This is a genomic window from Photobacterium japonica (assembly GCF_050337005.1).
GTDB lineage: Bacteria > Pseudomonadota > Gammaproteobacteria > Enterobacterales > Vibrionaceae > Photobacterium > Photobacterium japonica.
Genome location: NZ_JAKJSN010000050.1, coordinates 1 through 41,272, shown reverse-complemented (window position 1 = coordinate 41,272; position 41,272 = coordinate 1). Strand labels below are relative to the sequence as shown.

The window sequence follows — 41,272 nt, the reverse complement described above, 5'->3', positions numbered from 1 at the left end:
CCAGAACGTTGGTCAAAGAATATTAGGAACTGCCAGCCTATCGGGGCAGTACACTTAAATCCCGAAAGAGAAGCAGCGTAATAATTGACCAACTAGTGACAACTACCTTGAAAAACACCGGTTTTGTTGTTTTTCATTAAGACTTACACWCTAAAATAACAAACAAGTTGTTATTAAAAATATGATTTATTTTGCTTATTTTTAATTAAAACATCTAAACCAACCTCCTTGCGCCTACTTTTTGCACTTATTAGGTATTTTTAACACAACTAAACATTGTTAACTCTAAAATTAATTTATAACTTTTAATAACTTAATTATTATTGAGAAATTAATTTCGTTTTGGATTCCATTATAAAAAATTAAAAAAGTGGATTTCCACTTAATACAAACGTCAATTACTTGGCTATTTCTTCTATCTTGATGGATTAACAAGTCAACACAACATTCTTAAAGCTGGAGCATACGAAGCTGAGAACCGTCTTCGATACGATTGGGATATTAATTACAACATTTCAGTTGGTGATATAGAGGGACTTCACTTTACTCGACAGACCTACCGAAAGGGTCGACGATTAATTTTCTACCAAGTAAACCTATGTTTCAAGGACTGAGGCGGTTTTAGTTAGCGTCCGTGCTGGGTGCTAACCCAAACCAATATAGAGAATTACTTTAATGAAAAAAATTTTATTGCCTGCACTTGCTTTGGCTATGTCTGGTTGTGCTTCGGTTGATGCACCTGCGATCTCTAATGCGACCATTATCTGGTTGAATGGCGAAGGCACAAGAGAACGCATCTTCATCACTCCGAGTATGGACACTGTAACGTCGGTTCTAGACGGTGAAGTATTCGTATTGAAGAAATCAAAAGAGGATGTATTGCTAAACGGCTGTATCCGCTACAACTTTGACTCAATGGCTCACAGAATTGCAGGCTTATACGCAGAACTTTGCGGAAATGAAGTTACGGGGTACCTGCCAAACGACAAGGCTTTCCTGACTGGCATCTTAGAGATTGATCCTGAGTACCGAAACATTCTAACTACATCTAATCTGCAAGAAGTTAAACGCATTCGTAACGAGAATAACGTTAAACAAAAACAGCAAGAAGCTGTAGAGGCGGCTTTGATTGCGGAGCGTGAACGTGAAATCGCAGAAGAGCAGGCAGTTATTAAAGCAAAAAAAGCAGAGTTAGCCGCTTGGAAGTTAGAGCAAGAGAAACGCCGTATCGAGGCCGAGACTCGTGCTCTTGAAGACGAAAGCGATATGACAAAGAGCCGTATTGATGCAGAGAACAAAGCTATTATCAGTATCGGCAAAGGCTACGAGAACCACGGCGTTAACTAATCAATCAAAGCAGGAACTGAAATTAAATAAATAATCCTGCAGGCTTAATCGCAACAGCATAGCCAAGGCGATATTAGTACCTGCTGCATTGATTACGAGCTAACGTTTAGCTGTGAAGACTTCAAAGAAGGTGTGGAATGGAAGCCGTACCTGATAGCGAAAACCGCTACTCAAAGAATAAAGCAATTCGAAGCGTATGTACGAAGTCGCGGTGTTGGCCATGCTCATCATCACCAACTAGAGGACGGATGGCTACTACGTGAGCGTTGTGGCTTAGATGAAATCTATTTGTTCGGTACCGAAGCGAATATGATCGAAGACCTATTCAAACCCTAATAAAATGATAAACAAAGCAGACTAAACAAAAGGATTTATCTACACGGTTATCAGTGATGTGGAAGTCGAATCGAGAAGTATTCTGTAAAATCACCGTTGATTACCTCAAGGCATTCCTTGTTAGCTTGGAAAAAGTAAACCAAAATATTCGTTTTTGTCTTTTTAGTGCTCAGGGACCAAGCACAGTGGACAAATCTCTGATGATGCATTGCTAATGCGAAAGGCAGGGCATGATGACGCAAAAGCGGAAAAAGAATGAAGCGGGATTCAGCCAATCACTTTCACACGGCCAACCGCGCCGCTTTCTAAGCGCACTTTAATGCCGTGCGGGTGGTTCGGCGAGTTCGTAAGCAAGTCTTTCACGATACCCGCCGTCAGCGTGCCGCTGCGTTGGTGTTCTTTCAGTACGATTTTTACTTCCAATCCCGGGTGAATATTGGCGCGTTGTGTTCCGCTCATGGTATTGCCTTCTTGTTTGATCGCGAGTGACGTTACCCAGTCACGTTAACGGACTGGGTAACGTAAACGAAGATATTAGTGCTTCAACCAGATGTCTGATTTATTCTGCATTGGCTTCTTACGCTTTTTCTTGCCGGTACCGGCCGGTTTTGCCATTGGCTTGCTAGCCGCTAGCATCTTTTCGGTCACAGTTTCATCCAGCTCAAAGCCTTTCACTTGCTCGCGTTCAAGACGGATTTTGTTCTTCTTCTCGATCACGGTGAAGTGGTGGAAATCTTCATAATCAATCAACGACAGCGCAAGGCCCACTTCACCCGCACGGCCGCTTCGGCCAATACGGTGGATGTAGTCTGACGGGCTACGTGGTAGATCAAAGTTGATTACCACTGGCAGCTTTTCGATATCCAAACCACGCGCCGCGATGTCGGTAGCAATCAGCACGTCAATTTCACCGGATTTAAACGCGTCAAGAATACGAGTACGGTAGCCCTGCCCTTTATCACCGTGGAAGACTTCCGCTTCAATGCCGCGCTTGAACAGTTTGTCAGCCAAGTGCTCACAGTTGTTTTTGGCATTCACAAACACCAGCGCTTGGCGCCATTGGTGCTCTTTAATCAAATGCGCAAGTACGGCGGTTTTTTCGCCTTTGTTCACGTTAAACACACGCTGTACCACCGTGCTGGCGTCGTCACTTTGTAGCTGTACTTCGATTGGATCATTCAGCAGCTCTTGCGTTAGCGCCTGCACTTCTTCCGGGAATGTCGCAGAGAACAATAGCGTTTGCTTTTGTTTCGGCAATTGCCCAAGCAGTTCAGACAGCTCTTCGGTAAAGCCAAGGCTTAGCATGCGGTCAGCTTCATCCAGCACCAAGGTTTTTACCTTGTCCAGCTTGATGGCATTGCTTGAGATAAGATCCAACAAACGACCAGGAGTGGCGACCAGAATATCGGCACCGCCACGTAGTGCCAGCATTTGTGTATTGGCAGACACACCACCAAACACACAAACGGTTTTAATCGCACCGTTAAAGTGCACGGCATAAGACTTAACGCTGTCAGCCACCTGCTTCGCCAACTCACGCGTTGGCACCAAAATCAGCCCTGACACATAGTTGCCTTTATTGCTGTTCGGTTTCTCTGTCTGCTTTTGCGTAAACAGATCCTGCAACATTGGCAAAGCAAAGGCCGCCGTTTTACCAGAACCGGTATTGGCACCCGCGATAACATCGCGCCCCGCTAAAACACTTGGGATCACTTGCGCTTGAATCGGCGTAGGCTGTTGGTATTCCAGCTCTGTCAGGCGGGCTAACAAAGGCTGAATAAGGGCAAGTTCCGTAAAGGTGGTTGGCGTTGTGGCTGTAGTCATGGAGAAATAAAGGCTCTAGCTAAAATAATGGCGTGCATCTTAGCGTATTTAGCCCTTCGACACCTTATTTTATCGAAAACGATGATGATATAACCGAAGCGGTGAAGCGAGGAATTAACGTAAAACAGGGAAATGATGCTTGGCACCGCGTATTACGGTACCAAGCATGCGCGTGTATCACACAGCGTAAAAAGCCTTAGCTTTCCCAGCGCTTGAAGATGATAGAGGTGTTAATGCCACCAAACGCGAAGTTGTTGCTCATCATGTAACGGCAATCGATCTCACGGCCAGTGCCTTGAATGTAATCCAAGTTACCACAACGGATATCAATAGCGTCTAGGTTCAGCGTGGGGTTAAACCACCCTGCATGCATCATTTCTAAGCCCAGCCATGCTTCAATTGCGCCACAGGCACCCAGTGTGTGGCCAAAGTAGCTTTTCAGGGAACTGATCGGCGCGTTGTCACCAAAGATGTTCGCGGTGGCATTGGTTTCTGCAATGTCGCCTTTCTCTGTTGCGGTACCGTGCGCTGAAATGAAATCAATGACATCCGGTGTTAGGTCCGCATTTTGCAGCGCCATTTCCATACACAGCTGCATGGTTTCCATGGTCGGTTGCGTCACATGGGTCGCATCGCAGTTGCTGGCAAAGCCAACGATTTCAGCGTAAATCGTCGCACCACGGGCCACGGCATGTTCATACTCTTCCAGTACCAACGTTGCGGCGCCTTCGCCAATCACCAAACCATCACGGTCGGTATCAAACGGGCGGGGGGTAGACTTCGGCGCCTCGTTTTTCAAACTGGTGGCAAAAAGGGTATCAAACACCGCCGATTCCGTTGGGCACAACTCTTCCGCGCCCCCCGCGACCATGACGGTTTGGTAACCGTGCTTGATGGCTTCGTAGGCATAACCGATGGCCTGACTACCGGAAGTACATGCGCTGCTGGTCGGGATCACGCGGCCACGTAAACCAAAAAACAAACCCACGTTCACGGCAGTAGTGTGCGGCATCATTTGCACATAGGTCGTGGCGGTGATGGCTTTGGTATCTTTCTCATTGAGCATGACACCAAAAGCACCAATCGCTGGTGTACTGCCGGTTGATGAACCATAAGCAATACCGGTTTGGCCGTTGGTTAACACATCACAATCAATCAGGCCGCTTTGCTGTAAGGCTTGCTCACTGGCCAAGGTGGACAGTTTGGACACGCGCCCCATCCCGCGCACTTTTTTACGGGTGTAGTGAGACGGCAAGGTGAAACCATCAATCGGCGCGGCCAACTTAGTATTCAGGCCGTTGTATTGCTCGTAACTTTCCATGTACACGGTGGCGTTTTCACACGCGCGTAATTTCGGTTCAATGGCTTGCCAATCGTTACCGAACGCGGTGACGCCAGACATGCCTGTTACTACGACACGACGATTCATACTAAACCTCCATTTACCGAAATCACCTGACGGGTGACATAAGCGGCAATATCTGACATCAAATAACTCACCAGACCCGCAACTTCTTCTGGCTCACCCATACGGCGCAATGGCACTTGCGGCAACGCATGCTCTTTTACGTGTTCATCCACCATACCGGTATCAATCAACCCTGGCGCCACACAGTTCACGGTGATGTTGCGCTTGGCCAGTTCCAGTGCCAATGACTTGGTGGCACCAATCACTCCGGCTTTGGCGGCGCTGTAGTTGGTTTGACCACGGTTACCGGTAATGCCCGATACCGACGCCAAGGTGACAATGCGGCCGCCTTTGCGTAGACGCACCATCGGCATGACACACGGATGCAGCACGTTATAGAAACTGTCGAGATTGGTGTGGATCACCCCATCCCACTCGGCCTCTGTCATCGCGGGGAAGGCCGTATCACGGGTAATACCGGCATTGCTCACCACGCCGTAATAGGCACCGTGGGCTTCAATATCCTGCTCCAGTTGCTCGCGACATTGTGCGCGATCACTGATATCAAACTGGAGTAAACGGCCTGTACCACCAGCGTGTTCAATCTCTGCCAACGTGGCTTCGGCCCCCGCGCGATCACTCATGTAATGCACAACGAGACTAAACCCATCTTTAGCAAGCTGAATCGCAATGGCGCGACCAATCCCCTTACTTGCGCCCGTAACCAATACGTGTCGAGTCATGATGGATTCCTATTTAACATGTGATCTAATTTTTCTGGTGACGGTACAAACACATTGAGCTGGCTAGTGGCCAGCACCTGTCCTTGCTGTTCAATGCGACAAGCAAAAACGGCCATACCGTTGTTTTCTAGCACTTGCTCGGCATAAATATCGAGCACGCTGTGTTCTGGGAAAGCGGCACACGCGGTTTGATAGCGGCGACTGCCCAATAAAAAGCCCACCGGTGATACCTCACCTCGGCACCATGCGTGATACCCCGACCAACCGCCGATGGTCTGTGCCATTAATTCAATGCCGACATAACCCGGCAGTTCACGGCGTTCGGCATCAAAAAACAGGCCGCCTTCATGGACGGTAACCTGACAATGCACCGCGAATGCACTCACCTCGACCAATGTATCCACCAATACCATGGGCATGTCATGGGGCAAAAGATCTGAAAGAGGGGGAATATTAGTCATGGGAATATCCAAATATAAGGCTGATATTGTTGCCGCCAAAGGCAAACGAATTACTCAACACGGCGGATGTTGTCAACGGTGTTTCGGCGGTAACCAAACGGATCGGCGCGAGGCTATCACTGATTTGGCCGTCGTTCACTTGCACGGGTAACGGCAACTGATAACGCAATACGTGCCAACAAATGGCCGCTTCCACCGCACTGGCGGCGCCTAGTGTATGCCCGGTCAGGGGTTTCGTCGAGCTTACTGGGGTTTGACTGCCGAACACACGATGAATGGCTTTGGCTTCCATTTCATCATTCAGCGGCGTCGCCGTACCGTGCGCATTGATGTAACCAATGTCCTGCGCCGTTAAACCGGCGTCATCCAATGCCTTACGCATGGCCGCTTCTGCCCCGTTACCTTCCGGATGCGGCGCAGAAATATGGTGCGCATCAGAGCTGTCGCCCGCACCCAGCAACGCAATGGCCGGTATTGCGTCACTGTTTTCACTGTCACGGTCATTGACATCCAAAGACAACAACATGAACGCAGCCGCCTCACCGATATTTATGCCATCACGGTTAGCACTGAACGGATTACACAACCGGTGGGAAATAGCATCTAAGCCATTAAAGCCATTCAGAGTGAGTCGGCACAAGGAATCGGCTCCGCCCACGATCACCGCATCGACGATACCGGCTTTCAGTAACCGCTTCGCCGATAAAAATACGCGACCACTGGATGAACACGCGGTGGAAATGGTATACACCGGTCCATCGAGGCGAAACAGATCTGCCACGAACTCGCCAAGGTTGGCCACTTCTTGTTGCTGATAATGAAAATCTGCCGGCAGTTCACCGTGCGCGATGTGTTCACTCAGCGCCGTTTCACCGTCGGCAATGCCCGAGGTACTGGTGCCCACAATCACCGCGATACGATCACGGCCGTATTTTTCAATGGCCTGCTCAATCACTGGCGTAATGGATTGCAACGCCGACAACGCCAAGCGGTTATTGCGGGTGCCATAACGGATCGCCGCCAAATGCGTCGGTAGTTCAGGTAACGCCGCCGTGACTTTACCTACCACGGTATCGGCGCCGTTATTCAGCCAGCCTGACACCGCTTGCATGTCTGGCGAATACCCTTGTGCAAGCCGCTGATGAATGGTGGTTGGCTCTGCGCCTAACGCGGAATGAAAACTGCAGCCGTGGATATACACGGGTGTCACCGCTTGCAAAGGTGTCGATTCTGTAACGGTCAGCGTCATATTTCTTCTTCTCTCTTTACTGCTGCGGTGATTGACGGTGATTCAAAGTGTTAATCGTGATGACATAACCCAGCTGGCGATGGGTAAACACGATCTCGCCATCGAGTGGCGACGACGCTGCATAGTGAATATCCACCACAACGTTACCGTGATTATCCAGCAATTGTCGCTGATGCGGGTGCTCAATTAGCTGCCACCCTACCGCGGCTAACGGTGCCTGCCAGGCCTCTACCGGCCACAAGGTCAGCATCAGGTTCAGCAGCACTTGCTCTGGCTTAGGCAGAACATTGCCCAGCCCTGGCAACACATCGGTGGATAACGCGTGATCCTGATAGGTCAGGCTCAGTATGCGCGCGCCCCACGATGAAAATCCGGCCAGTACCAATTTGTCTGGCGTGACTTCCAATTGCACGGGCAATTGGTTTTGTTGATCACCCCAACGCGCCGTGATCAACTGGGTCGCCGTCAAGCTTTCCCCGAGCGCGGCGGGGGTCGGTAACGTCACGTTCACGTTCGGTGCTAACGCCACTTGGTTGATCATGCCTGACGGCTGGCCTGCCGTTGCCGGATCACTCGCCGCGGTATTCACCGTGGCATCTGCTGACGCCGCGTCGGTTTCATCACGATGTGCACACCCACTGAGGGTGATGAACAACAAGACCGCACACGCAAGTCGTTTACGATGGCAAACAAACGTCATCTTGTTTCCTTTTTTCTGTGGCGTGTTTTTCTGCTGTTTGAGGCAACGACAGCGGTGCCAGTAACCACGCGGTCAAAATACCAGTTAGCACCGTGATACCAAAACTGTGAATGGCCTGCGTTTCACTCAACGCCAACAAACCAAATGACAATAATGTGGTTAACGCCGACAGCGTGATCGCCAATAAGGTGCTGTTAGCTCGCGCTGATTTTGCCATGCCTTGTTCAGCAAAAAACAGGGTGTAATCAATGCCGATCCCTAAAATCAGGAACAAGCCTAACAAATTAAATAGATTCAATGGCGTGCCGGTAAAACCGGTGATACCCAAGCCAACAAAACAGGCAATCACAGGCGGCGCAATCACGCGCAGTGCCCGAACCCAGCCATAACGTCCGACAAGAATGAGATAAATCACGCCCATGGCCGCCAGCAACAGTTCGCTGATCCGCACGCGGTATTCGGCAAAAATCGCCGACACTTCTTGAGGCTTGTCTAAATACGTGACGCCCTGTTCAGACGCCGCATACGCTTGCAATGCGCTCGCATCATGAATGCCTTTTAACATCACGACTGAAGCCGGGTGGCCTTCGATATTACCCAGCCACAAAAAACGCAATGGCGCGGAAGCCGGCGACGCTAAAAACGCATCCGGCGTTAACGGGACAAAAGCGGCGTCTAACGCAATAGCCTGCTTCAGTTGCAATTGCGCCGAAAGGCGCGCGCCTTCCTGCTGATACAACCGCTCGACCTCATCGTAGTTATCGGCCTGTGTCTGCGCAGACGGCAGATACGTGTGCAGGCTTTGATAACCGCTTAATGCCCCTTGCTGAACAAATTGCGTTAATTGGCGATCAACGACACCCAGCTGTTCCAACAAGGCTTGCTCGGTGGCGGCTTGCACCAACAACATTTGTTGGCCGCCTTGCAGGCCAGTAATGGCTTTAATGGTTTCTTCTTGCTGTTTCAAGTCAGCCGGTAACGCTTGTAACTGGCGAATGTCATCGTCATAACTGGCACGAAATAATCCCACCAGCGCCACGACGATACACAGTAACGGCAAGCCGCAACGCACACTCGGTTTCGCCCAATAAGCAAGCCACGCCGTCATGGCACCCACCCACGGCAAGGCCACCACTTTGCCCGGTCGAGCAGCCAACACGGGATACCAACACATCACGGTGGCATACGCTGCGGCTAACCCAACGGCTGAAAACAGAGATAACTGCTGCAAACCGGGAAACGGCGCAATCATCATGCACAAGTAACCGATCAGGCTCATCAATAAACCCAGCGATACCGCGACCACAATGTGCTGCACCCCTTCGCGAACATGCCACTGTTTTCCGGCAGCAAGGCGATCAGTCAAAAAGTGCAGGGCATAATCGATAGACACGCCGATCAAACTGGCGCCAAACACCAAGCTGAACAGGTGGACTTTGCCGAACACGAGCACCGTCGCCACAAACGCTGTTAACAACCCACAACCGATGGACAGCAATGCCAACCCTAATGGCAACGCGCTGCGATACACCAGCAACAATAAGGCGATCACACCCAACAGCGAGCCAACGCCAATGGTGCTGATCTCCCCTTTCGCGCTGTTCGTGCCATGCGCGGCATAGAAAATCACGCCGGTATGCAGCACGCTCACCCCGTATTCGTGGCGCAGCGTCTCTTCCACCTTGGCTAACGCGGGCAACCTGTCATGCATTGTCATGCTGTATGCCGATTCAGCCAGATCCGCCGAGATCAACACATAGGTTTTGCCTTGGTACGGCGCCGTCAGGTAGCCCTGTTGCAGGGTGACGGCGGCATTGCCCGCAGTCAGGTGTGACATAAACTCACGGAATAGCAGGAAGGGATCAGCGGCTAGTTCTTGCCCTGTCACCCCAGAAAACGGGTTGTACACCGCTTGAATCACCTGCTGCACCTGCGCAGCTGGGTTTGTTTGTAATCGCACTTGCTGCTCGGGCGTTAAAAACTGTGCCCGATGTGGAAAATACAGCTTCCCCCACGCTTGCTGCTGAGACTGGCTGATCTTACCGCTGATTTCACCCAACAAGCCCAAGGTCGATAGCTGCTGTGTGAACGCATCCGCCGCCGTGAACAAACGGGCAGGATCGTCACTGCCGACCACGAACACCACTTTGTTGCTCATGCTGGACGCGACCTGATCAAACGCCGCCTGTGCCGCGGGATCTTGTCGGTTCTCTGGCAGCAACGCCAAGATGTTGGTATCAATCGGTACCGGCTGTCGACCCAGCAATTGCGTCGCCAACACCCCCAATACCGTCAACATCACCAATAGCCAAGCGAGCGCGCGCTGTTTAACGCGTCGTTGCGCGCGGTCGGGATGGGATGGCGTTACGGGTTTAAAGTTGGAAAGCACGTTGTTCTTCTTTCGTTAGTGTCGTGGCTGTCTTACCTGACGTTGCGCTAACAGCACGCTGGTGACTAAATTGGATTTCAGTAACGTCACCGCGTTTCTCCGTCAACACAAGCTGATCAATGAATTGACCACCCGACAAGCGGATATGTTGGAACACCGCGTTCAGTGGTGCTGCCGTCGGTGTTAACGTCAATGCCCACTGCGCGCCCGCTGACTCACCCGATTCAGGCGATGCCGGCTGCGTCAGTGACACGGTGAATTGTTCTGTTAACTGCTGAGTATCGCCTTTAAACAACGACAAAAACAGGTGGCTGAAATAGAACACCATCGGGTTGTCTTTGGCGGCAATCACCTGCGCCGGACTGTCGCCGAATTGCTGGCTCAGTTTGTCTTGGGTTAATACCAGTGACACCGGAAACGGCACGGTTTGTTGCCACAACAAACCGTGGTCTTGCGCCAACAAGAAGTGCCCAGATGACTGCAATGGCGCACTGAACATGGCCATATGGCGGGTTTGAGTGAAGTCGCCACGCACCACGGTTTGTGCTGCGAGCTGCTGTTGCAAATCGGCCAAGGTGAACGCCGAGTGCTGAGCCTGCGCGTTCGCTTGATCGTGTTTTCCACCTTGCGTGTCAGCGTGTGTGCCAACTTGGGCATACGCAGACCCACTCAAGCCACACACAACTAAACATAAACCCACCAGCAATCGCTGGTGCAGGATGACAAACACATTACGCTTGTTCATGAGCCAACCACGTATTCATTTTATCCATCAGCACTTTTGGCGAGGCGAAGCACATTTCACCACTTTCAATCCCCACCGCCACTTGCATGGTGTAGCCTTTCGTCATGCGCGCACCGGTTTGGGCATCGAAAATCACGTAGTCCACTTTCAAGCGGTTTTCCCATTCGGTTAATGTCGCCACCACGCGAATTTCATGGTTAAACGGAATGGGTTTGATGTATTTCACGCGGGTATCAATGATCGGCCACACATACCCAGACGCTTGCATCTCGCGGTAGTTGTAACTCAATTTATCCATCAATACACGGCGGGCTTCTTCAAAGAAACGAAAGTAATTACCGTGATACACCACGCCCATCGGATCTGCATCTTGAAACGCGGTCATCATGGTCACTTCTGCACGTAATACCGGCTGATTGCTCATTGTTGCGTTTTCCTATTTTGTTCTGTTAACGGCTTAATACAGCGCCCAGTGTTGCTGCTGAATACGCTCAATGAAATGGCGCAAATCGTGCTCTAACGGGCGATCTTCTTCCACAAAGCTAAATTCACTCAATACCGTTTCATGCATGGTTTTCAGCGCCAGACTCAAGTGCTGATCGTTCAACTCGTTACGGCGCAGGCGAATTTCCAATGCCTGCGTCGCCGCCAATAACGAGGCCGCTGTCACTTGTTCAGTCAACTGCAACACACGCAAGCAATCGCGCGACGCAATGGTACCCATGCTAACTTTGTCTTGGTTATGGCATTCGGTAGAACGTGAAAACACGCTCGCGGGCATGGTGTTTTTCAACGCTTCGGCTGTCCACGCAGAAATACCGATTTGCACCGCTTTAAAGCCGTGGTTAATCGGCTTGCGCTCACCTTCTGCACCGGTCAGGTTAAACGGCAACCCGTTATTGAATTTGTAATCCATCAACTGCGCCATCTGGCGATCCAGCAGATCGGCGATATTCGCCACCGCGGTTTTCAGGGTATCCATCGCCATGGCAATGTGGCCGCCGTAGAAATGGCCACCGTGCAACACGCGTTCGTTATCTCCATCAATGATCGGGTTATCATTCGCACTGTTCAGTTCGTTTTCAATCATTTGACGCAACCACGGCAGGCTGTCTTGCAATACGCCAATCACGTGTGGCGCACAACGCAACGAATAACGGTCTTGCAGGCGATCACTGTTACGCGGTGGGCGGGCCGCTTGCAAATCAGAACGTAGCCACGCGGCAATGTTCTGTTGACCCGGATGCGGCTTCACCGCGAACAAGGCTTCGTCGAAATGGAAGTCATTGCCTTGCATCGCGACCGACACCATCGCCGTGATACGTGTAGACAGCTGCGCCAAATACTCGGCGCGTTTGTACGCTAAACAGGCCAAGGCCGTCATCACTGAGGTGCCGTTCATTAACGCTAAGCCTTCTTTTGGCTTGAGCGTGATCGGCGCAATATTCAGCTCGGCAAATACATCGCGAGTTTCGCGGATCTGGCCTTTATAAATCACGTCGCGCTCACCAATCAAGGCCGCCGCTAAGTACGATAGCGGCGTTAAATCACCACTGGCACCGACAGAACCTTCTTGCGGAATACGCGGGGCAATATCGTGATTGATCAAGGTGACGATCTGATTCAGCAATTCATGTGAAACACCCGATACCCCTTGTGACAACGAGCATAAACGGGTCGCTAACACGGCGCGTGCTTGCTCATGGCTTAAATTTTCACCTAAACCACAGCCGTGGAAGCGGGTCAGGTGTAACGGCAGTTCGTCCACCAAATGCGGCGGGATAGCCACTGTGCACGAGTCACCGTAGCCGGTTGTCACGCCATAAATCACGCCTTCTTCTTTCAGCAAACGCTCAAGAAAAGCGACACCGCGGTCGATTTTTGCACGGTATTCCATGCTGTCGTTCATTGCCGCCGAGGCGCCATTCGCCACCGCAACAACGTCTTCAATGGTCAGGCGATCAACGCCAAAGGTTACGCTGTCTTTGTTCATCTTGGTCATGTCCGGGTGCTGATTATGATGCATTATCTTTTCCACTTAACTGCCAGAAAGGAAAGAAGTTATACCATTGCAGTGGTGCTTTTAACGTGTAAGCTTCTAACCGCGTAGCATATTGGCTGACAACAGCCTGAAGGGCCTGCTCTCGCTGCCCCCGAGGTAACTGAATCTGTTCGTTAAATAACTCGAAGTGCACATCGAAATGCGGCGTATCACCGCTGTCATTGCGTAAACCAAATAAGGTATAAACCGGGGCTTTTAACACGGCTGCCAGCATGAAGGGGCCTTGCGGGAACGGCGCAGGTTTGCCGAGAAAGCCCGCCCATATCACGCGCTGTTCATGCGTGACCGAGGTACGATCACCCACGATCACCACCCACTCCCCTTGATCGAGTTTTTGTCGCAACAAAATGGCGGTTTCGGGACCGACGTTGTTCACTTGGATCACATTAAGGGCCGAATCGGGATTCACGGCCTGCATGACGGCATTAAAGCGTTCGGCATGCTCGGTAAACACCAAGGCGTTAATTTTCACATTGTCGTAGCCACGGCTCAGGGCACGGCACAATTCCAAATTGCCCAAATGAGAACCTAAGATCACAATCCCCTGCTTATTTGCGGTGATCTGATCAAAATGATCCTGCCCGTGCACGGTGATGTGATCAAACGAGAAATCCCCCTGCCATGCCGCTAATTTGTCGAGCATCGTATGCCCAAACGACAGCATGTGCTGATAGCTATTGAGGTGTCCGTCACACTCTTCGGGGATAGTCATGTCTTGCGCGGCAGCATAACGGCGCAAGGTCGCCAAGTAGTCTTCAGAGGCGGCGCGGGCGCGATGCCCCGTGCGGTGGTAATACGCCATGACCCCTTTCAGCAACACATTGAACACGCGACGTCCCAGCAAGCGGTAAACCAGTAGTAGGGTTTTAATACCCAAGACGGTGCCGCGTTCTGCATGGGAGGACCAATGGCGTGACTTAGCCGCCGTCGCGCGGCGTTTTAATAAACGCGGAATACGCGGCAACATGCCAAAAAACAGACGGGTGTGCATGGCACTGATTTTGATGTTGTCCCACAGTGCATCAAAGTGGGAAATGCCGCCTTCCGGATACACGACCTTGGTATCGACAAAACGCACATCGCACCCATCCCAGTACATGCGCACCATGATTTCGGTGTCGAAATCCATACGCTGGCCGACACGGTTACGTTCGAGCACCTTGATGGTCGGGCCTATCGGATACGAACGAAAGCCGCACATACTGTCTTTAATCTGCATTGACAGGGTTTCAATCCATACCCATACATGCGTGACATAACGCCCGTAAAGACGCGACTTCGGTACCGAATCATCGTAAATCGGTTGGCCGGAAACCAACGCGGTCAAATGCTGTTGTGACGTGGCAATGAGTGTGGGTAGTGCGGAGACATCGTGCTGACCGTCGGCATCGATTTGAATGGCATGGCTAAAACATTGCGCAAACGCCTGATATAAACCGGCAATCACCGCCCCGCCCTTGCCCTGATTCTGTGGCAAGGTCACAACAGTCACGTGCGCACGTTGTGCCTGCTCGGCCAAGATCTGCTTGGTCGCTGCATCACTGCCATCATCCACGATGATCACCGGATAGGGGTAACGCGCTAAGGCGTCCAGCACCGCGGGCACCGTCGCACCGTGGTTATAACAGGGGATCAAAAAACAGGGGCGAAAGGTGCTCATTGCGCCTCACTCAATGTGATACGCCCAGAGGCATGCGTATGCTCTACCTCGCCCTCTTGGGAGGTATAACAAAAGCGCAAGCTGTGTTTTTCTGGCGACCATGTCAAGGTCAGCACCACGTGGCTGTTTGGCAAGATCGGCTGTTGAAATTTCAGCGCATCCATACCGGCAAACTCACCGGTTAATGACAGGCAGGTGCGACCGTAGTGCACCGCCCATTCAATTTGTGTCACACCCGGTAACAAGGGGTAGTCGGTAAAATGACCTTGGAAATCGGTAATGTCCGCCGTCACGTGCAACGTGAGGACAGCATGGTGTGCATTCACTTGTTGAGCCAGTATCGTTGGCTTTCGTTTCGTCTCGGTCATTTTTAATTCGTTCACTTTTCTCGTATTAAAAGAGCGTTTCCAAGTCTCTCACAAGCCGTTTTCCTTGGCTATTAAGCGGTATATCGTCCACCACCCGATAACGACGAGGAATGCCAACCGGCTCTAGCCAGCGGCGTAGTGCTTGGCGCAAAGCAAGCCAAAAAGCCCCTTTACCGAGCGTTTCCAACTCCGCTTCGCCATCAGCCGTTAACGTCAGTACGGCGCCCAGGCTAACGCGGCGGGGGTCTTCAAGCACCAAGACGGCCACTTCTTTCACCCAAGGTAACGCACACAATCGCGCTTCGACTTCGGTTAAGGAAATCCGTTTTTCTTCAATTTTGACAATGCGATCCACACGGCCAAGCAAAAGAAATTGACGGTGATCCAGTAGCTGGCATTGATCACTGGTTTGATACCACTGCGCAGCATCAACAAACGGTGACCGGATCCGCAAGCAACCTTCCGCATTCAACACCACATCGATAACATCAAACACCTGCCACGGCGTTTGCGGATCATGTTGCTGGCGAAATGCGATACCGCCGGTTTCCGTACTGCCAAAGACCTCAATGGGCCACTGAGTAAACAGCGTATGGCTGTTCTGAGCCGCCTCATGGCTTAATGGCCCGCCTGAAGAATACACAGCGCGATATGGGTTAGCGGATGATGCATCCGTTAAGCGTTTCAATAACGCGGGGCTGGTCACCAAGGTAGTATCGCTATCAGCATGGGCGATCACTTGCTCGGGATACACAAGATCATGGCGAGCAAAAGCGCGTCCAGCGCACAGTGGCCATAAAATGCGGAACAACAAACCATAAATGTGTTGATGAGACACGGTGCTGGCAATACGTGAGCCTGCGATTACCGTCCCCCATGTGCGTTCATGGTGCTGTACTTCTTCGGCCAGATCCGCCAGCGTTTTTTCAATCGCTTTAGGTACCCCGCTCGAGCCTGAGGTAAATAACGTCAGTCGGCAGTCAGCGAGCGCCAAGGTGGTGAACGCATACGTGTTGGCTGAGATGCTTGATTCGGCCAAGTATGCCGGCTCACGCTCTGCCGAAACACGCCACTGTGGACACGTTAACCCATCATAGTGCGCACGATCGTGCAAGATCGCATCGAAATGTTCGGCCAATGCAAGTAACGCATCCGGTTGATGGTTACCCGGTAAAATGAGGTGTTTACCTGCGTGAGTCGCAGCCATGAATGCCACCGCAAATTGGTAGCTGTCATCAAAACACAGTGCCCATTTCTGGGCAGGGTGCGATTGTAAGGCCACCGTCAGGCGTTGAACATCAGTGTGCCATGTTGCCCATGTGACGATTGTTTTCGCATGAGCCGCATGATCTGACTGCTCATGAAATGATTGAGCATGATACGCGACGAGAAACGCGTCAGAGCGCGACGAAGCCATCAGCACATCTAAACTGAGAAATGGCGTGGCCATTGATTCAGACAACGTCGATAAAGGGGTCATCACTGGAGAATTATTCATTTGTTCATCACGCTATTCTTATCGAGCGATTGTCATCGAGCTACGTTCATCACGCCCTGTTCATACGTTGGTTAACGTGTGGGGCATTACGTCAGCGGTTACTCAACCACGGATTCTGCCACCTGTTTCTTGAGTACACGTTGGCGCACCAGCCATTCCCCCGCCAACAAACTGCCCGCCAATAAATAGCTGATCAACCCGTTGTAAAGCGTCCACACCGACAAAGGCATGAAACAGGTCGTTAAGGCGACCGCCCCATTCAACACAAAAAAGCCACACCACACGCGTGTCACTTTGCGTGTGTAGCGCACGCCACTCTCCGGCAAATTCGGATCTTGCAGCCGAGCGAAACGCTCAATCATGGTCTGCGATTGCCACAAGCTGGCACCAAACAGCCCAAGCATTAAACCGTTCACGATCACGGGATAATACAGTAACCAGCCATGTTCACGGAACACACTGCCCAAGACGGCCAATGTGATCCCTGCACCACCACTCAAATACGCGATGTATTTTAATTCACGTAAACGGGCTTGGTGGCCAGCTAACACACGGATCAAAAACAGAACCCCCAGTACGCCAGCCACCGGCCCCATGCCCCATTCGCTGATCCCGAAGTACACCGCGAAGGGGTACCCCAGTAACGCAATGGCTGACAGTGCGGTAAAAAATCGCATTACTGCAGCAGGGCTGCCACAGCATCGACCACGTCTTGCACGGTACGTACTGATTTAAATTCTTCTGGCTTGATTTTTTTGCCGGTCACATTTTGCAGATGCACCACCAAGTCCACCGCATCAATGCTGTCCAGATCCAAGTCTTGGTACAGGGTCGCCTCAGGGGTAATGTCGGCCGCGTCCAATTCAAACAGTTCAACCAAGGCGTTTTGTACTTGCTCAAAAACGTCGTTACGGTTCACATCAGTCATCAATTACGTCCTCAATTAAGCGCGGTTAGCAGCAATGAAATCAGCCAAGTTTGCAACTGACGCAAAGTATTGACGAGTATTCGTATCATCGGCATCAATGGCAATGTTGTACTGCTTTTTAATCGCCAAACCCAGTTCAAGGGCATCGATAGAATCTAAGCCTAAACCGTCACCAAACAACGGAGCTTGCGCCTCAATGTCTGCCGGGGTGATGTCTTCAAGATTCAATGCCTCGATGATGAGTACTTTTAGTTCGTTATGTAATGATTCCACGCTAACCTTCTTTATTACGTTATGTGTTACTTGTTCTGTTATGGGAAAAGCGCCGTCGCCAAATGGCGGTTAAGCTGCCTTGCCGCTGTCGTGGGTGAATCTGAATGTGCAAGAAAATCCGTAATCGCAATTTTTTCTTTCACTTCCACCCGAAAAATGGGTTTACGATCAGGCACCTGATACCACTTTGCCTGCTTCGTTAAAAAATCGGGGCTCACGGTGATGTGTACCACGCGTAAGTCCGTTTGGGTGCGCACGGCAATCTGGGCCGCCCCTCGTTGCAATGAGGGTTGCTCGCCAGGCGTTGTGCGGGTGCCTTCTGGAAACACCAACAGGACGTTACCTTTTTCTAGTCGTTCACCACAGGCATCCAATAAACGCTCAGGATCCACATTGGGGATATATCCTGCCGCTTTCACAATGCCGCGCATGAATGGATTATGCCAAATGGCCGCTTTCACCAAGCAATCACATTGCGGTAAGCATGAGCCAATCAGCACATAATCAATCAAACTCGGGTGGTTAGCGACAATCAGGCAACGGCGATCGTATTGCAATAGCTCCACGCCCACAAATTCATATTCAATTGCGCCAAAAAAGCGCATCGTACGGCAAAAAAACGCAAACGCGCGTTGAATGATGGCCTGTACGCGTAATTCTCGGCGCTCTCGCCCTTTCATGGTGCCCGTCAACAACGGGAAGATCACAAACGTCAGGCACAGTGCACCTAAACCAAAAATGCTAAAGCACAGCCCTGTCGCCAACACACGCCACGCTTTATTGGCACGTTGACACACAGTGAGCGTCGTTGGGGTCATCACGCTTTGATATTCCAATGCCAATGATGGCGATGCCCGTTGATTGACCAAGCTGGCGCTTGCTGCGCTAATTGCGCAATAACGGCCAACGTTTGTAACGGTTCAAGGGCAACCATGGAGGCAGCAGAAGGGGCTCGTTGCCAACGCAAGGTACACTGCTCCCCTTGGGTGATCACCATGCCAAGCGCAAAACCTTGGTGCGGCTGTGGTTCGTAGATGTCATAAGGGACGGGTAACGGTTCGTCAAAATCCACCACCAAGACACGGTGCGTTGGGTGCTCAGCTAAATACGCGGCAGCGTCAATCAGTGCGGCATGCAACGAGTGCTCACCCGCGGCAATCGAGGTGACAGGAATGGCAAGTTTGGTGGCAATCGTTAACAGACCGGCAGCAGTATTATGTACTGATTGCGAGAACGCGATGGGGGAAGCATCATCACCGCGCAGCACATCTTGCAATAATGTGACCGTACGGTGCAGTTCGCCATGACGGCTAGAGAAAACGATAAAATCAACCGAGTGAGATTGCACCAACGTCATGGCGGTTTGGATGGCTAACTTGCTAAGCAGGCTCATTCGACGGCGCATCATGGCAGGAATATCCCCCACCGCAACCGGTGCAGGATCGGTTGGCCATGCTTTACCGTTCGCTGCCCACGCAGCCCAATCACTTTGGTTCGCCATCCCAGGTGACAATGCGTGCCAATCTGCAATATCAAAACGTACTTTATTCATCGGGGCTATTTACCTGTTACCTGCTTGTAGCTGTGTGTTCGCGATCGGTTAGACCTATGCGGTTGCCCATCCTAGCAACCAACTAGGATAATATTTATTGACCCTTTTGGGTATAGCTAGGGAGGCGATCCTTAAGGATTTTATTCAAACGGTCATTTATTCAATCACTAAAACAAACTGACTGTATAAAACGCCATCAAATAATTCCCTTTTCAATCAACTTTGCTAAAGAAATATAGGGGTAGCGTTCACCCCCCCTTTTTTACCATATAAGCATACATGCATATTCTTTATTATCCTTGCTTTTAGGGATCGACCATTTGTCGCTAAGGCATGGGCTTTTATTTCATGGATTTAATGGTCTACCGCTCTGCTTTCGCTCGCACTCAAAACAATGCCAACGGATACGCACAAGGCATATTCCCACGCTACACCATACGTATTAAATAACATTCCTGCACATTACTCATATCCATATGGGTAAGCACAATGAATACGAACGATGACCGAGCGTCTTTCCAACGAACGGGGTTGTAAAATGACGTAACATTCCTTTATCACATTACGAATAAATGTTAATTAATATGTTGCTCATATCGATTACGTATATTTTATCTCTACACGCCTGTTCTTTCTGTGCATTTACCACACGGTCCAGTAATTTACGGCATTTTCATCACAAGCACTTGAAAGCCTAGGACCGTTTATTCAAAATACCCCCTCAGATCTAAACGCTTTGGATCATGAATGAATATTACCTTTTAAGTAGTTGGAACGCTTTGTGACTTCATATCAACAAGATCCATTCAATGCCTTGCAAGCCAAAACGGAAGCTCAAAAGTTAGCGTTTGCCCCTATCGTCTTTCATACCGCACGCACGCTGCGTGACCTCGGCATCCTGGCCACCCTTGATGGCGCAGGAAAAAATGGATTAGATGCCCCGACGATTGCCCGTCAAACAGGCGTGTCGGAATACGGCGTTAAAGTCTTGTTGGACATGGCATTAAGTGCGCACATTGTGACATGGAATAAACCCAATTATGTCCTGGCTAACTTGGGGTACTTCTTGGCGAACGATGGCATGACCCGCGCGAATCTCGATTTCACGGCCGACGTGTGTTACGCCGCCATGATGCATTTAACCGAAGCGATCCAAGAAGGGACGCCCGCCGGTTTGAAAGAATTGGGTGACTGGCCGACCATCTATGAAGGCTTGTCTCGCTTGCCTGAAAAAGCCAAAGAGAGCTGGTTCAATTTTGACCACTTCTACTCAGACCGCTCTTTCCCTGTGCTGCTGGAGCGTGTATTTGCGGCCAAACCTAAACGTTTGTTTGATATTGGTGGTAACACCGGTAAATGGGCGCTGCAATGCTGCAATTATGACCAAGATGTGAATGTCACCATCATTGATTTGCCACAGCAAATTGAAATGGCGTTAGCCAATGCAAAACAAGCTGGATTCGCTGAACGGATTCACGGTTATCCCGTCAATATGCTTGATAAATCACAAGCGCTCCCTTCGGGTGCCGATATTTGGTGGATGAGCCAGTTTTTGGATTGTTTCTCGCCAATGGAGATTTTGAGCATTTTGCGTCGTGTACGCGCAGCCATGTCGGATGACGCGACTGTGTATATTCTTGAACTCTTCTGGGATGCCCAGCGCTATGATGCGGCGGCTTATAGCCTGAACGCAACATCGCTTTACTTCACCTGCTTGGCCAACGGCAACAGCCGTTTCTACCGCAGTGAAGACTTCTTAGAGTTGGTGGAAGAAGCAGGCTTTACCGTGGCTTCGCGTACCGATGACATTGGTTTAGGCCACACACTGCTTGAGCTAAAAGCGGGCTAATTCCTTCCTGAAATATCTACACGTGCCGCCGTCATCACTCCCTGTATGACGGCATTTTTATTATTTTTTATCGTCATGATGGCGGCAGAACAACGCCCCCCGAAAGCGCATGAATGGAAAAATCATTACATGGTGGATAATTAATTCATATTGAAAATTGTAAGCATTGTAAAATGCAACACACTTCACATTTTAGGATTGATCACGTATAATGCGGACTCTTTTTATCCCTATTAACCATGTAGATCATTCATGCACGAAGAACATAACAACTTAATTGTAGGTGCTTTTTCATGGAATGTGGACACGAGGAATTTACAGCGAATCACTGATACCGCATCCTCTGACCAAAAGCAATCAGTGATGCTAACACCCAAGCAATATCAATTATTACGTTGTTTGGTCGATGCCTTCCCTCAAACATTACAAAAAGAACACATTATTGAAAAAGTATGGGGGACAAAACATATTTCAGCTGAAAGCTTACCTCAACTCATCAATAGAACAAGGCAAGTGCTTGAAGATAATGAAAAACAAATTCTTGTTAATGTTCCAGGCGTCGGTTATTCCCTTCAATTTAAAGTTACGCCTGTTACGGATAAAAAAACAGATGACATAGAAAATTTAAAAAAAGTACAAAAAGTACAAATAAATCAGCCATTAAATAAGCGTAAAATCCTTATCGAACGCCTATCAATACTATTTATTGTCTTTCTAACTGCACTGTCCATATGGAATATGAAAGAATTTATCCTGGCTGTGCATTACAAGCAGGTTATGCAAGAGATTCAGCATGCGAAGCCCTACCCAGATAGACAACCTATTGACGAGACAAAAATTTCAATCACCATTGATAACCATAAGTGTATTTATGACAACGCTAAATTCTTACTTAAATGCCAATAAATTCACCATTATTATCGTTTTACTCATGCTAAATGGTGGGCTTTTCTTTGCCGCTAAACACACCCGTACTGCATTCTTTGGTCAAGTTGAAGCCCTTGAGTACACTTGGATGACTTATACTGATCAGTATAAAAACCAATTAGTCACTAAAAATACATTTGCCCGATTAAATAACTCAGCGGATACACATGCAAAAAGTATTAATTTTGACTATACCTTCACCCGTACGAATGATAATGGATACGTAGCAGAAGGTGACAGCCAATCTGTACCTATTCGTCACAATCACGTATATTACCTTGACGATATCTGCAGTGTTGTATTTAGTGGGCCGTCAGAACGCACCTTAAGAAATACGTCTCTACGCTGTCAGCATTAATATTGCCATCCGCTCTTCACCTTGGAAATCAATAAGAATGGGATATGTATAAGGGTGGTTTATTTTACAAACCATCCTTGAATACTACGACCAGCCTCCACTAAAGATCACCAAATCGTCAGCTTGGGTGTTATCTAACTCCCTCGTTAGACGTATCTACTGATTGTTGACATCACTGTCGTTTCGCTAAATTCATGCCTAGCACCCCATTGGATTCGGGCGTGGATTGGGCTAACCAGTCAACGACCCGTTGCTGAACCTCAGGAAATGCGCCGGTCATCGCCCTTGCATGACGGCAGCCTTCCAAACGCCAAAACGTTTTATCCCCTTCCAATTCTGCGTATAAATCCTCACCGGCGGTAATAGGCACCACCTCATCGTCCTCACAATGTAATACTAATGCGTTCGTTTTCGGGACATTCGCCATCGCTACATCCGCAGCATAGTCATCCCGCATGACCAGTGACGCTACCCATGCATACATGTTACCCAGTACATGCTGACGAAGCGTAAATGCAGCCGTTTCTATATAACTGGTGAACGACGAATCGATAATGATACCGGCTACCTCGGCCGGGTGATCCGCCCATGCGCGTAAAAACACATTGCCCCCAGTTGATGTCGCGACCACAAACACTGGCAGCCCCATACTGTCTTGTAATGTCTCACTGTACGCGAGCATTGACATCGCATCATGATATAAGGCTTCATCTGTGGGTTGCCCTGATGAATGACCAAATCCAGAATAGTCAAACACCAAGACGTGATAACCGTGCTCAACCAACCAATTCACTTTTTCCTGCGTCGCTTCCATATGGCCACTGTTTCCGTGAAAGTGCACCACAATGCCTTTCGGTGTATCAACGGCACTCGGCAACCACAAATAGGCCAACGCATTGCCGGAAGAGGAAGGTAGCCAGCGGATATCATCATTCATGTGTGCGGCAGTTGATGGGTAATAAAACAGTTGATTCGCACACCCTTGTAACAACAACGCATGAAGTATCACCAGTGAAATAATGACACTCTTCATCTTGCCTCTCCTGATTATCTGCCTATAGTCATTAACCCTATACGGCAGATAAACTAAAAAAGTGCATCAGATGTAAGAAATTTGCGTTATTGCTTGCGCGCTTTTTTTGCCAATTTACGTTTCTTTTTATCTTTGACTTTCTGCCCTGCGCTTTTCGGCTGCATGCGCCCTGCAGTGGCATACCCGGATTTTTTCATCAAGGCTTTCCCTTCCGCTGAGTGGATATAACTGCGCGCCGCTTTGTGGCCGGCATCTGCCGCCTCTGATAGCAGGTTATGAATCGTATCTGGCGTCGCGACTGACTTCGCTTTTTTAAACTCCGTGATTGCTTTTTGTGCCATCTGGAATTTCACGTCTGCTTTGGCTTCCTCGCTGTCTCCCTGCGATAACACACGGGTATACACCTTACGCAGCACCTCGTAGTGGCCATCCCCCACACAAATCACGCTGAACAATAGCGGTTGATAAGGCAAGAAGACAGGCAAATCATCATAACTGGCCACCATTTTGTCAGCCATATCAGCTTGAGACAGGGATTTATTCCCCACCCCATGACCATCAACATACGCCTGAATAAAGGCCATGCCCGGTGCGCGCTTCGCCGTGCCTATGATCACTGCGCTGCGCAGGTGCTTATGTGCCTGTTGTTTGAGTGATAGCGGCTGAGGCGTCAGTTGATCAGATGACGGGATCGATGGTCCATCACTCAAGTCATCCAGCAAATCATCGCCACCCAGTGCTGTGTATGCTTGCAACTTTTGAAAGGCATCAAGCGTATAAGCCGCCAGCTGATCGCTCTCAAGACCTTTGCTAATCCATTGTGCATATTCGGGTGTGCCGTAGTGCTTTTCTTGTACCGCTAACAATGCTTCAGCATGGCCCTTTTCTGCCGCCTGTGTCAGCATTTCCCACCCACGCACAACTTGCTGTTGATGACACAAATATTGCCCGTAATCAAACGCGGCTTGTCCATCGCTGTCATGCTCTACTGCGCGCTTGAAACACTGCTTGGCAGTGCGGTCAGCATGAGGCATCAATTTTCCGCTGGCATAACTGTTAGCCAACAACAACCACGTTTGCGGGTGACCCTGTGCATGTGCTTTTTCCAGCCAATACGCCAGATCACGCTGACGGTCGGCATACACCGTTTTATTCCACCATTTATCCTCGCCGGTTTCTGTCAATGCAGACAACTGTTCATGACAATATTCCGCCAAGGCAAAGCTAGCCTCTTTCTGGCCATTCAACGCTTGCGTGACTAACTCCGCCAGTTCTGATTGCTGGGGCTCCACCCACTCCCCCATGTCACGCTCTACGGTACCAAGCAGTTTGTGCGCCATGTATTTCGCCATATCGTGCAGCTCGCGAACAAGCGCTTGCATACGCACACGAGAGGTTTTCTGCTGCGCCACGTAATGACCATTCACCTCACACAAATGCACAGAGCGATTCCCCGCATCACGCAAGCGGTGCATCGTATCTGTCACCCATACTTCAACATAACCACTCGCAGACAACATGTTAATTTTGTTGAACAAGTCACCTTTTACGGGTGGCTTGAGCTTAAAATGTGCCCCTAACTCATGACAGGCTAATTCAACAAATAGCCGCATTTTCGCCAAGCTGGATTGACTGTCGCTATACAGGTATTTCTCCGCCTGTATCGCTTGCTGATACAAATCCGGTAATGCTGGCTGTAAAAAGGCAAAGTTGCTCACCTCTGTCATTGCGTTGACTGGGTTATGCGTGTGAACAGTGGRACAGGTAAAAGTACGGGCAGCTGACATGACATCTCTCCATTAATTAAAAACAATATCATCATAATGAGTAGATAACTATGGGTGACGTTCATAAGCTTGCGATCGTTATCCCGCGACACGGCACGGGCAATCTCGTCAGACATAAAAAAGCACAGACGTGAGCCTGTGCTATTTCGTTTCTGATTCACCACCTAATGTTGTGTTGAGCGTTGCTGACATCACTCAGAATTTGATCAGTTCGCCACAGTCTTTACATTGATAAACGGCTTTAAACCACAGGCGTTGAAAAACATTACGTTTTAGTTTGATGACATGACGATGCTGACAAAATGGATCCATAACACATTCTCCAGATACAGTGGCCCCTGCGCAGCAAAAAGCCACACACGAAAGGACGATTAATAATGACAATGGGATAAAAAGAGGGAGGGGATAAGACTCAACTATCAGATGACTGCATAGGCCGATTTTTTGCAGTAAGGCAAGGGATGTCACGACACCAGCGTGATCACGTCCCCTCCCCCTTCACCGGCCCTCACACTCAATCAAGCTGTGCGACACTAAACAGACGTCACACCTCCGTGACTAACAATGCTGATGCGATCCAATACTGGTTTCCGCCGCTCACGCGCTGAGAGTGAATCTGCACTTTTTCATAAATTTCTGCTGGTAATGCTTTCTTCAGCTTGCTGTTCACTTGCGTTCGGATCGGCTGAATGAACTCTTTTTCCATCGGTTTTAACGTCGTTAAGGCTTGCTCACGCCAGGCAATATCATCTTCCAAACCAAACGTCCGGTAGACACGAACATCCCCTTTCATTTTGCTGTATACCGACAAATAGGCCTTACTTGGCGCAGTGCTTTCAATAAAATGGCGATCCACCAGCACTTTTTTATCGGTTTCAAGAGCAATGTAGTGATACAGAGCGAGCTCTTTGGCCGTAAGCTTAATATCAATGCCCAGCACCGAGATGGTCGACGCATTATGCGACAGCTGTGCCGATGTCACTTGATCGGCCGCATTCATGCGTGCCACCGTTTTACTGAAGGTCGCCTCCTCAATTTGGCTGATCAGATCATCTTCAAACTTCTTACGCATACGCACAAAGGGGATCTCGGCAAGCGTTACGATCGCCTCTTTGGTATTGACCTGATCCGCCGCTGTTTTACCGACAATCCAATTGTCGTTTTTGGTCGGAAAATAGAAATCACGGACAAACTCGAAATCATCGTTCACAAACACGTGGCTGAGAGAATCCTGCTCACGGCCTAACAATGACATGGCATAGCCCATGTAAAACGCCATGGTTTTACGCCCACCGGCAATTGATGCATGGATCGCCGTCTGGTTATCAGCGGTGAGTTCGGCGACTTTGCGGGTGATGAAATTGGCCATGTAGGCTTGATCTTCTTCGCCTTTCGCATCAAACACCGGCCGACCTTGTTCATCTTCAATCAACCAAATATGGCTTTCATCGAACGCAACGGCAGGCATACCATATTCATCATACAGCGCTTGGAGGTGCCCTTGTGTAAACAGACCTTCCACCAAGATCGCTTTCGCACTCTCCGTTGTGATCACATACATCTCATCTGGGTATGTCTTACCCTGCGTAAACAACGCATACAAGGTTTCAGTCACTACTTGTGGGCTCGCACCCGTTGTACAGAGAAGAATGTTTTTCATTGTTATGTGTGCCTTACTAACGTCGTTCGCCAACCGATGGTCTTTATGATACACAGTGCATCATCATTTGCGAAGATATTAATACTTAAAATGAGTAGATGGTAGATCGTAAGCTTGTGAAAATACCATGGCACACAAATCATGTGATGATGTATCACCATCACGACCATGCTATTAATAGTGAAAATATCTAAGAGAATTGGAGCATATTTGCTGGATAAAAAACCACTTACAAGTGTATGAAATAAATATAAATTCAAATGTAATCAAACATAATTCCATAACAAACAACAACTTATACATCACCCCATTTATCCACCGCACTAAATAATGTAGAAACTCGCCACTTTGAGTGTTTGTCTTTCTGAACAAAATGATTAGTTTATTTCAAAAAATCATTAGATTTACTAATGATAAATGCCTTTATTGTAATCAGTAAGATTTTGAGTATACTTCGCGGTCATTTTAAAATATCTCACCATGCCACCGCATTTCTATGCTTAATTAAGGTTTACGTAAACATTGAATTCACAATTACACAGCAAAAAAAACATTCAGTTGGGTGATTATTACTGGCATGTCGAGTCGCGCACGATGGCACATAAAAATGAAGGTATGAGTGATAAAAATATAACCTTGACTCATAAACAGCACTTGTTACTCACTTGCTTGGTTAATGCGCATCCAACGATATTGAATCATAAAGAAATCATTCAATCCGTGTGGTTGTCTAAACCAACATCCAGTGAAAGCTTGCCGCAGTTGATCAGCAGAACGCGTAATGCGCTTCAAGACAAAGACAAGTCAATTTTAGAGAATGTGCCAGGCCAAGGTTACAAACTGAATTTTACGGCTATTGAAACATCTTCACTTATCAATGATGTAGATGTAGATGCTACGCCCCCGACAATAGACTGCAATATCAGCAAAAAAAGCATGTATATAAATCGCTTTTTTCTGATTTCAATCGGCTTGTTATCGTTTTCAGCGCTTTATTTTATCGGGCATTTTGCTGAAATCATCTACTACAAACAAGATTTTCGCTCGTTAATACAAATAAAACCTTATCCGCATATCATCAAAAATACGGGTGATAAAACCATAAAATTAACGATTGACGGTAATATTTGTACCTATGATTCAGATAATCAACGTTTAAACTGCGAAAAAATGTAATTTCTACAACAAGCCGTTAATTTTGATATAGGTTTTAATGTTAAAAATGCGTCGTAACCAATTATTTACTTTTTTGTTAAATCACAAGTACAGCATCATTACTCTTCTTCTGGTGWTTAACATTTCATGTGCGATCTTAGCCCATAATCAGCAACAATATTTTCATGGCACTATCGGTTTCGAAAAATACACTTGGATTGTTCACGGTGAGCAATTCAAAAATGAACATAAACTCACGTATACCTATATAAACAAAGATGACAACACCATAAAATTCAGTGATACCCATCCCTATACCGCAGACCGAATAGGAAAAAATTCGATCCTGGTAAAAAATGAGAATCAGTCCATTAAACTGCATTTATTGACGGCCTATTCTATTGATAATAAATGCAGTTTGGTATTTAGAAACAGCGAGAAAATGACCATGACAAATGTGCATCTGTCCTGTTTCGTTCCCAAGTAAAGCGTTAAATTTTATTATGCTCGTCAGTTTTTGCCCTCCCCCCCGTGCTTGCTCCTCACTGGTCGTACAGCAACATCACGGTAAAGACTATTGAGATGCAAGCCATAATCGGCATGCTATCGAAGTCTCCATCTGGCGAAACCGGCAAAAACCATTACAATACGCGACTTCTCAACGTAGGTGAACGCCCCTTGAAACTCAGCAAACGACTTAAACACATCGAGCAATTGATCACGCCTGGCTATACCCATATTTGGGATTGCTGCTGTGATCATGGCCTGTTAGGCACCGCGCTGTTATCTCGACAAGCAGCGGATAATATTCATTTTGTTGATATCGTGCCTGCGCTCATGCAGGCAATAGACCATAAGCTGCAACGCTTTCACGCTGATTCATTGTCAACATGGAAGACCCATTGCCTGGATGTGGCCGCATTACCGCTCGATCAATACGAAGGTAAACATTTGGTTATTATTGCCGGTGTGGGAGGGGACTTGATGACGCAATTCATTGAGAGTATTCACGGGCTGTATCCCGAGTTAGAGATTGATTTTCTTTTGTGCCCGGTGCACCATCAATTTACTCTACGCCAAACACTGTTACAGCGAAACTTCAGCTTAAAACAGGAATGCCTCGTCAAAGAGAATCACCGCTTTTATGAGATCATTTATGTATCTTCTACGCCAGATGTGAATAAAAAAGTGAGCTTGGTTGGGGAGCATATTTGGCAGTCAACCACGGATGATCAAGCCGATATTGCTGCCCAATATCTAGCAAAAACGCTCAAGCACTACCGACGCATGCAACTGGGTAACACCACGAATGCGACGTCAGCACTTAAGGCTTACCAGCCGATAGTCTGTTGACCCAATAATCAATGCGCAAAAATCGCCATTCTGCACATCGATCCCCTGAAAGAGTCAATAAATGAGAAGGCTAATCTTTAATAAAAGGACACAGGTTGGTGAATGGGTCGGGTATCGTTGGAGATTGAAACGAGAGACGAATACAGAGGATTGGAACTAAGGCTTGGAGCGTACTACGGGAATCGAACCCGTATCATCAGCTTGGAAGGCTGAGGTAATAGCCATTATACGAAGTACGCTTTATAAAGCTTATCGAATGCTAGTTTGCTTTCGATGGGTTCATCATGGCAGATAATTAATAAAAAGAAAGCCTTATATCAGCCAAAGTGAAAGATATCACATTCTTGCCTTTCAACTGATTATTATTCCAACATACCTACGCGATCACCTTGCAACCAACATAAAAAAGCCAGCATAACATTACGCTGGCTTTATCCGTTTACCGCAACATACCCTTTATGATTCAGGGTATTCGCTTTGCTTACCTTTTGGCGTCGCACTGGCTTGCCAATGTTCGTTGGGATCATAGTTTTCATCACAGATATCTAATGAAAAGCCCATGTCCACCACTTCTTTCAAGGTGAGGTTATCTGCCAGTTTTGCTACATCGCCCGATTTATTTCGCAATTCCATACTCGCCTACCTCGTTATCTTTACCGTTTCGCCTCTTAACTATAGGTGTGATACCCCCCATTTTCATGGACAAAAAAGGCCTGACACGCATGTCAGGCCTTTTTCACATTTAAAATAAAGTTAAGAAACTCACTTTATTAGATTTTTTCCCATGGACCGTACTGAGCACCCGGCTGGTCGCCTTGTGTCCACCACTTAGCACGGTATTTCACACCGTTGAATACAACTTCTTGACCGCCAGTGTACACTTTGTCAGCTGACCATGCGTCACCAAGATCTGGGTCTGGGTTTGGACCTGGATCAACGCCGCCGTCATCTTTCGCTTCCCACACTGCGCTGGTTCCAGGTTTTTCACCCTTGTTCCACCACTTAGCAGTGTACGTTACGCCTTCAAATACAACGGTATCACCGCCCACGTATACTTTGTTTGGATCCCAAGTGTTACCTGGCTCTGGCGTGATATCTTTCGCTTTCACGGTTACTGCTACCGTTGCAGTATCTGTCGCTTTACCGTCAGTCACAGTCACAACAAGGTTAACCACTTTGTCAGCTGTTACTTCAGGAGCGGTGAACGCAATGTCTGCACCCGAAGCGGTTGGTGTTACAACCGCGCCTTCAGCTGCAAATGTCAGTGCATCGCCGTCTTTGTCTGTTGCAGACACAGAGATAACCACGGTTTCACCGCTGTTTACTTGTGCAGTCGCAGGCGCAGTCAGTACTGGCGCATTGTTTTCACCTGGTAGTGGTGCTTCACCTTTTACTTTCACGACAACAGACTTAACAGTCGTCTTCTTACCGTCAGAAACCGTTACAGAAACCGTTTCAGTCAGGTCAACAGACGTGTTTGGCGCTTTGTAAGTGACGGTAGCAGTACCGTTACCGTTATCAACAACGGTTGCGTTAGTCACGGTGAAGCTTAGCGCATCGCCGTCAGCATCGGTTGCTGAAACATCAAAGCTGATCACTTGGCCAGCATCTGCCATTTGCACGCCAGGTACGGTCAGTACAGGTGCTTTGTTGCCTGGGACTGGGCTATCTGCTGTGAACACTTTGTCGATTTCTTCAGCCAATGGCGAGCTTAGATCCGAACACTTCTTCAGCTGAGAACCGTGGTTAGTGAACGAGCCTTTACATTGAATATCGCCGTGAACCTGCCATACGATGATACCACCTAGGTCGTTATCAACGATGTACTGGGCTTTCTTGTTCATTGCTTCTGGATCATCATAGCTTAGGAAGTACTTGCCTTTCACCGCGTACGGTACTTGGGCGTTCGCATCCCACATGTGCTCCCAGCCAGTTTGCTTGATGATGTAGTTGTAGTTTGGCTGGCCATCAAACACTTTCCAGTTATCGATGTCTGCCGCAGACAATGTTGGCCCATCAACAGAGAAGTTTAGGGTACGCTTGTCTGTTGGCGCACCTAAGTATGCCGTACCTTCAGTCGTCTGAACGCCACGGCCGTAGAATGCCGCACCGAAGTTGATCTTCTGGCTTGGGATACCTTTAACATCCACCATCCAATTTTTCAGGGTATCAAGGTTCAAGCCCTCAAACTCTTCTTCTGGGTATGGGTATAGTGGAGAGTTGTGACCTGTCACATTAGACCAACCACCGTTAAGGTCGTAAGTCATCATGTTGAAGTAGTCCATAGACTTCACTAGGCGATCCCAGTTAAAGCCTTCAAGGGCTGCAGGTACCGCTTTAAATGCTGCTGTCAGTAGCTTGTTTGGACCGATGCGCTCACGGATATCATCCATTAGCTGTTCAAAGTTCGCGTAGTCAGCTTCTGTACCGGTGAAGTTCATACCGCCTGAACCAGGGTATTCCCAGTCAATGTCGATACCGTGGAAGCCCAACGCCATTAGACGATCAACGTCTTTTAGGAAACGCTCTTTCTTAACAGGGTCAGCAGCCATTTCTGGGAAGTGCTTAGACATACTCCAGCCACCGATAGACGCCATCACTTGCACGCCTTTCTCGTTAGCTAAGTCGATCAGACCCGGTGCACCACCTTCAACTTTTAGAGGAAGAGGCATTTGACCTGTTACGCCCGTTGGTTCGTGTTTCCAACCACGGCCATCTTTAATGAAACCTTGTGCTTGTACTTTCGCTAGCGCTTCAGCCTGCCAAGGTTCATTTCCTGGGTACTCGTGAATGTACTCTAGCTCACCCCAAAGGATGTGTAAGTCCCAGCTTGAGTAAACGTCTGGGTGTAGAAGTGGGCCTGGCTCCTGCACGGAACCCGGCTTGTAAATGCTCTTGTTACGTAAGTCACCACTGTGCATTGAACCGTCTTTTGCCACCCCGAAGAATGAGAAGTTCAAGATTGAGTAGATGTCCATATCTACGTTCAAGTGTGTCGCTTCACCTTTTACGCTGAAGCCGGCATCTGTACCTTTCCACGCTTCCCACTGCGTCAAATAACCGATAACGGCTTTATCGTGAGTCGGTGCAGCAACTGCTGTTGCAGTTGTCCCTGCCATCAACAAGGTAGCCATTGCACATGCTACTTTGCTAAGACGTAGTCCCTTTTGCATAATGTTCTCCACATAATGTTTAATTATTCACCGATGACAGGCAGTACATCCTGCGCTTCATTCGATGTCATTAAGTGTTAGCTAACTTTTTTCGGAACGCGAAACTGTTGTTATTGTTTTACATGTCATTTCAAATGAAAATGTAAAATGGCTGTAAAGTAAAATCTGAAACACACGCTCTGTTCAAATTTATTGTCCATGCACGGCCATTTTTTTCTCTCCGCCCAAATCACCTTTATTCAAATATCAAAGTTGTCAATAACGACTTTGATCAACGAATGATGAGAAACTCAGTATCTTCCCTTTCCTCGAACAGGGGGAAAACGCTACTATGATGACAAAGTGTTTCAGGCGCGGGATTTCGTCATTTTTCATGGCAATATCAACAAGTAAGGTGGAATGATATTTCTCTGCACAAGCGAAGAATATGAATGTTAGATGGAAAATATCACTACCAGTAGCGCCTTTTTTATGCGTAAATTCTATTTTGAGTCAAATGTCACGCAATGTAACAAAAAGTAAATATTGTCTTGTGACGCTTCTGACAACTTCATTTTTTCATCACCACTGCGCGGAAATCGGTGGCTGATGGTAACGGCGAAAGTGCCATTACACTTTCATCTCAAAGGGATTGAACAATGATAAAAAATGCCACGAATCAATCTCAAGGCATGCTGCTTTTTCAGCTTACCGCACGGCAGTCTTTTGCTATTGGTACACTCAAAGTTAAAGAGATCGTGCCTTACACAACACTCACTGCTATCCCTCATTCTCATCCCACCGTACTCGGTGCGGCGAATCTGCGCGGGGACACATTACCGATTATTGATATGGCCAAAGCAGTCGGTTACCCGTCATTGACAAATGACGAATTAAGCACCTGCTATATCATTATTACGGACTGCCAACGTATGCTGGTTGGCTTTCTTGTGCGGGGAATTAATAAGATCACGGCGTGTAATTGGCATGATATTGAAGCGCCACCCAGTACGTTGGGCAACAATGTGTTTGTCACGGGTGTAACCATGGTTGACGATAAACTGATTCAGCTATTGGATGTGGAATTGTTGCTGTCTAAGGTGTTTCCTGAGCCGCCAAGCAGTTTGCATCCGGTATTAACGGATATGCAGCGTGAGAAGCTCCGCCCGTTAAAAATCATTTTGATCGATGATTCTTCCGTGGCTCGTCGACAACTGTCGCAAGCGCTCGACAGTATTTCAGTGCCGTACTTTGTCGCAACCAGCGGCCTACAGGCACTGGACATGCTCAAACATGCGGCGGCAGGCGGTTCACCGTTTGATATTGTCGTCAGTGATATTGAAATGCCGGGGTTAGATGGCTATGAGTTGGCATTTGAAATTCAAAACACGCCTTCTCTCAATAGTGCTTACATTATTCTGCATACGTCATTATCCAGTGAGATCAGCGTGTCTCAAGCCCATCAGGTTGGCGCACATGAAGCCTTAACCAAGTTTGAAGCCAACGAACTGGTCCATGCGATGTTACGCGGAGCCGAGCGAAAACAAACCGCACTGACCTTAACGGCCTAGATAACGCTAATCCCTTTTTCTGCGCCATGCGACCACTATTTCTACGCCATGCGACATGTTCTTTGCCTAGATATCTTTTTATCAAAGTAACATCGCATGTCGTAGCATTCGGCCATTCATAATGCATGCCTTGTCGCACGAGAGAAACAAGGCCCCCCGCTTGCGTCAACTACACTCAGTACACGGCATCGTCTTGATACAAGGTATCTACCATGAAAACACTGTTCATTGTCGGCTTATTGAGCTTTTGTGGCAGCGCATGGGCATCGGGAGGAGGATTAGGTGGGCTGCCAGCGCCAACAGCCCCCTTTATGACCGTGGCGGTTTGTTTGGATGCGCACGGAAAACCCTTACCGCGCACACAACACCTCAAACAACAGCATCAATGCAAAGTCACAGGGAAAACGGATATCGATAAGATTAACCGCAAATAGTCCCTAACCGTGATCCCCTTTCCATAATGCACTATGGTGTGGGCTTTTCTTTCGCATTTGACGCTCGGCTGACAAAGTCATTATTGAGTCATGGCACAGTATGTACATCGGCACATTTTACTATGTGTAACCTGTACTTAACTCAATCGCTGTAATCATGATGATCAAGAAAAGCCTCGCCGCACTCTCTCTGTTTGCCTTCTCGACGCTGGCTCAAGCCTCTCCCGAACTCTTAGCCCCTACGGAAGTGGATCACGGGCAATATGAACTAATCGAAACCTTTAAAATTCAAGGTGACATTAACGACAGCCTAAGGCATCTCGTGATAACCAATATTAAAAATAAACACAGCGAATATTACGTCATCTCGGATATTTCTGAAGACACCAGCGAAAATACCCTGACGGTGGTGATCAGCTTATATAATCAGCCGATGGATTTCTTGACCAATAACCAGTCGCTTTCCTGAGCATAATAATCCCATTTGATCCGCAGGTTTCACTGTCATCGCGACCGTGCGGATCAAATCGTCGTTTCATGCTGCGCACAGTACAACGTCAACATTTTTGCTAACGTCTGCTTACTGACCGGTTTAGAGGCAAAATCGTCCATACCGGCTTGCAGGCATTTCTCTTTCTCTTCCTTCACGACATTGGCGGTTAGCGCGACAATAGGGATATGCTCCTCTTCGGCTTCAAGGGCTCGAATGGTCTTCGTTGCTTCAAAGCCGTCCAATACCGGCATTTGGCAATCCATAAAAATCAAATCATAATGTTGCTGCTGAAAGGCTTCTACCGCCACTTGGCCATTTTCCGCAATGTGAACCACCGCCCCCAGTTTCTCGAGCATCATTTGGGATACTTTCTGATTAATCGCCGTGTCTTCCACCACCAATATCAATAGTTGATCCGTCGAGGCACAGACGACCTCCTTCACCATGGTCTCCTTCGCGACAGCCTCCTTCGTCACTGTCAACGGCTCAGCCGATGTCGCGGAGGGCGCAATCTGCCTGTCACTCGAGATCTTATCAGGTTCCTCGCTCGCAGGTGTATTGATCGCCTCACTGAGGGGCGCCGCGTCACTAAGAGAAGTATCGGTATACGAACAGCCAGCAAGGCCGATCAATTGTGTCAGTACCCAAATTAAGTGGCTTTCTTTATAAGGGCGGACAATAAAGTATTGAATGCTTGCCGAATGCGCACTGTGCTCATCTCCCGGTTCAGGGGCTGCCGAAATCATCATCATCTTAGGACAGCGCGCTTTAAGGTTCTCCGTCAGTATGTCTGCCAGCTGAAATCCCCCCAGTTGCGGCATCCATTTATCTAAAATAATGGCATCAAACGGTTGTTCAGCCACGTCTGCATCAGTGACCATTGCCAATGCGTGAACCGGGTTATCACACAGTGTGGTTAGCACACCGAACCGTTCAAGCTGCACCGAGGTGATCCGCATGTTCAGCATGCTGTCATCAACCAATAACACCCGTTTGGCTTGCAAGGCGTCAGGCTCGACAAGTCCATCGTGACGCTCTTGATGGGCAAACGGCAATGAAAACGAAAAACAACTCCCTTGGCCCAGTGTGCTTTCTAGCTGTAACTGCCCGCCCATTAAGTGCACCATTTCCCGACAAATCGCGAGCCCTAAGCCAGTCCCACCATATTGCCGAGTTGTGCTGCCATCGGCTTGCTGAAATTTTTCAAACACCAACGCATGTTGATCCGGAGAGATCCCGATCCCACTGTCACTGACAGCAAACCCTAACCGACACCGTTCGGACAAGGCTTCAAGGTGTTTGATGGTGACCTGCACATGGCCCTTTTCGGTAAACTTCACCGCATTACTGACCAAATTCGTCAAGATTTGTCTGAGCTTCGTGGCATCCCCCAATAACAATGGGCTCACCATAGGATCAACCGAACACGATAGCACCACGCCTTTTTGTGCCGCTTTAACTAAAAACAGCGCTTCAACCTCTTTGCTTAATTCAAAAATATTCACCGGCATCGAATCAAGTTCCATTCGGCCGGCTTCAATTTTTGAAAAATCTAAAATGTCATTAATGACATCCAATAATGACAACGACGAGGTGTGCAGCATGGTGACATAATCTTTCTGTTCCGCAGGCAACTTCATGTCCAGCATTAAGCCCGACAGGCCGATAATACCATTCATGGGAGTACGAATTTCATGGCTCATGTTGGCCAAAAATTCACTCTTTTTCTGATTGGCTTGCTCAGCATGTTGGCGAGATTGTTCCAGTTGACGATAATTTTCCCGTACATGGGCAATTGAATGATTATAGCGTGACGCCAATACCGAAATTTCATCGTTAAACCACCGGGGGGCCAATTCAATAGACAAGGGAATTTGCTGTTCATCAAATTCGGTGACGGTTTTAGCCATGGCGGTGAGCGGGCGAACAATCAGTCGGTAAGTCACGATTAAAATCACAATCGCAATACAAAACACCAGTAAAGCATAACCGACGAGCAAGACTGTCCCTTTTTTAATTAAGCGACTGTAAACCAATGACAAATCAAATTGCAGTGTCAATGTCGCCAACTGATACGTTTTATTACCCATCACCTGTTCAAGCGGCCATTGCTGCGCCAGCACTTGTTCAGTCAGAGGGGTGCCTAACTGAATAATGACTTCTTGCTCATTCGCTATTTGTAAATGATTGATGCCGGGCAAATGCATAATACCCTGTGCTTGTATCAACAATTGCGTCCGATCTTCCACCCACAGACTGGATGACAAGCCCGATAAATCACTTTCTTGAATTTGATGAAATAAAGCATGGATATTTAAACGCGCTTGTTGATAGTCAAAATATAAACTTAACCCTGCGGACATCACGGTAAATACTGAGCTTATTATCAATAACACAATCAGAAGTTGTTTCGATAAGCTCATGATCATTTTATTTTGTGATTGCTGTTTTCTTTTGGCCATCCGTGCCCCCACCCATGCATTTTCACCACTAATCTAATCATAGACCTCGAAAACGAATGTGGAAAAAGGACCAACAATGTATAAATTCATCGTATTTTGCGCAGGGTTACTCCTTCCGCTTTCGGCATACAGTGAACCGCTCACAACGGTTAACTATTACGTGATAAAAAAACAGGCTGTCCCGTTTCAAATTGAGAATGGTGATAGCCACAGCGGTATTGTTACCGACATTGTTCACGCAGTATTTAAAGACTCACCGTATACATTGGCTTATCACGCCTATCCGTTTAATCGCATGATTTCTGTGCTGGAAAATGGTGGTGAAGCGAACTGGATCACGTACGGCAGCCCCGCATGGGGAGGTGTGCAAGCCGCCAACTTATCCTCTCAACCAATTTATACTGTAAAGCACGCCCTGTTGAGTCGCCAAGGGAGCACATTGTCATTCAACACGATGCAAGATCTTCAGGACAAGGTCGTCGTGCTACTGCATGGATTCAGTTATCCGGAATTGATGCCGTATATAGAAGATGGCACTATTGATGAACTGCGAGTAAAAGATTACGCCGCAGCCATCCGCGTGATTAATCGCTCACCGGATGATACAACGTTTGTTGAAATGGCATCTCGTATTAAATACCATTTGAAAAAGGGTCAACATCCATCAACGGAGTATAATCTGACATCGTTTAGTCAGGTCATTCCTGATTATTCTATCTATTTAGCGTTTGACCCTGATATGGACAGTAATATTCAGGATTTTATTAATCATCGACTCGCGACTCTTCATGACGCTGGAGATATAGCGGCTATTATTGAGCAGTATAATTGATATTTTACTTACGGAAACACAAGTCCAGTGATAAAAGTTATTTATCACTGGACTTGTATTATTGACAGCGACGGTATGGAATGCTGACCGTTGCTTCTTTTTTTGAACTATAACCCTGTCCATCTGTCACCCAAAAAAAATAAAACTTTCTTTGATAAAGGTAATACCTATCACCGTCTTTGATGACTTTATAGTCTCGTCGAAAAACCTTTGAATCTGTGTGTGTATTCATTGCTACGCCATCTAGCTGTTATTTAATTTTCGCTTTAGAGCGTAAATTAACACTTGAGCGTATAGAGTCAGATAAAATGAATATACATTCTTAAACTTGTCGAGTCACAATTCAGAAAGCAATGTAACAAATGCAATGCGCAGTCTTTTACTGGAAGGCAAACGGCATCACACGCGAGTGTAATGCCGTCAGTGTTTGACCTATGGCTGCTGCGTATTATGCGTCAGCGGCAGGTTTACGGTTACCCGTCATGAAGGCTTCAAGCACTTCTGGTGTTAACTCACCCGCCGCTTCCAGACGCTTTAACTCTTCAACAATACGCTTCTGATCGTCAAGAGAAGGCAGCGGTAACTCAGGCTCTTTTTGAATGTCATCAGGAATACTTAGATTGTCTAGCATGTTTCAACCTTTGGTTTAACTTGAATAAAATACCATTGGCCGCAGTATACATGATTTGTATCGCCAAGTGACCCCAGCCCGCATCTTGAAGCCCGATAACAAACGCATACACAGATTTAGTCGGGTAATTGTGAATCAACAATGATCTCATACTCGTGACCCGTCTTATGAAAAACATACAACAGGATCTCACCCAGCTTGGGATGCTTAAAATGGTAATGGCCATCAGGAAAGTGGCTGCTGCCATCTCCTTGAAAGTTGATCACAAAATGCTCTATCACTCTGCCGATATCATCAAAGCCATGGCGAGCTAAGGGGGTTACCGCATCAACGATAAAGTGCCCTTCTCGTCCTTGCTCATCAAACAGGCTGATCGTTTCCCCAATCAACTTCTGCGCGTTCTTCATTGAGAGTGGATTCATGACACCTCCGATTGGCTTTATCGCCCAATAGATGCATTACGCGTCTCTATAAAGCGTAAACCGGATCAGGCTAAACACAATCACAAGTATCGGTAGAAGAGAGGAAAGGAGTGAGTGGGAAGTAAAATGACAAATAACCGGCAACAAAAAGGGCACCCTCAGGCGCCCTTCACTTCAATCATCATTGCGATGATAAGAAATTAATAGCTTTCTTCAAACTCCGGAAATTCATCACGCTGTCGCGCAACACGACGCTTTTTCTTCCTTGATTGCTGATCGAAATCTTGAAAATCATCTCCAAAATCGAACTTGTTTTTTGACTTAGACCCTTTTGCGAATTTTTGATCTAACTTAGCCATGACTGTTTCCTGACACTCTTCCAGAGTAAGTAACTAATTACTAATACGTTGTACACTTACAACAATACTGGATTTATCACACAGTATTGTTACCGATATAAACAGCAGCGTAGCGCGAGATAAAAACAGTAAACGAAACCTTCGCCACTGACTGCTCTCTTCTACACAGTGTGATATACATCAACCGTGTTAACACAGGCTTTCCCCTACCTTGGCAGGGGGAGCAATCTGAGAATAGGAGATCATCGTATTTTCTGTACAACGAGTAATTTTTATCCTTACCATCAACGGTTTTTATGCAACAGCCAGCACTCTATACCGTTAAATGCTCTCGATGATTTGGGTAAACGGAACAGCCAGCATCGCTTCCAACATTTCCACTTTTTCTGTGTCTTCTCGCCACACTAAATACAGCGATTGTTCCATGACTGGCGCGCCTTCAACCGGGAAAAGTAACCCTTCTTGAACACTGCTTGCCACAACCGGTGACGGCAAGAAACCCACACCATTGTTATTGATTAAGAACTCAACCGCCATTTTGCTTGAGTGCGTATGCATGATCGGAGTTTTTTGCAATTCTGTGATCCGGCTATGCTCGAGCGAAAAACGCGTACCCCAATCGAGGTAAACCAACGGGCGCGCTTTCACTTGATCCATCGCACATTCCGGTACATTCGTGACAAGCTGCAATTGGTAATCACGCACTTTGGTGACATGTAAATTTTCAATTTTCGGTGGATCGCTGGTAATCGCTACATCAATACTTTTGTCGAGCAGCTGCTTGGCTAAGCTCTGACGCGGGACAGATTCAAGACGTAATGCCAACCCTTCGACGCTCTGATAAATACGGCTGATCCAATCGGAAATGCCATCGAACTCCCAAAACAAAGAGGAGGCCCCTATAGTTACCTGCTGATTGTGGCTGTCACTTAATGCGACATCTTGCTTGGCCCGTCCCCAGGTTTGCAAAATCGCTTCAGCATAAGGCTGCAAGCGCTCTCCTGCCGCGGTAAGATGCACATTACCCCGCTGACGAGAAAACAAATCATTCCCTAACTGCGTTTCGAGTTGTCGAATGCGAAAACTGACGGCTGACTGGGTTAAAAACAGGTTGTCTGCGGCACGACCAAAGTGGCGAGTCTTTGTTACTTCGAGGAATGTTCTGAGTAGTTCTGTATCCACTAGCGATCTCAATAACTAAGGAGAATATAAAACCCTAGCGATCTCAATAACTAAGGAGAATATAAAACC

Annotated in this window: 39 protein-coding genes and 1 tRNA gene; 10 read left to right on the top strand and 30 right to left on the bottom strand. The window is 47.9% G+C overall.

What is annotated here, in order from left to right; all coding sequences use genetic code 11:
* The first annotated feature begins 675 nt into the window (after nt 1-675).
* Nucleotides 676-1,347, top strand: a complete 672-nt coding sequence (locus L4C36_RS18125; protein WP_428479210.1) for a hypothetical protein — start codon at nt 676-678, stop codon at nt 1,345-1,347.
* Nucleotides 1,348-1,950: 603 nt separating this feature from the next.
* Here L4C36_RS18125 and L4C36_RS18120 read toward each other — a convergent pair.
* The 19 genes from L4C36_RS18120 to L4C36_RS18030 form a co-directional block, all read right to left on the bottom strand.
* Nucleotides 1,951-2,142, bottom strand: coding sequence for a YwbE family protein (locus tag L4C36_RS18120; RefSeq protein ID WP_428479209.1), 192 nt, complete (start codon nt 2,140-2,142; stop codon nt 1,951-1,953).
* Nucleotides 2,143-2,217: 75 nt separating this feature from the next.
* Nucleotides 2,218-3,507, bottom strand: coding sequence for a DEAD/DEAH box helicase (locus L4C36_RS18115; RefSeq protein WP_428479208.1), 1,290 nt, complete (start codon nt 3,505-3,507; stop codon nt 2,218-2,220).
* Nucleotides 3,508-3,703: 196 nt separating this feature from the next.
* Nucleotides 3,704-4,936: a beta-ketoacyl-ACP synthase gene (locus tag L4C36_RS18110; protein ID WP_428479207.1), complete on the bottom strand. Its 1,233-nt coding sequence runs from the start codon at nt 4,934-4,936 to the stop codon at nt 3,704-3,706.
* On the bottom strand, nt 4,933-5,658 hold the full coding sequence (locus L4C36_RS18105) for a 3-ketoacyl-ACP reductase FabG2 (protein WP_428479206.1): 726 nt from the start codon (nt 5,656-5,658) through the stop codon (nt 4,933-4,935). Before L4C36_RS18105 ends, L4C36_RS18110 begins: the two co-directional genes overlap by 4 nt.
* A complete protein-coding gene (locus L4C36_RS18100) occupies nt 5,655-6,119 on the bottom strand; it encodes a hotdog family protein (RefSeq protein ID WP_428479205.1) in 465 nt (154 codons plus the stop codon). The genes L4C36_RS18105 and L4C36_RS18100 overlap by 4 nt, the downstream gene beginning before the upstream one ends.
* A complete protein-coding gene (locus tag L4C36_RS18095; RefSeq protein ID WP_428479204.1) occupies nt 6,112-7,368 on the bottom strand; it encodes a beta-ketoacyl-[acyl-carrier-protein] synthase family protein in 1,257 nt (418 codons plus the stop codon). Before L4C36_RS18095 ends, L4C36_RS18100 begins: the two co-directional genes overlap by 8 nt.
* Nucleotides 7,369-7,384: 16 nt before the next feature.
* Nucleotides 7,385-8,068 (bottom strand): DUF3261 domain-containing protein, encoded by a 684-nt coding sequence (locus tag L4C36_RS18090; RefSeq protein ID WP_428479203.1) that lies wholly within the window; start codon nt 8,066-8,068, stop codon nt 7,385-7,387.
* Nucleotides 8,046-10,457, bottom strand: coding sequence for an MMPL family transporter (locus L4C36_RS18085; RefSeq protein WP_428479202.1), 2,412 nt, complete (start codon nt 10,455-10,457; stop codon nt 8,046-8,048). Before L4C36_RS18085 ends, L4C36_RS18090 begins: the two co-directional genes overlap by 23 nt.
* Nucleotides 10,441-11,202 carry an outer membrane lipoprotein carrier protein LolA gene (locus L4C36_RS18080; protein ID WP_428479201.1) on the bottom strand — a complete coding sequence of 254 codons (762 nt, stop codon included), beginning with the start codon at nt 11,200-11,202 and terminating at the stop codon, nt 10,441-10,443. Before L4C36_RS18080 ends, L4C36_RS18085 begins: the two co-directional genes overlap by 17 nt.
* On the bottom strand, nt 11,189-11,626 hold the full coding sequence (locus L4C36_RS18075; RefSeq protein WP_428479200.1) for an acyl-CoA thioesterase: 438 nt from the start codon (nt 11,624-11,626) through the stop codon (nt 11,189-11,191). The genes L4C36_RS18080 and L4C36_RS18075 overlap by 14 nt, the downstream gene beginning before the upstream one ends.
* Before the next feature lie 33 nt (nt 11,627-11,659).
* The gene (locus L4C36_RS18070) at nt 11,660-13,204 is read right to left on the bottom strand and encodes an HAL/PAL/TAL family ammonia-lyase (RefSeq protein ID WP_428479212.1); all 1,545 of its coding nucleotides are present in this window, start codon (nt 13,202-13,204) and stop codon (nt 11,660-11,662) included.
* Nucleotides 13,205-13,217: 13 nt separating this feature from the next.
* On the bottom strand, nt 13,218-14,924 hold the full coding sequence (locus L4C36_RS18065) for a glycosyltransferase family 2 protein (RefSeq protein ID WP_428479199.1): 1,707 nt from the start codon (nt 14,922-14,924) through the stop codon (nt 13,218-13,220).
* On the bottom strand, nt 14,921-15,292 hold the full coding sequence (locus L4C36_RS18060; protein WP_428479198.1) for an ApeI family dehydratase: 372 nt from the start codon (nt 15,290-15,292) through the stop codon (nt 14,921-14,923). Before L4C36_RS18060 ends, L4C36_RS18065 begins: the two co-directional genes overlap by 4 nt.
* Nucleotides 15,293-15,317: 25 nt before the next feature.
* Nucleotides 15,318-16,790 (bottom strand): AMP-binding protein, encoded by a 1,473-nt coding sequence (locus L4C36_RS18055; RefSeq protein WP_428479197.1) that lies wholly within the window; start codon nt 16,788-16,790, stop codon nt 15,318-15,320.
* 98 nt (nt 16,791-16,888) lie between these two features.
* On the bottom strand, nt 16,889-17,467 hold the full coding sequence (locus tag L4C36_RS18050) for a COG4648 family protein (protein WP_428479196.1): 579 nt from the start codon (nt 17,465-17,467) through the stop codon (nt 16,889-16,891).
* On the bottom strand, nt 17,467-17,718 hold the full coding sequence (locus tag L4C36_RS18045) for an acyl carrier protein (RefSeq protein WP_428479195.1): 252 nt from the start codon (nt 17,716-17,718) through the stop codon (nt 17,467-17,469). Before L4C36_RS18045 ends, L4C36_RS18050 begins: the two co-directional genes overlap by 1 nt.
* A gap of 15 nt (nt 17,719-17,733) precedes the next feature.
* Nucleotides 17,734-17,991: a phosphopantetheine-binding protein gene (locus tag L4C36_RS18040; RefSeq protein WP_428479194.1), complete on the bottom strand. Its 258-nt coding sequence runs from the start codon at nt 17,989-17,991 to the stop codon at nt 17,734-17,736.
* Between the two features lie 38 nt (nt 17,992-18,029).
* A complete protein-coding gene (locus L4C36_RS18035) occupies nt 18,030-18,809 on the bottom strand; it encodes a lysophospholipid acyltransferase family protein (protein WP_428479211.1) in 780 nt (259 codons plus the stop codon).
* On the bottom strand, nt 18,809-19,543 hold the full coding sequence (locus L4C36_RS18030; RefSeq protein WP_428479193.1) for a beta-ketoacyl synthase chain length factor: 735 nt from the start codon (nt 19,541-19,543) through the stop codon (nt 18,809-18,811). Before L4C36_RS18030 ends, L4C36_RS18035 begins: the two co-directional genes overlap by 1 nt.
* Before the next feature lie 781 nt (nt 19,544-20,324).
* Here L4C36_RS18030 and L4C36_RS18025 point away from each other — a divergent pair.
* The 3 genes from L4C36_RS18025 (at nt 20,325) to L4C36_RS18015 (ending at nt 22,677) form a co-directional block, all read left to right on the top strand.
* Nucleotides 20,325-21,392 (top strand): methyltransferase, encoded by a 1,068-nt coding sequence (locus tag L4C36_RS18025; RefSeq protein WP_428479192.1) that lies wholly within the window; start codon nt 20,325-20,327, stop codon nt 21,390-21,392.
* A 252-nt stretch (nt 21,393-21,644) separates the two neighbouring features.
* Nucleotides 21,645-22,298: a winged helix-turn-helix domain-containing protein gene (locus L4C36_RS18020; protein WP_428479191.1), complete on the top strand. Its 654-nt coding sequence runs from the start codon at nt 21,645-21,647 to the stop codon at nt 22,296-22,298.
* Nucleotides 22,264-22,677: a hypothetical protein gene (locus tag L4C36_RS18015; protein WP_428479190.1), complete on the top strand. Its 414-nt coding sequence runs from the start codon at nt 22,264-22,266 to the stop codon at nt 22,675-22,677. Before L4C36_RS18020 ends, L4C36_RS18015 begins: the two co-directional genes overlap by 35 nt.
* Nucleotides 22,678-22,849: 172 nt before the next feature.
* On the opposite strand, the gene L4C36_RS18010 is transcribed toward L4C36_RS18015, so the two are convergent.
* The 3 genes from L4C36_RS18010 to csm6 form a co-directional block, all read right to left on the bottom strand.
* The gene (locus L4C36_RS18010) at nt 22,850-23,710 is read right to left on the bottom strand and encodes an alpha/beta hydrolase (RefSeq protein WP_428479189.1); all 861 of its coding nucleotides are present in this window, start codon (nt 23,708-23,710) and stop codon (nt 22,850-22,852) included.
* A gap of 86 nt (nt 23,711-23,796) precedes the next feature.
* A complete protein-coding gene (locus tag L4C36_RS18005; protein ID WP_428479188.1) occupies nt 23,797-25,497 on the bottom strand; it encodes a DUF4145 domain-containing protein in 1,701 nt (566 codons plus the stop codon).
* Nucleotides 25,498-26,041: 544 nt separating this feature from the next.
* On the bottom strand, nt 26,042-27,157 hold the full coding sequence (gene csm6 / locus L4C36_RS18000) for a CRISPR-associated ring nuclease Csm6 (protein WP_428479187.1): 1,116 nt from the start codon (nt 27,155-27,157) through the stop codon (nt 26,042-26,044).
* A gap of 522 nt (nt 27,158-27,679) precedes the next feature.
* Between csm6 and L4C36_RS17995 the strand changes: the two genes are divergently transcribed.
* Nucleotides 27,680-28,333 carry a winged helix-turn-helix domain-containing protein gene (locus tag L4C36_RS17995; protein WP_428479186.1) on the top strand — a complete coding sequence of 218 codons (654 nt, stop codon included), beginning with the start codon at nt 27,680-27,682 and terminating at the stop codon, nt 28,331-28,333.
* A gap of 561 nt (nt 28,334-28,894) precedes the next feature.
* On the top strand, nt 28,895-29,665 hold the full coding sequence (locus L4C36_RS17990) for a tRNA (adenine(22)-N(1))-methyltransferase (protein WP_428479185.1): 771 nt from the start codon (nt 28,895-28,897) through the stop codon (nt 29,663-29,665).
* A gap of 164 nt (nt 29,666-29,829) precedes the next feature.
* Here the strand turns inward: L4C36_RS17990 and L4C36_RS17985 are convergent.
* The 3 genes from L4C36_RS17985 to L4C36_RS17975 all read right to left on the bottom strand — a co-directional run bounded on the left by L4C36_RS17985 (nt 29,830) and on the right by L4C36_RS17975 (nt 32,838).
* Nucleotides 29,830-29,904: transfer RNA gene (locus L4C36_RS17985), tRNA-Gly, on the bottom strand.
* 217 nt (nt 29,905-30,121) lie between these two features.
* Entirely contained in the window at nt 30,122-30,298 is a 177-nt protein-coding gene (locus tag L4C36_RS17980; protein ID WP_428479184.1) for a hypothetical protein, read from the bottom strand.
* A 137-nt stretch (nt 30,299-30,435) separates the two neighbouring features.
* Nucleotides 30,436-32,838, bottom strand: coding sequence for a glycosyl hydrolase family 18 protein (locus L4C36_RS17975; RefSeq protein ID WP_428479183.1), 2,403 nt, complete (start codon nt 32,836-32,838; stop codon nt 30,436-30,438).
* Between the two features lie 638 nt (nt 32,839-33,476).
* On the opposite strand from L4C36_RS17975, the gene L4C36_RS17970 reads away from it, so the two are divergent.
* From L4C36_RS17970 to L4C36_RS17960, 3 genes are all read left to right on the top strand, one after another.
* A complete protein-coding gene (locus L4C36_RS17970) occupies nt 33,477-34,388 on the top strand; it encodes a chemotaxis protein (RefSeq protein ID WP_428479182.1) in 912 nt (303 codons plus the stop codon).
* Between the two features lie 212 nt (nt 34,389-34,600).
* A complete protein-coding gene (locus tag L4C36_RS17965) occupies nt 34,601-34,822 on the top strand; it encodes a hypothetical protein (protein WP_428479181.1) in 222 nt (73 codons plus the stop codon).
* 157 nt (nt 34,823-34,979) lie between these two features.
* On the top strand, nt 34,980-35,291 hold the full coding sequence (locus L4C36_RS17960; protein ID WP_428479180.1) for a hypothetical protein: 312 nt from the start codon (nt 34,980-34,982) through the stop codon (nt 35,289-35,291).
* Nucleotides 35,292-35,344: 53 nt separating this feature from the next.
* Here the strand turns inward: L4C36_RS17960 and L4C36_RS17955 are convergent, their stop codons facing one another.
* The gene (locus L4C36_RS17955; protein WP_428479179.1) at nt 35,345-37,777 is read right to left on the bottom strand and encodes a response regulator; all 2,433 of its coding nucleotides are present in this window, start codon (nt 37,775-37,777) and stop codon (nt 35,345-35,347) included.
* Nucleotides 37,778-37,853: 76 nt separating this feature from the next.
* Between L4C36_RS17955 and L4C36_RS17950 the strand changes: the two genes are divergently transcribed.
* Entirely contained in the window at nt 37,854-38,609 is a 756-nt protein-coding gene (locus L4C36_RS17950; RefSeq protein WP_428479178.1) for a substrate-binding periplasmic protein, read from the top strand.
* A gap of 448 nt (nt 38,610-39,057) precedes the next feature.
* Here the strand turns inward: L4C36_RS17950 and L4C36_RS17945 are convergent, their stop codons facing one another.
* The 4 genes from L4C36_RS17945 to hdfR form a co-directional block, all read right to left on the bottom strand.
* Nucleotides 39,058-39,240 (bottom strand): restriction endonuclease subunit S domain-containing protein, encoded by a 183-nt coding sequence (locus L4C36_RS17945; RefSeq protein ID WP_428479177.1) that lies wholly within the window; start codon nt 39,238-39,240, stop codon nt 39,058-39,060.
* 116 nt (nt 39,241-39,356) lie between these two features.
* A complete protein-coding gene (locus L4C36_RS17940) occupies nt 39,357-39,662 on the bottom strand; it encodes a DUF6916 family protein (protein ID WP_428479176.1) in 306 nt (101 codons plus the stop codon).
* A 200-nt stretch (nt 39,663-39,862) separates the two neighbouring features.
* Complete coding sequence (locus L4C36_RS17935; RefSeq protein WP_428479175.1) at nt 39,863-40,021, bottom strand: hypothetical protein; 159 nt, start codon at nt 40,019-40,021, stop codon at nt 39,863-39,865.
* A 321-nt stretch (nt 40,022-40,342) separates the two neighbouring features.
* Nucleotides 40,343-41,203, bottom strand: a complete 861-nt coding sequence (gene hdfR / locus L4C36_RS17930) for an HTH-type transcriptional regulator HdfR (RefSeq protein ID WP_428479174.1) — start codon at nt 41,201-41,203, stop codon at nt 40,343-40,345.
* Nucleotides 41,204-41,272: the final 69 nt, after the last annotated feature.

Bases quoted from the DNA above. Each gene is read 5' to 3' on its own strand.
- L4C36_RS17945 (WP_428479177.1), bottom strand. From the start codon at position 39,240: ATGCTAGACAATCTAAGTATTCCTGATGACATTCAAAAAGAGCCTGAG.
- L4C36_RS18105 (WP_428479206.1), bottom strand. From the start codon at position 5,658: ATGACTCGACACGTATTGGTTACGGGCGCAAGTAAGGGGATTGGTCGC.
- L4C36_RS18010 (WP_428479189.1), bottom strand. From the start codon at position 23,710: ATGAAGAGTGTCATTATTTCACTGGTGATACTTCATGCGTTGTTGTTA.
- L4C36_RS18125 (WP_428479210.1), top strand. From the start codon at position 676: ATGAAAAAAATTTTATTGCCTGCACTTGCTTTGGCTATGTCTGGTTGT.
- L4C36_RS17955 (WP_428479179.1), bottom strand. From the start codon at position 37,777: ATGGCCAAAAGAAAACAGCAATCACAAAATAAAATGATCATGAGCTTA.
- L4C36_RS17935 (WP_428479175.1), bottom strand. From the start codon at position 40,021: ATGGCTAAGTTAGATCAAAAATTCGCAAAAGGGTCTAAGTCAAAAAAC.
- csm6 (WP_428479187.1), bottom strand. From the start codon at position 27,157: ATGAAAAACATTCTTCTCTGTACAACGGGTGCGAGCCCACAAGTAGTG.
- L4C36_RS17960 (WP_428479180.1), top strand. From the start codon at position 34,980: ATGATGATCAAGAAAAGCCTCGCCGCACTCTCTCTGTTTGCCTTCTCG.
- L4C36_RS17940 (WP_428479176.1), bottom strand. From the start codon at position 39,662: ATGAATCCACTCTCAATGAAGAACGCGCAGAAGTTGATTGGGGAAACG.
- L4C36_RS18110 (WP_428479207.1), bottom strand. From the start codon at position 4,936: ATGAATCGTCGTGTCGTAGTAACAGGCATGTCTGGCGTCACCGCGTTC.
- L4C36_RS18015 (WP_428479190.1), top strand. From the start codon at position 22,264: ATGACAACGCTAAATTCTTACTTAAATGCCAATAAATTCACCATTATT.
- L4C36_RS18095 (WP_428479204.1), bottom strand. From the start codon at position 7,368: ATGACGCTGACCGTTACAGAATCGACACCTTTGCAAGCGGTGACACCC.
- L4C36_RS18120 (WP_428479209.1), bottom strand. From the start codon at position 2,142: ATGAGCGGAACACAACGCGCCAATATTCACCCGGGATTGGAAGTAAAA.
- L4C36_RS17970 (WP_428479182.1), top strand. From the start codon at position 33,477: ATGATAAAAAATGCCACGAATCAATCTCAAGGCATGCTGCTTTTTCAG.
- L4C36_RS17975 (WP_428479183.1), bottom strand. From the start codon at position 32,838: ATGCAAAAGGGACTACGTCTTAGCAAAGTAGCATGTGCAATGGCTACC.
- L4C36_RS17990 (WP_428479185.1), top strand. From the start codon at position 28,895: ATGCAAGCCATAATCGGCATGCTATCGAAGTCTCCATCTGGCGAAACC.
- L4C36_RS18065 (WP_428479199.1), bottom strand. From the start codon at position 14,924: ATGAGCACCTTTCGCCCCTGTTTTTTGATCCCCTGTTATAACCACGGT.
- L4C36_RS18020 (WP_428479191.1), top strand. From the start codon at position 21,645: ATGCACGAAGAACATAACAACTTAATTGTAGGTGCTTTTTCATGGAAT.
- L4C36_RS18115 (WP_428479208.1), bottom strand. From the start codon at position 3,507: ATGACTACAGCCACAACGCCAACCACCTTTACGGAACTTGCCCTTATT.
- L4C36_RS18080 (WP_428479201.1), bottom strand. From the start codon at position 11,202: ATGAACAAGCGTAATGTGTTTGTCATCCTGCACCAGCGATTGCTGGTG.
- L4C36_RS18030 (WP_428479193.1), bottom strand. From the start codon at position 19,543: ATGAATAAAGTACGTTTTGATATTGCAGATTGGCACGCATTGTCACCT.
- L4C36_RS17980 (WP_428479184.1), bottom strand. From the start codon at position 30,298: ATGGAATTGCGAAATAAATCGGGCGATGTAGCAAAACTGGCAGATAAC.
- L4C36_RS18070 (WP_428479212.1), bottom strand. From the start codon at position 13,204: ATGACCAAGATGAACAAAGACAGCGTAACCTTTGGCGTTGATCGCCTG.
- L4C36_RS18090 (WP_428479203.1), bottom strand. From the start codon at position 8,068: ATGACGTTTGTTTGCCATCGTAAACGACTTGCGTGTGCGGTCTTGTTG.
- L4C36_RS18045 (WP_428479195.1), bottom strand. From the start codon at position 17,718: ATGACTGATGTGAACCGTAACGACGTTTTTGAGCAAGTACAAAACGCC.
- L4C36_RS18100 (WP_428479205.1), bottom strand. From the start codon at position 6,119: ATGACTAATATTCCCCCTCTTTCAGATCTTTTGCCCCATGACATGCCC.
- L4C36_RS18075 (WP_428479200.1), bottom strand. From the start codon at position 11,626: ATGAGCAATCAGCCGGTATTACGTGCAGAAGTGACCATGATGACCGCG.
- L4C36_RS18060 (WP_428479198.1), bottom strand. From the start codon at position 15,292: ATGACCGAGACGAAACGAAAGCCAACGATACTGGCTCAACAAGTGAAT.
- L4C36_RS18035 (WP_428479211.1), bottom strand. From the start codon at position 18,809: ATGACCCCAACGACGCTCACTGTGTGTCAACGTGCCAATAAAGCGTGG.
- L4C36_RS18055 (WP_428479197.1), bottom strand. From the start codon at position 16,790: ATGAATAATTCTCCAGTGATGACCCCTTTATCGACGTTGTCTGAATCA.
- L4C36_RS18050 (WP_428479196.1), bottom strand. From the start codon at position 17,467: ATGCGATTTTTTACCGCACTGTCAGCCATTGCGTTACTGGGGTACCCC.
- L4C36_RS17950 (WP_428479178.1), top strand. From the start codon at position 37,854: ATGTATAAATTCATCGTATTTTGCGCAGGGTTACTCCTTCCGCTTTCG.
- L4C36_RS17965 (WP_428479181.1), top strand. From the start codon at position 34,601: ATGAAAACACTGTTCATTGTCGGCTTATTGAGCTTTTGTGGCAGCGCA.